Origin of the sequence: Micromonospora sp. NPDC048947, from assembly GCF_040649495.1 — a bacterium.
Lineage (GTDB): Bacteria > Actinomycetota > Actinomycetes > Mycobacteriales > Micromonosporaceae > Micromonospora > Micromonospora alfalfae.
In genome coordinates this window covers 57672-115342 of sequence record NZ_JBEZFO010000011.1, presented here as the reverse complement: position 1 = coordinate 115342, position 57671 = coordinate 57672, and the positions used below count along the sequence as shown (strand labels likewise).

Below are 57671 nucleotides of genomic sequence, written 5' to 3'. Positions count from 1 at the left end.
GGCGGCTGCCCAGCGGCGCCGCGAGGGTTACGGTGACCGGCTCCAGTTTCAGCATTGCGATGCATTCGCCGGTGGCCCGGGTGACACCGCCACCGACCACCACGACGTCCGGCCGTTCCCACACCAACGGCGTGATCCCGGTGTCGCACGCGCCGACGCCGAGGCGCACCGTCAGCCGGGCGTCGTGGACGGCGGCCAGGTCCTGGGCCGCCACCAACCCGTCCGGCAGCGGCCGGGCCGGAGTGGTCGGCTCGGGGACGGGGGTGACCGCCGTCGGCGCGACGGCGAGCCGGACCACGGGGGTGGCCAACTCCTTGATGGTGAACAGCCAGGCCGGGACCTGCGCCACGCCCCGACTCGTGCGCACCGGCACGGCGCCCAACGTGACAGCGGTGACGGTGAGCGGGAGGCAGGCGGTCTGCGTGCTGCTCGTGGCCCACCCGTCGGGCCCTGGTTCGACGGTGGGGCCGCCGGGGGTGGGCCGTCCGGGCCGCTTCGGCCGCCCCGGGCAGGGCAGTGGGTCACCCTGGTCGAGCTGCCGGTACGCCTCGGCGGCGCTGACCAACGGCAGCGTCAACCGTCCGTCCGGGAATTGGATCTCGCCGCCGACCCGGGTGGGCGGTATTCCGACCTGCTCGCGGTACCAACCGGCCCGGAAGGCCGCCTCGGTCTCGGGGGTGAAGCCCGGGTCACCGGTGAGCAGTGTCGGCCCCTCCAACGGCACGTAGCCGGTGCTCCAGTCGGGCCCGGGCCGCCACGCCTCGGCGACCTCGGCGGCGCGCTGGTCGAAGGCCTCCGCCCCGTGCGTCGGGTTGGGCGGGCCGCCGGCCGGACCGGCGTCGGTCGCGGCACAGCCGACCGTCAGCAGCAACGGGAGCACGAGCAGCAGGGCAGGCCGATTCATGTACGGTTCGACGCCTCCGCCGACCGGCCGGTTCCCGACCTGAGCTCAGGTCTCGCCTCCCAGATCCGTCTGGTACGCCTCCCAGAGCAGGTCGGCGCCGCGCCGCCGATGCCGGGCCAACCGCCGCAGCAGGTGCCCGGCCCGGTGTCGCAACTCATCGGGGCGCGTCTCGGGCCGCTCGGCGATCTGCTGAACCGCCAGGATCGCGGCGACGATCGCCACGTGTTCCCGGGTCAGCAGCCGCACCCCGTGGTCCAGCCGCGGCGACTGGGTGAGCAACTCCCGGTAGAGGCCGGTCGGACCTTCGGTCACCCGGACGTGCTCGGCGAAGCCCGTGCGCACCGGACGCAGCCGAAGGAGAACCTCCTCGCGCCAGCACGGGTCGGCGCTGGCGACGGCGACTGCCCGGCCGAGGGCGTGCACGTCACCGGCGAGGCCGGCCGGGCGCGGGGCACCGGGTAGACCGATGGAATGTGGATCGGCGGGGAGCCCCGCCGGATGCGCGACGCGCGGTCGGGCGACGACTGACGGCTGCTGGACCGGACCGGTGACCATGGCACCTCCCGCGACTGCGGCGCTGCTACCCCATACCGCGATGGTGAGGCTGCCCGGCCCGCCCTGTCCAGGGCCCTGAGACGTCTCATCTGCCCCGTTGACCCCAGTGACCCCACCAGCCCCGCTGATGCGGCCTCCAGCGCCGCACAGGCCTGCTGGGAGCACGACAGGCCTCAGTCGGCCGACGGGCGCTCTGCCAGCCGGCGCAGGCGGTCGGCCACGGCGCGCGCGTCGCCGGCCCGCTCGTCGCCTGGTCGACCCGTGGTGATCGCCTCGGCCAGCGCTCGCAGCTCGGACGGCGGCAGGACGGGCAGCCCCATGCCGCGCAGTGGGATGGTGACCCCCCGGGCGCTCCCCGGGGCGGTCGCGAGGATGGCCCGCGCCTGCGGTCCGCCGGCCGGACCGTCGTCGTCCGCCTCGCGGTACGACACAGCGCCGGCCTCGATCCGGGCGGTGGCGAGGTCGACGGTGCTGGTGCGCAGCGCACCGCGTACCCGCGCCCGGCTGCCGTCCAGCCAGGCGGCCGTGCGGAGCACCCGCAGCACCAGGTAGAGGCCGAGCAGGACGAAGGGCAGGCCGCACAGGCCGATGAACGGGCTGGGGCCGGACTGGTTCGGGTCGGCGGAGTCGCGTAGCCCGGGCGGCAGCAGCCCCGGCGGCAGGTCGCGAGCCTCCTCATAGGAGGCGAACGCGTCACCCGGCCCGGTCAGTCGGCGCAACAGCCCGTCGGCGACGAGGGGCAGCGCCACGAACGCCGCGCCGACGGCCGTGAGCAGCACGCCGAACACCACCGCCACGACACGCTGGCCGGGCGACGCGCCGACCGACAGGCGCAGCTCCTGGTTGGTCACAGGGGGCAGCGTAAGACCCCGCGAACAACGAAGCGCCCCGGCTGGTGGGCCGGGGCGCTTCGTTCGAGGTGGTGGAGGTGCCGGGAATCGAACCCGGGTCCTTCGCCGGTTTGTCAGGGCTTCTCCGAGCGCAGCTCGCTGTGCCTCTACTCGGCCCCACCGCTCACGCGAGCAAGTTGGTGTGACGGGCCCAGTCGCTGATTAATCTCGCCGCACGGACCCCGCGACCGGGTCCGATTGGCCAGCCTCCTAGCTGATGCCGGCTACTGGGACGAAGGCGTTCCCAGGCCGACAGACTTAGCTACTCGCCTCAGGCGGCGAGAGCGAAGTCAGCGCGATTTTGCTTGGCGCTTATAAGTTTCCGACGACCGATTCTCGAGACGACGTCGGCTTCCTCGGCTCGCTTCCCCTGTCGCTGCGTACGAAGTCGAAACCAGTCACCCCCTCGACAGGCCGCCGATGTGGCGGCACTGACAAGACTAACGCCTGCCGCAACAGCTTTCATCCCGAGCCCCGGGCCGGCACGCCGACCCGGACAAACGGGATGAACTAGTCGTCCATCCCCTTGCCGCGTCGACCGGACACCCGGGCGATCTCCCGGTCCGCGTCCCGCTTGGCGAGGTCCTGGCGCTTGTCGTACGACTTCTTGCCCTTGGCCAGGGCGATCTCGACCTTGGCCCAGCCGTCCGAGAAGTAGACCTGCAACGGGACGATGGTGAAACCGCCCTCGCGGGTCCTGCCGAGGAGCTTGTCGATCTCACCCCGGTTGAGCAGCAGCTTGCGGGTACGCCGGGGCTCATGGTTGGTCCAGGTGCCCTGGGTGTACTCCGGGATGTGCATCGCGTGCAGGAACAACTCGCCGTCACGTTCCTGCGCGAACGCGTCGACAAGTGACGCTCTTCCGGCCCGAAGCGACTTGACCTCGGTGCCGGTCAGCGCCATGCCCGCCTCGTACGTGTCGAAGATGGCGTAGTCGTGACGCGCCTTCTTGTTGGAGGCGACCACCTTGCGCCCCTTTTCCCGTGGCATCGGTGCCACCCCCTCTCCTGGCGTCCGCGGCCGGGCTCACCCCGGCCGGACAACCGATCATGCTACCCGAATGACAAGGACCCTCCCGCGCCGTTTATTTCCGGCTGCGGGAGGGTCCTCGGGAGGCGACGGGACGACCCGTACGGTGCCTAGACCCGCAGGTAGAAGCGCAGGGTGATCCAGGCGGTGCCCGCGCTGACCAGACCACCGACGCCGGCCATCAGCGGGAAGATGAACAGGATGTCGCCCCAGGTGATCGGCGAGAGCAGACCCTGCAACGCGCTCAACGACCCGTCGAAGAGCAGATACTTCGCCGCGACCAGGGCCACCAGACCGAGCAGTGAACCGATCAGGCCGGCCACCACGGCCTCCAGCACGAACGGCGCCTGGATGAACCAGTTGGACGCGCCGACCAGCTTCATGACCGCCACCTCACGCCGCTTGCTGTACGCGGCCACCTGAATGGTGTTCGCGACCAGCAGCAGGGCGGCGATCGCCATCACGATGGCGGCAGCCAGGGCGATGTTCTGGATCGAGGTGAGGATGTTGAAGATCTTGTCGAGCAGTCGACTCTGGTCGATGATCTCCTCGACGCCCGCGGTGTCCTTGTACTGGTCGTAGACGTCCTTGTACTGCTCCGGGTTGTTCAGCTTGAGCCGGAACGCCTCGGGAAGCTGGTCCGGCTTCACGGCGTTCACCAGGTCCGGCGCGTCCTGGTACATCTCCTTGAAGCGCTTGTACGCCTCGTCCTTGTTGACGTAGAGGACGTCCTTGACCAGGGGGTCGCTGTCGAGCTTGGTCTGGAGATCGGTGCGCTCCTGCTCGGTCACCTCCTGGGTCAAGAAGATCGAGACTTCGATGTTCTTGTAGTAGAGGTCCTTCATGTCGTCGACCTGGCGGTACATGAGACCGCTGGCGCCGAGCATGGTCAGCGAGACCGCCATCGTGATGATCATCGCGATGGACATGGTCACGTTGCGCCACAGTCCGACCAGTACCTCGGACAGGACGTATTTCACGCGCATCGGGATTTCCTCCGGGTCTCCGGCATGAGGTGTTCGTCGTCAGGCTGCGCAGGGGTGGAGCGCCGGCTCACCCGTAGACGCCGCGGGCCTGGTCACGCACGATGCGACCGCTCTCAATCTCAACGACGCGGCGGCGCATCTGGTTCACGATGTTGGAGTCGTGGGTGACCATCACGACGGTCGTGCCGGTGCGATTGATCCGGTCCAGCAGGCGCATGATCTCAATCGAGGTGTCCGGGTCCAGGTTTCCGGTGGGCTCGTCCGCCAGCAGGATCAGCGGACGGTTCACGAACGCCCGGGCGACGGCGACCCGCTGCTGCTCACCACCGGAGAGCTCGTGCGGGTAGCGGTGCTCCTTGCCACCGAGCCCGACCAGCTCCAGCACCTCCGGCACGACCCGGCGGGCAACCGCCTTCGTCTTGCCGATCACCTCGAGGGCGAACGCCACGTTCTCGTAGGCGGTGCGGTTGGGCAGCAGCCGGAAGTCCTGGAAGACGCAGCCGATCGAGCGCCGGAAGTGGGGTCGCTTCCAGGAACGCATCGACGTGACGTCCTTGCCGTTGACGACGACGCGCCCCTTGTTGGGGGCCACCTCGTGCAGCAGCATTTTGATGATCGTGGACTTGCCGGAGCCGGATGGACCGATGAAGAAGACGAACTCGCCCTTCTCGATCGAGACGGACACGTTGTCGAGCGAAGGCCGGGACGCCTTCGGGTACGTCTTCGTCACTTGCTCAAGCTGAATCACGGGTGGTGAGTCTACGCGGTGTAACAACTGAGCCAAGCCCCACGCCCCGCCGATCCGGCACGAGTCGTCGAATCAGGCTCCTACCTGGAGATCGACGACGCGCTCCGCCCGCGCGCCGTCACGCACCGTCGTTGGCGAGCTGCCGCTGCTTGCGCCAACGGATGCCGGCCTCGATGAAATCGTCGAGGTCGCCGTCGAAGACCCCGCTCGGATTGCCGGTCTCCTGCTCGGTTCGGAGATCCTTCACCATCTGATACGGGTGCAGGACGTAGGAGCGCATCTGGTCGCCCCACGAGCTCGTGCTGCCGCTCTTGAGGCCAGCCATCTTCTCTTCCTCCTCCTGGCGCTTGCGCTCCAGGAGCCGGGCCTGGAGCACCCGCAGCGCGGAGGCCTTGTTCTGCAGCTGGGACTTCTCGTTCTGGCAGGTCACCACGATGCCGGTCGGGATGTGCGTCAGGCGCACCGCCGAGTCGGTCGTGTTGACGCTCTGCCCACCAGGCCCGGAGGAGCGGTAGACATCGACCCGAACCTCGTTCTCCGGGATGTCGATGTGGTCGGTCTGCTCGGTGACCGGCAGAACCTCGACGCCCGCGAAGCTGGTCTGCCGACGACCCTGGTTGTCGAACGGGCTGATCCGGACCAGCCGGTGCGTGCCCGACTCGACGCTGAGCGTGCCGTACGCGTACGGCACCTTGACCGCGAAGGTGGCCGACTTCAGGCCCGCCTCCTCGGCGTACGAGGTCTCGTAGACCTCGGTGGGGTAGCCGTGCCGCTCCGCCCAGCGCAGGTACATCCGCAGCAGCATCTCGGCGAAGTCCGCGGCATCCACGCCACCCGCGCCGGCCCGGATGGCGACCAGCGCCTCCCGGGAGTCGTACTCGCCGGAGAGCAGGGTGCGGACCTCCATCTCCTGGATGGCCTTGGTCAACCCGGTGATCTCCGACTCGACCTCGGTCAGCACACCCGGGTCGGCCTCGGCCTCGGCCAGCTCCAACAGCACCTGGGCGTCGTCGAGGCCGGAACGCAGGCTGCCCAGCTTGCTGATCTCGCCGTTGACGTACGACAGCTGCGAGGTCACCTGCTGGGCCTTGGCCTGGTCGTCCCACAGGTCGGGGGCGGAGGCCTCCTGCTCCAGGCGGGCCTTGTCCTCGTGCAGCCGGTCGAGGTTGAGGACGGCCTCGATGTTTCGCAGGGTCGCGTCGAGTTCCTTGAGCTGTTCGGCGTAATCGGCAGCGGTCACGACAGACAAGCGTACTGTGCCGGGAGCGGAGCAGCTCGTTCCCTATGCACGAACCCGCTGACCGTCACCCGACGGGGGCGGACTTCAACCACGACAGGGCCGCCCGGTGGTAGGCGACGGCGAACTCCAGCGCGCTGGCGTCGTACGTCTCGCCGTCCCGTTTGGCGTTCTTCACCTGCTCCCGGACCTGGGCGAGGGCCTCGGTGTGGTATTCGTTGGCCGAGGCGTACAGGCCCTTCAGCTGGCTGGCCGAGTGCAGGTTGCCGAAGGCCATCCGGAGCGCTATCGGGTTGCGGATGGTGTCCCGCCCCGGGTTCTCCGCGAGCCAGCGGGAAAACGTCCGTTTTCCGCTGGCGGTGAGTGCGTAGGGCTGGCTCATCCGCGGGCCCGGCTTGCCGAGCCGCACGTAACCCCGCTCAGCCAGCACCGGCAACTCGCGGTACACCTGACTGCGGGTCATCGACCAGTACGGCGCCAGACGGCGCTCAGCGGCGGCCATCAACTGACCGCCTGTCATCGGGCCCTCGTGGAGGAGGCCGAGCAGGGCCGCCGCCGTAGGGTTGACTCCGGAATCCGCCATGGCCACTACGCTGCCACTTTGCGCACCCGGCGTCCAGGATTTGCCGGTTTGCCACCCGACAGGACTTCCTAAGTGCACTGTCGGCGGCAGACTGTCCGCTGAGGACTATCGATGGATTGCCACATTCCGGGCGTCCGCCGGCGGCGCCCACGCGCGCCGCCGGCGGGTCGTCGCCGGTCAGCCCATGTGCGGGTACGTGTGGTCGGTCGGCGGAACGAAGGTCTCCTTGATCGTCCGCGGGGAGACCCAGCGGACCAGGTTCAGCCAGGAGCCGGCCTTGTCGTTGGTGCCGCTGGCACGGGCGCCACCGAAGGGCTGCTGCCCGACCACCGCGCCGGTCGGCTTGTCGTTGATGTAGAAGTTGCCGGCCGCGTACCGCATGCGCTCGCCGACCGACTCGACGACCCGGCGGTCGGTGGCGAACACCGAGCCGGTCAGCGCGTACGGGGCGATCGACTCCGCCTGCGCGACCACGTCGTCGAAGCGGGCGTCGTCGAACACGTGCACGCCCAGGATCGGCCCGAAGTACTCGGTGGTGAAGGTCTCGTGGGCGGCGTCGCCGCACTCGAAGAGCGTCGGTCGCACGAAGTAGCCGACCGAGTCGTCGGCGGTGCCACCGGCCAGCACCCGGCAACTGTCGTCACCAGCGATCAGCTCCAGCGCGGCGGTGTGCCGAGCGAACGCCTTGTCGTCGATCACCGCGCCGCCGAAGTTGCCGAAGTCGGCCACGTCACCGTAGGTCAGCGAGTCGGCGGTGGCGGCCAGCCGGTCCCGCAGCCCACCCTCCCAGATCGAGCGCGGCACGTACGCCCGCGAGGCCGCCGAGCACTTCTGGCCCTGGTACTCGTAAGCGCCACGGATCAGCGCGGTGTGCAACGCGTCAACGTCTGCGCTGGTGTGCGCGACGACGAAGTCCTTGCCGCCGGTCTCGCCGACCAGGCGCGGGTAGCCCCGGTAACGGGAGATGTTGTCTCCCACCATCCGCCACAACTGCTGGAACACCTTCGTCGAACCGGTGAAGTGGATGCCGGCCAGATCCGGGTCGGCGAGCACGACATCCGAGACCTCCTCGCCCCGGCCGGTGACCATGTTGATCACGCCGGGCGGCAGGCCGGCGGCCTCGAACAGCCGCATCGTGAAGTGCGCGGCGAACTGCTGGGTCGGCCCCGGCTTCCAGACCACAGTGTTGCCCAGCAGGGCCGGCGCCGACGGCAGGTTGCCGGCGATGGCGGTGAAGTTGAACGGGGTGACCGCGTAGACGAAGCCCTCCAGCGGGCGGTGGTCGAAGCGGTTCCAGACGCCGGGCGAGGACGCCGGCTGCTCCTCGAGCAGGCGACGCGCGAAGTGCACGTTGAACCGCAGGAAGTCGATGAACTCGCACGCCGCGTCGATCTCAGCCTGGATCGCGGTCTTCGACTGGCCGAGCATGGTGGCGGCGTTGAGCGTGTCCCGCCAGGGGCCGGCGAGCAGCTCGGCGGCGCGCAGGAAGATCGCGGCGCGCTCCTCGAAGGGCAGCGCCCGCCACATCGGTGCGGCGTCCTTTGCGGCCCTGGTAGCGGCGCGCGCGTCGTCGTGGGTGGCGTGCGCGGTCACCCCCAGCACGTGGGCGTGCTTGTGCGGCTGCACCACGTTGATCGGGTCACCGCCGGCCATCCGCTGCTCACCGCCGATGGTCATCGGCAGGTCGATGCGCTCGGCGGCGAGTTCGGTCAGCCGCCGCTGGAGCCGGTCCCGGTCGGGGCTGCCCGGCTCGTAGTTGCGAACCGGCTCGTTGCGCGGCTCGGGAACGGAGAACACGGCATCCATCAAGGCTCCTGGCGATCTCGACAGCAGTGGCGAAACCGGACCCGCGGGCACCGACCGGATGGCCGGACACCGGACGCCGCACGGGAGGCCGAGCAGCGGCGGGACCTCCCCTGATTCTCCCACGACGGGCCACGCGACCCACCTCCGCCACCGCCCTGCGCCAAGGACCGCCCCACCCCTCCTCCCCTTACCGACCGCTCTCGATCCGTCCCGGGGCGACAGCCAGCCCAGCGGGCCCGCGTACCCTGAATGGTCGGTGACCTGCCGCCTCGAAGGGGAGACGATGACCAAGCAGCCCGGCCGCGTCCCGGCCGCTGAGTCGGACGAGCCGGCGGTCGACGCGGCCAGCGCCGGCAAACGGCCGCTGCCCGCCCCCGGCGCCGCAGTGCTCGCGCTGCTGGCGCTCGGTTGGCTGGCCGCCATGCTCTGGTCCACCCGGGAGGCCATCACCTCGGCGGCGGCCGGGGTCACCGCGATCAGCCTCTCCGCGTTCGCCCTGCCCGGCGTGATCTCGGCCGCGCTGGTGGCCGGGGCGGCCGTCGCACTGGCCGGTGGCAACCTGCTGGCCCGCCGCTACGGCGACTGGGCCACCCTTCGCTTCGCCGGGGCGATCGGCGGCGGAATGCTGGTCGGGCTTGCGGCCGCGGTGGCCATCAACCTCACCTACTTCGACACGTCCACCACCAACGTGATCGCCGGCACCACGGCGGCTGCGGCGATCATCGGAGGCGCGCTGGCCGGCGCGCGAACCGCCCCGGCGGTCGGAGCTGTCATCACCGCCGCGCTGGGCACGCTGATCTTCGTTGTCGCGTTCAGCCGCGCCCGGGACCCGCTGTTCGACCTCTTCGGCTCCGGCGACAGCCAGGAATCGTTGATCAACGCAGCCAAGTGGGTGTCGCGTACCGAATCGCTCGTCGCCGGGCTGCTCGCCGGGCTACTGGCCTTCGGATACCTGACCTGGGCACGGCGTCGAGCCGTCCGCCGCGATCCCGAGGCCCCGGCGCTGCGCTGGCCGGCCTACCTGCTCGCCGGCGCCGGGCCGGGGCTCCTCCTGCTGCTCGCCGAAGTGATCATCAGGGTTGGCGGCCGGTCGCTGCTCGACCTTGCCAGCGCGCTCAGTGAGGCGGACGCGGTAGCCCAGACATCGCTGGGCACCTCGCGGGTGGACAACGGCATCTGGGTGCTCTTCGTGGGGGCGCTCACCGCGCTCATCGCGTTCGGCCGCACGCTCAGCCCGGCCCACAGCGACGACGACGAACCGGCCCACCACCCGGACCCCGTCGCGGACCAGGTCGACCCGGCGGACGACAAGCCGGGCTACGCCAAGGCGTTCGACGCCGACCCGGCCGAGACGTTCGACGCAGCCGACACGGCCGACGCGGACCCGGCGAAGGCTGACCCGGCTCGCTGACGCCTGGCCGCAGCCCTTGTTGCCGGGCCGGGACGCTGGTTCCGTTGACGTCATCTCCGAGGGCCACTGGAAACTGATCAACCCCTGACCGAGGCGTCCCTTCAGCCCGGGCCGGATGTCCGACTCAGGCTGCTACCGGGGGCGGCGTCCGGCTCAGTCGGTAGCGCGCAGCAGCTCGTCCAGCTCCGTCACGTCGTACCACTCCAGCTCGTGGTCCTCGGCGCCGTCGACGGTGAACTGGGCATCCGGGTCACCAGCCGCCGCCTCGGCCACGACGTCAACCGCCGCGCCGACCTCCTCGGCCGCATCCGCGCCGTCCACGTGGATTGCCGCGACGGCGCCCACCGGCACGGCGTCGGTCAACGTCACGGCGCTGGAGCCCAACTCACCGTCGCCACGCCCGATCGCCGCCGACGGCAGGTCGACCGAGATGACCACGCGACGGCGGGGAGCGGTCGGGTCGGCCCGGAGCAGGTGCAGGGCGTCCTGGGCAGCCCGGGTGAAGGCGACGTACTCCAACTCCTCCTCGTCACCCTCGGCGTACCACTCGCGCAGGGCCGGAGTCACGGCGTGCGCCTGGTCGGCGGCCAGCCCTTCCGCACGCAGCCGGGCCAGCATCGGTACCGTCGCCGGCACGTACACCCGGACAAGCTCGTCGGTCACCTGTCGTCTCCCCGCGTCGTCCACCACCGGCGGACGCCGGCACGGGCGCCGATCATGCCGCACGCCGTGACCGTCATACACCCCGCCTCCGGCCGGAGGAAGTTCCCAGCCGGTGTGTCCCGCGTGGTTGGTCCGCCGCCGACCCGGTCCGGTGCTGGGCGGCGAGGGCTGTCGGTGGCAAACTGAGCCAAACGACATCAACCCCGGGAGTTCCTGTGGAGCCGAGGTTCCTGCTGCTCTCCGACGTGGCCGCCGAGCTCAACGTGTCGGACTCGCAGGTCTACCACATGGTGCGCAGCGGAGAACTGCCGGCGATAAAGATCGGCGGACGCGGCCAGTGGCGCGTCGAGCGCGCTCGGCTGGAGGAGTACATAGCGCGCAAATATGACGAGACAGCCAACTGGGTGCAGAGCAACCCGCTGGTCGACCGCGACCCCGAGTAGGAGAAGCCCGATGCGCTCTCCAGCCTGACTCCCGGAGCATGATCGACTCGGTTTCACGGAAGTCGGGGGCGTCAGGGCTGCTGGGACCACGCGATTTCAAGGAACCCGAGTGGATCATGCGCCTTGTCGGGCCGCGGAGGCCACGAAGCATTGACCGAGGCCGTTCTGTCGCTCAGAATCGAGCGTGTCGGAGGCAAACGAAGGCAAACGCAAGATCAAGGGGCCATGATGAGCGGAGCGCGACCCGGTCCTTCCCGACCACCCGTTCGGCTGCGTCCCGTTCCGCCCTTCGACCCGCCATACGTGGACGAGACCGACGGGTCGTACTGGCCGGTGGCGACCGACGGTCAACTCGCCCTCGACCTGTTCGCCTCCACCCGGCCCAGCCCGGTCCGGCCGCCGGAGCGGCGAGCAGCCCTGCGCCCGGTGCCCAGCCGGTCCATCGCCACCAACCCGGTCGCGTCGTTGCCGCCGTCGACAGCACCGGAAACCACCCGGGCCGCGCACCGCTTCGTCGGCTCCTGCCTGGAGGTGGTCAACGGCTACCGCTCGCCGGCCCAGGTGCGAGCGCTGCTCGACCCGACCCGGGCGGGCGACCTGCTGACCGAACTCGCCCGCGCATCCGGCCGGGCCGGGACATCCCGCCGCCGCACCGGCCGACCACTGGTCCGGTTGCTACGCCTGCGGGTCTGCGCGCCCCGGGAGGCCGCGGTGGAGGCGGCAGCCGTCCTCACCGGCGCGGCCGGCCGAAGTTGGGCGATGGCACTGCGCCTCGAACATCGCCGGGGCCGCTGGCTCTGCGTTGCCCTGCACGTGCTCTGACCCCACCTGCCCCGCTCGCCGGCGAGGCTCACAAGACACCGACGGGCCCCGGCCTGCTCGGCCGGGACCCGTCGGTCAGAAGCTGTCGGTGCAGCTGCTGTTGGTCAGTTGCCGCCGTTGGGTGCGCCGTGGCAGCGCTTGTACTTGCGGCCCGAGCCACACGGGCACGGCGCGTTGCGGGACGGGCCGTTGCTCGCCTCCGCCTGGTTCGGTGCCGGCCGACGGGCGGCGGCCGACGGAACTGCCGGGCCACGCAGCCCGGATGCCGGCCGCTGCGGCGCGGACGGCGCGCTCCGCCCCGGTGCCGCCGGAGCACCCGGAGCCGGTCGGCCCACACCGAGCGCCGGAGCCTGCTGCTCGGCCTGCTCCACGGCGACAGCGCCCGGGCTGGCCTCACCGTCGATGGTGGGGGCGGAGTATTGCAGCCCCTGCCGACGCGGCGCCTGGTTGAGGCCCTTGGCCCGGATCTCCACCGGCTTGTCGAGCAGGGTGACCTCGTCGGCCCCCTCTTCCGGCTCCGGTTCGGTCACCTGGACGTCGACGTTGTAGAGGAAACCGACGGTCTCCTCCTTGATGCCGTCCATCATGGTGGCGAACATGTCGAAGCCCTCGCGCTGGTATTCCACCACGGGGTCGCGCTGGGCGTACGCCCGGAGGTTGATGCCCTCCTGGAGGTAGTCCATCTCGTAGAGGTGCTCGCGCCACTTGCGGTCGATGACCTGGAGCAGCACCATCCGCTCGAGCTGGCGCACCCCCTCGGTGCCGAGCTGCTCCTCACGCCGGTCGTAGGCGGCGTTGGCGTCGTCCTTGAGGCGGGCGACCAGGAAGTCGCTGTCCATGCCAGCCCGGGAGCCACCGGCTTCCTCTTCCAACTCCTCGATCGTCACGCCGACCGGGTAGAGCTGCTTGAGGCTGGACCAGAGCTGCTCAAGGTCCCAGTCTTCGCCGTAGCCGTCCGAGGTGGCACCCCGCACGTACGCCTCGACGGTGTCGTCGATCATGTTGCGAACCTGGTCGGAGAGGTCTTCACCGTTGAGCACCCGGAGCCGCTCGGCGTAGACGACCTGGCGCTGCTTGTTGAGCACCTCGTCGTACTTGAGCACGTTCTTGCGGATCTCGGCGTTCTGGCCCTCGATCTGGGCCTGGGCGCTCTTGATCTGCCGGGTGACCATCTTCGACTCGATGGGCACGTCCTCCGGGATGTTGAAGCGCTCCATCACCGCCTCGACCGCTCCGGCCCGGAAGCGCCGCATCAGCTCGTCCTGCAGGGACAGGTAGAAACGGGACTCGCCCGGGTCGCCCTGCCGGCCGGCGCGACCACGCAGCTGGTTGTCGATCCGCCGGGACTCGTGCCGCTCGGTGCCCAGCACGTAGAGGCCGCCGGCTGCGGAGACCTCGTCCGCCTCGGCGTCGCAGGCCTGCTTCCAGGTGGGAAGGACCTCCTCCATCGCCTTGGCGTACTCTTCCTCGTTTTCCACCGGGTCGAGGCCGCGCTGGCGCAGCTCGTTCGCGGCGAGGAACTCGGCGTTGCCGCCGAGCAGGATGTCGGTGCCGCGGCCGGCCATGTTGGTCGCCACTGTGACGGCGCCCTTACGCCCTGCCTGGGCGACGATCTCGGCCTCCCGGGCGTGGAACTTTGCGTTCAGCACGTTGTGCGGGATGCCGCGGCGGCGCAGCAGTTGGGAGAGGATCTCGGAGTTTTCCACCGAGACGGTGCCCACCAGCACCGGCTGGCCCATCTGGTGCCGCTCGGCGATGTCCTCGATGACGGCGTTGAACTTGGCCTTCTCCGTCTTGTAGATGACGTCCGGCCGGTCCTCGCGAACCATCGGGCGGTGGGTCGGGATGGTCACGACGCCGACCTTGTAGACCTTGTTGAACTCGCTCGCCTCGGTCTGCGCCGTACCGGTCATCCCGGACAGCTTCTCGTAGAGGCGGAAGTAGTTCTGGAGGGTGATGGTGGCCAGGGTCTGGTTCTCCTGCTTGATCTCCACCCCCTCCTTGGCCTCGATCGCCTGGTGCATGCCCTCGTTGTAGCGACGGCCGTGCAGGATGCGACCGGTGAACTCGTCGACGATCAGGACCTCACCGTCGCTGACGATGTAGTCCTTGTCGCGCTTGTAGAGCTCCTTGGCCTTGATGGCGTTGTTGAGGTAGCCGACCAGCGGGGTGTTCACCGACTCGTACAGGTTGTCGATGCCGAGCCGGTCCTCGACCTTGGCGACACCCCGCTCGGTCACCGCGATGGTGCGCTTGGAGTGGTCGACCTCGTAGTCGCCCTCGCCGTCGGTGCCGGGCTGGAGCCTGGCCACCACGCCGGCGAACTCGCCGTACCAGCGGGCGGAATGCTCGGCCGGGCCGGAGATGATCAGCGGGGTGCGGGCCTCGTCGATCAGGATGGAGTCGACCTCGTCGACCACCGCGAAGTTGTGCCCGCGCTGCACCAGCTCGTCCTTCGACCAGGCCATGTTGTCGCGCAGGTAGTCGAAGCCGAACTCGTTGTTGGTGCCGTAGGTGATGTCGCACTCGTAGGCGGCCTTGTGCTCGCTGGCCGGCCGGTTGGGCAGGACCACGCCGACGGTCAGCCCGAGGAACTCGTGCACCCGACCCATCCACGCCGCGTCACGCTGGGCGAGGTAGTCGTTGACCGTGATCACGTGGACGCCCTTGCCGGAGAGCGCGTTGAGGTAGACGGCCATGACCGAGGTCAGCGTCTTACCCTCACCGGTCTTCATCTCGGCGATGTTGCCGAAGTGCAGCGCCGCGCCGCCCATCACCTGGACGTCGTACGGGCGCTGGCCGAGCACCCTGGCAGCCGCTTCGCGGGCCACCGCGAACGCCTCCGGCAGCAGGTCGTCGAGGGTCTCGCCCTCGTCGAGCCGCTCCCGGAACTGCTCGGTCATGCCGGCCAGCTCCTCGTCGGTGAGGTTGACGTAGTCGTCCTCGATCGAGGTGACGGCGGCGGCGATGGCCTTGAGCCGGCGCACCATGCGGCCCTCGCCCGCGTTAAGGACCTTTTCCAGAATCGACACGGATCAACGCTCCCCTAGACAGTCTCGAACCATCGTAGGCGCTCCATCGGCGCGATGGTCACTGGTGGCGGTGCTCGACCCCGCCGAACCCGACATAACTCGCGTCCTGCACACGCCCCAAACGTTATCCGGTTACGCCGTCGGCGAACGCTACGGCAGGATGCACGGGTGGAGCTCGTGGAGATCATCGAGGACGGCGTGCTGCTGCGGCCCTGGCGAGAGACGGATGCCGAGGCCGTGCACCGAGCCTGCCAGGACCCGGACATTCAGCGTTGGACCACCGTACCGCGCCCGTACCGGCCGGAACACGCCCACGGATTTGTCACCGAGATGAGCCGGAAGGCCTGGGCCGAGGGCACCGGGGCGCCGTTCGCGGTCTGCGACCCGAGCACCGGGGAACTGCTGGGTTCCAGCGGGCTGATCTCGATCGACAAGGACGGCACCGGCGAGGTCGGCTACTGGACGGCACCCTGGGCGCGTGGTCGGGGCGTGATGGTCCGTGCGACCCGGGCGGTGGCCCGCTGGTCCTTCGACACCCTCGGGCTTCGCCGGCTCATCTGGCAGGCCGAGGTGGGCAACCACGCCTCCCGGCTGGTGGCACTGCGGGCCGGTTTCCGGGTCGACGGCAGGTTGCGGCTGGCCAACCCGGCGCTGCCCGGCAGCGCGGACGGCTGGATCGGCTCGCTGCTGCCCGGCGAGGTGCCGGCCGCCGGGTCGACCGGTCCGGCCGGACCGGGCACCCTCGCCGCCCGACGGGCCGCCGTCTTCGGCCGCTCGCAGCCCGTCCTGTTCGCCGAGACCGGGGCCGGCGAGCTGCGTCTGCGGCCCATGGAGGAGAAGGACCTGGACGCCGTGGTGCAGACCTGCCGGGACCCGGAGAGCATCCGCTGGACGACGGTGCCGGACCCGTACGAGCGCGCCGACGCGCAGGGCTACCAGGCTTACGGCCGGGACGCCTGGGCTCGGGGGGACGCCACCTGCTTCGTGATCGCCGACTCCGACGACCGGTACGTGGGGACGCTCGACCTGCGGCTCTCCCCCGCCGACCCGCTGCTGGCCGACGTGGGCTTCATGACCGCTCCGGCGGCCCGTGGTCGGGGTTACCTGCCGGCCGCGCTGGTGGCACTGAGCGCGTGGGGGTTCAGCACGTTGGGCCTGGCGCGGATCGAGTGGAAGGCGAACGTGGGCAACACCGCCTCCCGCCGGGCGGCGGAGAAGGCGGGCTTCCTGGTCGAGGGGACCGCCCGGGGCGGTGTGCAGCACCGGGGCGAACGGGTGGACGTGTGGGTCGGGGCGCTTCTCGCGAAGGATCTGGGATGAGTCTGCGGCCGGTCGTCGAGGCGCACGGGGTGCGGCTGCGCCCGTTTCGCGCCGCGGACAGCGCCGACGTGGTCGACGGCTGCGCGGACCCGCTGACTCAACGGTTCGTGTCGAACCTGCCGACCCCGTACACCGAGACCGACGCCCGCTGGTGGATCGACGTCGGCGCCCCGACGGCCTGGACCGGCGGCGGCGCGGCGTACGCCGTCGCGGACCCCGCGACGGATCGGTTGCTCGGCGCGGTGGGGCTGAACAACCCGGTGCCCGCCCGGGGTCAGCTGGAGATCGGTTACTGGATGCGACCGGCGGCGCGCGGTCGCGGGCTGGCGACCGCGGCGACCCGCGCGCTGAGCGAGCACGCGTTCGCCGCCGGGGCGGCCAGACTGGAGCTGCTGACCGAACCGGAGAACGGTCCGAGCCAGCGGGTCGCGCTGGCCGCCGGCTTCCGCTACGAGGGTCTGCGTCGGTCCGCCGGTGCGTCCGGCGACGGGGGTCGGCACGATCTGCTGGCCTGGGTACGCGTCGCCGGTGATCCGTCCGGCCCGGCCACCCGGCTGCTGCCCGACCTGCCCGGCGGGGTGCTCACCGACCAGGTGGTGGGGCTGCGCCCACTCGGGCCGGACGACGCGGCGCTGATGTACCGACTGCACAGCCGACCCGAGGTGGTGGCGAACCAGGCGCCACCGGTGCCACCGACCCGCGAGGCGATCGAGCGGCGTTGTCGTCTCGCGCAGAGCGGCTGGCTGACCGGCGAGATCGCCCGGCTGCTGATTCTGGATGTGGCGAGCGGCGAGCCCGTGGGCAGTTGCGGCTTGTCGTACACGGACGTGGCCGCCGGCGAGGCGTCGGTCGGCTACGCGTTGCTGCCGGACTGGCGCGGCCGGGGGTACGCGACGAGGGCGGTCCGGCTGCTCGCGGACTGGGCGTTCGGTCCGGCCGGTATCGCCCGGCTGTCGGCGGGCACGGTGCCGGACAACACCGCGTCGCACCGGGTGCTGGAGCGGGTCGGGTTTCAGCGCGAGGGCCTTCAGCGTGGCCGGCTGCCCGGGCTGGCCGGCGCCCGTCTGGACGACCTGACCTTCGCGCTGCTCCCGGCCGACCTGCGTTGACGGATCATGGAGTTGTGGTGGGCGTTCCCCACCACAACTCCATGATCGACACGGATCGGTTACCGGTCAGGTGGCGAGGGAGATGATGCCGTAGTCATACGCGTGGCGCCGGTAGACGACGCTGGGGCGGCCGGACTCCTTGTCCTGGAAGAGGTAGAAGTCGTGGCCGACCAGCTCCATCTCGAACAACGCGTCGTCGATGGTCATCGGCTCGGCCGGGTGCACCTTCTCCCGGGCGATGTGCCACGGCTGGTCGTCCTGCTCCTCTTCGACCCGCTCCGCGACAGCGGTGCCGGCGCGGGCGCCGTCGCTCGGCGCGCTCAGCGCGCTGGGCACCAGGTCCGCGACCGGAAGGCCCGCTGTGGCCTCGGCGACGGAGATCGGCGCGTGCCGGCCACGGTGTACGCGGCGGCGGTCGGCCGCGCGGCGTAGCCGGGTGTCGAGCTTCGCGATGGCCGCGTCGAGCGCGCTGTAGAAGTCGTTCGTGCAGGCTTCGGCCCGAATCACCGGACCTCGGGATACGCAGGTGATCTCCACCCGCTGGCAGTGGTCGGCCTGGCGCGGATTGCGCTCGTGAAACAGCTCGACATCAACGCGAATAAGTTTGTGGTCGTAGCGTTCGATCTTCGCGAGTTTCTCGGCTACGTGTACCCGGTAATGGTCCGGCACTTCGACGTTTCGGCCCTTGACCACGATGTCCACGTGACCTCCCTTGTTCGGACGGTCTTCGATCCGGTTACCCGGCCGCGCGCCGTGGGGAGACCCGCTGGCGTCGACCGGTTGGTACGGCTACGCCTCCTCTCACCGCCAGGGGCGGTTGGAACGACCTCCTACCCCCGACAGCGAAACGCTAACTCCTGTTTGCCCGGCAGTCACCCCATGTTGCCGAGACGGCCCAGGATTTTTCGCAGCTCATACACCAACGGGTGAAACGGAAACACTATCGGTTACGACTGGTGTCTTTTCTCGGTCGCCGCGAGCACCGCCGCCACACTCGGTGCCCATCCTGTGGCGGTCAGCACCCGGCTCGCGGCGGCGAGGGTCACGCCGGTGGTGACGATGTCGTCGAGCAGCACCACCACCGGCGTCGCGCCCCCGGTACGACCCCGGACCGGCCCGATCGAGCGGGGCTGGAAGGCCGCCTCGGCCGCCGCCGCGCGCCCGGCGCTGTCAAGGGTGACCGAGTCGGGCCGGGGCGACGCCCGCAGCGGACGGTGCACCCGCACCGCCCAACCGCTCCGGTTCAGCCGGGCCGCGCAGTGCCGGGCAAGCCGGTCGAGGTGGTCCCCGTAGCGGGACCGGGCCGCCGCCGCGGTGTCCGGGACCGGAACCAACGCCAGCGGACGGGCCCCGCCAACGGCCGTCGCGACGACCTCGGCGAGCAGCGCGCCGAGCGGGCGGGCCAGCCCGTGTCGGCCGTGTTCCTTGTACGCCAGCAGAGCCTCACGCAGCGGACCCGCGTACGGGCCGAGTGCGACGCAGGACGGCAGGCCCGGCGGGGCGGGTGTGGGGCGGACCGCCCGGGGCCGCAGTTGGCCGAGCGCCGCGACACAGGCTGGGCAGACCCCGTGCCGCAGGCCGGGTCGGCGCTCCCGACAAGCGGCGCAGTCGGCGGGCAGCACCAGGTCGGCGAGGTCCGCCCAGAGCCCGCTCACGGGGTCAGTAGAGGAAGAACGGGGCGGACGGGCTGCTCGGGCGCACGCCGGTCGGCACCGGGGCGATGTCGCGTACCCGGTCGGGCTCGATCCGTTCGAACGGGCTGCTGCGGTAGGCCACCCCGTTCGCCTCGTACATGTACGCCCCGCTGGACGCCCGCACACTGCGGTTGGTCGGATACGCGGTCAGATGGTTGACCTTGGCACCGAGGTCGGTCTTCAACGGCGTCTCCAGGGCGCCGTCGACACTGATCTCGTAGATCGCCGGCTGGCCGAAGGACCCCGCCACCACCAGCTGGTCCTCCCCGCCCCAGTCAACCGCCGTGGGGTTGGTCAGCGAGGTGACCAACTCTCGGGGCGGACCGACGGAGGCCCCGCCGCCGTCGAGGTTGACCGCGGCGACGTAGAGACGGCCCCCGGCGATCAGTGCCACCCGCTGGCCGTCCAGCGCGGCGGCCACCGCGGTGACCGCGGCGGACGGCAGGTTGAGCGGCACCGGATACATCCGGGCCGCCTCGTCGAACCGGTAGAGCTGCCCGTCGGCCACCACCAGGCCGCGGCTGGGGCGGTTGTCGACGGTACGCAGCCAGACCGGTCGGCCGATCGAGGAGTACTCGGTGCCGCTGCGGCTGATCACGGAGACCGGGTCGACGCCGGTGCCCACGGCGAGTCGGTACCGGTTCTTGCCGCTGCCGGCGACCACCATCGCGGCGAGGATCCGGCGGTCCTTGGCCAGCCCGAGGCCGGCGGAGACGACGTTACGGTTGGCCTCGGGTGTCAACGGGACAGTGCCGCTGGGCTCGCCGTCGAAGTCGAGTGGGTGGATCGCCCCGTCGTACACACCGAACCGCTGCGGGCTGGCGGCATACGGATAGAGCACCTGGGAGTCTCGTCGCTCGCCCAGGTCCACCACGGGCTGCGCGTTGTTACGGATCTTCAACTCGAGCTGACCGGTGAGGTCGCCCAACGACCAGGCGATCTGCGTGATCAACTGATCGATCCCGCTCTGGTCGTCACCGGACATGTCCAGGTTGACCTCCCACCGACCGTTGCCGCCGGTGGCGTTGTTGATCAGCTCGGTGCGGTCCGGCAGCCCGACGACTCCCGGGCGCAACCAGTCGGAGGGACCGCCGACCAGCCACTTCACCACCTCGTTGACCTGCCGCTCGACCGGCACCGCCTGCGGCCGGTAGCGCTGATCGGGCACCAGGCGGCTGCGGTCCGAACTCCAGAAGTAGATCGTCTCGCTCTGGTAGTACTGCTGAAGGGCGGTGTCGCTGAGCAGCAGCACGTTGGGCGGGTTGATCACGTACAAGCCGGCCCGTTCGTCGTTGACGCCGCTGTTGAAGGACGCGCTGCGCAGGCCGAACTCGTACTCCGTCTCGGTCGACACCGGTGGGGCCAGGGTGCCGTTGGCCCGCAGCACGCCGATCTGCTGCACGGCGATCTTCACGGTCGTGGTCGAGTCTCTGTTGAGGGTGTAGACCGCCTCGCGCAGCCGGACCACGTTCAGCGCGACCTCGCTGCCCTTCTTGTCCTGCAGGCGGCTCTTGTCCTCCGGGGCGATGTACGCCTTGACCCGCTCGTACGCCCGATCCGGCTCGCCGGCGGCGGCGGACAGGAAGTTGCGGACGAAGGCCTCGTTGACGCTGCCGCTGGCCGTCCGCGTCGGTGGCTCACTGCCCCGACTGATCACGCCGGCCTCGGTCGCGGCGCCGCCCTTGCCGTCCACCCGCACGTCGGACGCCGCTGGGATGCCACAGCCGGCCCCCAGCAGCACCATCACGCCGAACGCCCCGAGCAGGGTTGGCCGTCTCACGAGCGCACCTCCGTCCGCTGGCCGTCCCCAACCGGAGCCGGGCCGATCGCCAACGCCCCGCCGGTGCCGGGCCCGATGGCCAGTGGCCCACCGTCGCGGGGTCCGCCGAACGGCAGGGCGGCGTCGGCCGGCACCAGCCGCAGCGGCGAGGTGGTCAGCCGATCGCCCGCACGGGCCGGCAGGGTGAGCCGGAACTGCGCGCCCTGCCCGGGGGCACCCCACGCCTCCAGCCAGCCGCCGTGCAGCCGAGCGTCCTCCAGGCTGATCGACAGGCCCAGCCCGGTGCCCCCGGTCTGCCGAGCCCGGGACGGGTCCGCCCGCCAGAACCGGTTGAACACCAGCTTCTCCTCGCCCACCTTCAGCCCCACACCGTGGTCGCGGACGGTGATCGCCACGGCGGTCTCGTCGATGCCGAGGGTGATCAGCACCGGGCGGGCCTCGCCGTGCTCGACGGCGTTGCCGACCAGGTTGCGCAACACCCGCTCGACCCGGCGCGGGTCGACCTCGGCGATCACCGGCGTGCCCGGCAGGTCGAGTTCGATGGGTACGCCCACCCGCTCGGCCAGGCCAGCCAGCCGGTCGACCACCCGGTGCACCACCGGCACCAGGTCGGTCGGTTCGGAATCCAGCATGGCGAAGCCCGCGTCGAACCGGCTGATCTCCAGCAGGTCGGTCAGCAGTTCCTCGAATCGGTCCAACTCGGCCTGGAGCAGCTCCGCGCTGCGGGCGACCGCCGGGTCGAACTCGTCGCGCTCGGCGAAGATCAGGTCAGCGGCCATCCGAACCGTGGTCAACGGCGTACGCAGCTCGTGGGAGACGTCGGAGGTGAAGCGGCGCTGCAACCGGGACATCTCCTCCAGCCGCAGGATCTGCCGTTGCAGGTTGGTGGCCATCTGGTTGAACGACGCGGCGAGCAGGGCCAGGTCGTCCTCGCCGTTGACCACCATCCGCTGGTCGAGCAGGCCCGCGGAGAGCCGCTGGGCAGTCCGCGCGGCGACCCGGACCGGGTTGACCACCAGCCGGGTCACCAACGCCGCGAGCAACCCGAGCAGGATCACCAGCGCGACTCCGGTGGCCACGACCGTGGCTCGGGCGTCGGCGGCGGTCACGTCCTGCCGGCCCAGCGGCACCAGGTAGTAGAGCTCGATCTGGCCGAAGCTGGTGGGCACCGGCGAGCCGTAGACCAGGTATTTGGTGGTCTCGCCGGTGAGTCGCCCGGTGCGGATCTGGCTGGCCACCTTGCCGTCGGCGATCGCGGCGCGCAGCTCGGGGCTGATCAGCGACTGGACGTTGGCAGACGGGGAGGTGCGGGTCTGGATGTCGTTGGGGTAGTCGTCGGCGGTGATCGCCACCACCACCCCGCTGGTCTGCTGGGGGTCGCCGCCGGCCAGGTAGTTGACAGTGCCGTCGATGGTCTCCTGGAGTTGCGCCTCCTGCGGCTGCCGGTAGAAGGAGACCTGCTTGGCCGCGTAGCTGGCACCGCTGGTCACCCGCTGTCGGACATCGCTGCGAGCGCTGTCGAGCAGGATGGTGGTGATCTTGTCAGCGATCAGGAACGCGAACCCGCCGACCAGCAGGCTGGACGCGACCAGCGTGATGGTCACGACCCGGACCTGGAGCGAGCGGCGCCAGGTCTGATGTGCCCGACCCACCGCACGAGCGACCCGACCGCTCACCGCACGCCAGAGCTCCCCGCCGGCGCTGGGCCGGCGGGCAGCCGTACTCGGGGAGGGTGGGGGCGGCGAGGTCGACACAGTGCGACCAGGCTATCCGGTCCCTGCCTTGTAGCCCACGCCCCGCACGGTGAGGATGATTTCCGGTCGCTCCGGGTCCGGCTCGATCTTGGCCCGCAACCGCTGGACGTGCACGTTGACCAGGCGGGTGTCGGCCGCGTGCCGGTAGCCCCAGACCTGCTCGAGCAGCACCTCGCGGGTGAAGACCTGACGGGGCTTGCGGGCGAGCGCGACCAGCAGGTCGAACTCCAGCGGAGTCAGCTTCACCTCCTCGTCGTTGCGGCTCACCGTGTGCGCCGGAACGTCGATGGTGATCTGGTTGTCCGGCGGCCCGATGGTGAGCATCTCCGGGGCCACGTCCTCGCCTCGGCGCAGTCGGGCCCGCATCCGGGCCACCAGCTCCTTGGGCTTGAACGGCTTGACCACGTAGTCGTCGGCGCCGGACTCCAGGCCGAGCACGACGTCCACGGTGTCGCTCTTGGCGGTCAGCATGACGATGGGCACGCCGGACTCCGCCCGGATGGACCGCGCGACGTCTATACCGCTCATACCGGGAAGCATCAGGTCAAGCAGCACGATATCGGGACGACTGTCGCGAAAGGCGGCCAACGCCCGCTCTCCGTCCGCCACGAACGAGGGCAGGAAACCCTCACTGCGCAGCACGATGCCGAGCATCTCGGCGAGCGCGGGGTCATCGTCGACCACCAGTACGCGGGCTCTCATGGGATTAATATTGCATCCTCATTCAGTTCGGTGGGACCAGCGTCCGCCGGTAACGTTCCGCGCCGCCATGAAACCGGTGATCGCGGTCCGTGGCGGCGGCGCCACGGCTACGGTGCCTGGCGCGCGAACGGGCCATCGCCAGGCTGCGACCATGATCCCCCTTTGGCGCCGCCTGGCGCTACCGCAGGCTGGGCCGATCCGGTTGTCGCCATCCGGACGACGGTCAGCCGAACAGCCCACGCCCCCAGTGATCCCCGCCGTCGCGTACCCCCGGAGGGCAGGCGAACACCCCGCTGGAGACGTGTCGCAGGTATTCGTTCATCACGTCGTGCCGAGCCAACTGGGTCTGGATCGGCACGAACTGACGGCGCGGGTCACGCTGGTAGGCGATGAAGAAGAGGCCCGCGTCGAGTCGGCCGAGGCCGTCCGAGCCGTCGACGAAGTTGTAACCCCGGCGCAGCAGCTGAGCGCCGCCGTTCCGACTTGGATGAGCCAACGTGACATGGGCGTGTTCGGCGATCACCGGCTTCCCGTCCGCGCCCCGGGCGGCGAAGTCGGGCTCGTCGAACTCGCCGCTGCGACCCAGCGGCGCGCCGCTGCCCTTGGTCCGGCCGACGATCTCCTCCTGCTCAGCGAGGGAGGTCCGGTCCCAGGTCTCCACGAGCATCCGGATCTTGCGGGTCACCAGGTACGAGCCTCCGGCCATCCAGTCCGGCCCGTCGCCCGGCTGCACCCACAACTGGTCGCGCAGCAGGTCCGTGTCCTCGGCCTTGAGGTTGGCCGTGCCGTCCTTGAACCCGAACAGGTTGCGTGCGGTGGCCTGCTCACGGGAGGTCGACGAGGTGCGGCCGAAGCCGAGCTGCGACCAACGGACGCTCACCACACCCATGCCGAGCCGGGCCAGGTTACGGATCGCGTGCACCGCCACCTGCGGGTCGTTGGCACAGGCCTGGACGCAGAGGTCGCCGCCGGAGAGCTGCGGCTGCAACGCGTCGCCGGGAAACTTCGGCAGCTCGGCGAGGGCTGCGGGCCGACGGTCGGCGAGGCCGAAGCGGTCCCGCCCGTCGGCGTCGCGGAACAGCGTCGGCCCGAAACCGATGGTGAGGGTGAGCTGTGAGGGAGGCAGGCCGAGTGCTTCACCGGTGTCGTCCGGTGGGGCCTCCGGCATACCGCCGACCGCACCCAGCACCCCGGCGTCGCGCCCCGCCGTCATCCGGGCGGCGGCGGCCGTCCACTCCTCAAGCAGTTCGACGAGTCGGGCCCGGTCCTTGGTGATCACATCGAAGGCCACGAAGTGCAGCCGGTCCTGCGCCGGAGTGACGATGCCGGCCTGGTGCTCGCCGTGGAACGGCACCGCCCCGGCCGGGTGGTCGCTCGCCGCGGCCGGGCCGTGGGAGCCGTTCAGCAGCGCCCCCGCACCGGCCGCCACTCCGGCGACCCCCGCCACCCCGGCGCCGGCCAGGGTGATCGCCCGGCGCCGGGTGAACCTGCTCCCGCTCATCGACTCGACTCTTTCTGCCAGGTGGTCACTTGGCGACGGCCGCGGCGACCTTGCTGATCGGCTCGGCGAGCGCGTTGATCCCGTCGGAGAGCTCCTTGAGCTCGGCCTTGCTCAGCGCGGTGTGCAGCTTCCACCCGTCGCCGACGCGGTGCTTGCCGAGCAACCCCTCGACGTTGGTGAACTCGGTGTCCAGCTGGGTGACCAGCTCCGGCGAGCGCTGCTGCAACGCGGGCCGCAGGGCGGACACGGCGGCCTTGGAACCTTCGAGGTTGGCGGCGAAGTCCCACAGGTCGGTGTGCGAGTAGCGGTCCTCCTCGCCGGTGATCTTGCCGCTGGCCACCTCGTCGAGCAGTTCCTTGGCACCGTTGGCGAGCTGGAGCGGGGAGAGCTTCTCGGCGTTCGCCTTGGCCACGATCTCCTTGACGTCGACCAACAGCCGGTCGGCGATGGGGCCGTCCTTGCTGATGTCACCGGACTGCCAGAGGTCCTTCTCGATCCGGTGGAAGCCGGTGAACTCCATCCCCTCCTCGATGACCTCCTCGCGGCCGTCGATCTTGGGGTCGAGGTCGCCGAAGATCTCGGCGACCGGCTCGATCCGCTCCCAGTAGGTGCGGGCGACCGGATAGAGCGCCTTGGACTTCGCCACATCGCCGGCCTTGACCGCGGCGACGAACTCCTCGGTCTTGTCCAACAGCGCGGTGGTCTGGCTCTTGACGTAGCGCTGGTAGTTGTCGGTGGCGTCACCCAGCGCGGCGTCGGCGGTGAGCGGCTGCGCCGACCCGCTGACCTTGAGCGCGCCCCGGATGCCCTTGCCACTCATCCCCGGCTTGCAGGCCGTCTGGTACGTGCCGGCCGGCAACTCCACGTGCAGCTCGCGGCTCAACCCAGGGGCGATGTTCTCCACCTCGCCCATCACCCGGTCGCCGTCGGCGTACACGTAGAACTCGGTCACCTTCGCGCCCGAATTGGTGATCTTGAAGGTGGCGGTGCCGGCGCCCAGGTCGGTCGAGCCGACCTCACAGGAGGTGTCGCTGGCCTTGACCACGATCGGTCCACCGGACGCGGCCGAGTCACCCTTGTCGGAGTCGGAGCAGGCGGCCACACCGGCCGTCGCCAGCACACCGGCGGCGGCCAGCGCAAAGAACTGGGTGGTACGCATCTTAAGCTGTCTCTCCTCGTGGGTCAGGCACGCTGCGGCGTGGACGCCGGCTCGGCCTCGGCGCCGGTGTCGGCCCCGCGCTCGGTGACGGTGGTGGTGGTAGCGGTGGGTGCCGGCTTACGCCGGGCCGGTCGCAGGAAGAGCAGGAGCACCGGTACGGCGTACGCGACCCAGGCGATCGTCTCCAGCACCGTGGGCGCGGGAGTCACGTTGAACATGCCGGCGAGCAGGGCCGCGTACCAGGTGCTCGGGTCGAGCGCGCCGGTGATGTCGAACGCCAGGTCGTTCAGTCCGGGCAGGACACCGGCCTCCTGGAAGTCGTGCACGCCGTACTTGAGGATGCCGGCGGCGACCAGGATCAGCAGCGCGCCGGTCCAGGTGAAGAACTTGCTGAGGTTGATCCGCAGGGCGCTGGCGTAGAGCAGCACGCCGAGGACCACTGCGGTGACGATGCCGCCGATCAACGCGAGCAGCGGGCCGCTGTCGCCGGCAGCTCCCTGGGCGGCCGAGTAGAAGATCAGCGCGGTCTCCAGGCCCTCGCGGATCACCGCGAGGAAGGCCATGCCGGCGACGGCGAGGGACCCGACGGCCAGCGCCTCGGTGAGCTTGCCCCGCAGTTCGCCGGCGATGGTCCGGGCGGCCCGGCGCATCCAGAAGATCATCCAGGTCACGAAGACCACGGCGGCGACCGAGGTGATCGCCTCGAACAGCTCACGATCCTCGGATCGGGCCAGCAGCGAGGTCGACGTGTACTCGATCAGCCAGCCGAAGAGCACCGAGAGCGCCACGGCCAGGCCGACGCCCGCCCAGACCTGCGGCAGCCGGTCCCTGCGCTGCGACTTCACCAGGAAGGCGACCAGGATGCTGACCACAAGGGTGGCTTCCAGCCCTTCCCGCAGACCGATCAGGTAGGTGGCGAACATCCGGGCTCCGAGTAGGTTAGGCACGCCTTGGCTGACTTAGGGCAGGCATACCTTCCTCCCTGCTCAGGGCCCTCGTCAAGTTGTTCACGACAAGCTCACCCTGTCTGCGGCGAACCCACTGTGCGAAGATCGGCGCCGTGAGGGGATTCCTGCCGTGGTTGACGGTGCTGGCCGTGGTGCTGCTGCTCAGCGCACTACGCCTGAAGGCGCTGGCCACCCTCGTCTCGCTCGGCTGGCTGGCCTGGTGCATCTGGACCTGGTTCCGCCCCACCCGCCGCACCTAACCCACCCCACCGCGCCCCGCCGCCCTCGCCGCGCGCCACCCCACCGCCCCGCCGCCCCCGCGATCTTGCACTTTCTGCGAGGGCATACCGCGCCAAAGCCGCAAATCTCCAACCGAAACTGCAAGATCGCGGAAGTGACGGGGGCGGGGACGACGAACGACGAACCGGGCCGGCTGCGAGCAGCCGACCCGGTTCAGAGACGTCGATCAGTAGCGGTAGTGATCCGGCTTGAACGGACCCTCAGTGGAGACGCCGAGGTAGGCGGCCTGCTCCTTGGTCAGCGTGCTCAGCTTGGCGCCGAGCGCGCCGAGGTGCAGCCGGGCCACCTTCTCGTCCAGGTGCTTGGGCAGCACGTAGACGCCGATCGGGTACTCCTCGGTCTTGGTGAAGAGCTCGATCTGGGCGATCGTCTGGTTGGCGAACGAGTTCGACATGACGAAGCTCGGGTGCCCGGTCGCGTTGCCCAGGTTCAGCAGGCGACCCTCGGAGAGCACGATGATGGCGTGCCCGTCGGCGAAGCGCCACAGGTCGACCTGCGGCTTGATGTTGATCCGCTCGACGTCGGACCGCTTGGCCAGCCCGGCCATGTCGATCTCGTTGTCGAAGTGGCCGATGTTGCCGACGATGGCCTGGTGCTTCATCCGGGCCATGTGCTCGTTGGTGATGACGTCGAAGCAGCCGGTGGCGGTGATGAAGATGTCGGCCTGCTCGACCACGTCGTCGAGGGTGGCGACCTGGTAGCCGTCCATCGCGGCCTGCAACGCGCAGATCGGGTCCACCTCGGTCACCACGACCCGGGCGCCCTGGCCGCGCAGCGACTCGGCGCAGCCCTTGCCCACGTCGCCGTAGCCCATGACGACCGCCATCTTGCCGCCGATCAGCACGTCGGTGGCGCGGTTGATGCCGTCGATGAGCGAGTGCCGACAGCCGTACTTGTTGTCGAACTTGCTCTTGGTGACCGAGTCGTTGACGTTGATGGCCGGGAAGAGCAGGGTGCCGGCCCGGTGCATCTCGTAGAGCCGGTGCACGCCGGTGGTGGTCTCCTCGGTCACGCCCTTGATGCCGGCGGAGATCCGGGTCCAGCGCTGGCCGTCCTCGCCGAGCGAGCGGTGCAGCAGCTCGAGGATGACCGCGTACTCCTCGGAGTCGGCGGACTCTACCGGCGGGACCGCCCCGGCCCGCTCGAACTCGGCACCCTTGTGTACGAGCAGGGTGGCGTCGCCGCCGTCGTCGAGGATCATGTTGGGGCCCTGCCCGTCCGGCCAGGCGAGCACCTGCTCGGTGCACCACCAGTACTCCGGCAGGGTCTCGCCCTTCCAGGCGTACACCGGAACCCCGGCCGGAGCCTCGGGGGTGCCGTCCGGGCCGACGACGATCGCCGCGGCGGCGTGGTCCTGGGTGGAGAAGATGTTGCAGGACGCCCAGCGCACCTGCGCGCCGAGCGCGACCAGCGTCTCGATCAGGACGGCGGTCTGGATGGTCATGTGCAGGGAGCCGGTGATCCGCGCGCCGGCGAGCGGCTGCGCCTCGGCGAACTCGCGGCGGATCGCCATCAGGCCGGGCATCTCGTGCTCGGCGAGCTGGATTTCCTTACGCCCGAACTCGGCGAGCGACAGATCCGCCACCTTGAAGTCGCCGTCGGCGAGCGTGCTCGGCCGGGCCTCGGACGGCGTGCCGCTAGCGGACGCCGGGAGGGTGCTGGTCATGAAAGCTCCTGTCGAACGATGTCTACGCCGACCCTCCACCTTACGCGCGTCGGCGACTGGCGTCAGGCACGGTCCGCGGACAGCGCACGGGGCGGTCGGTGGTGAACGGACCTTCCCGCCCACGTCCCGCCCGCCCCGCGCATCCCCCCGGTTTGGTTCCCCCGCACGTTCTCGGACCGTCGTCGCGATAACGCTGCGTACTCATAGAGTCACACTCAGGCAAGGTGACGTCAAGCTATTCCGGGAAAGTCGGACTTGTGTCTTTCGGCCGAGCTGGCGTCAGCGCAGCCCGGACGTCGCCACGTACGCCACACCGGCGCCGTCGATCCGCAGCGGCGCTTCCAACGCCGCACCGATCGCCGCCTCGCCGGAGACCAGCGTCAGCGCGCCGGCACCGTCGTCCACGGTGATCGAACCACCGGCGCAGAGCACCACCCTGGGTCCGGGCAGCGGCAGCGTCACCGAGGGCACCGCCGCGTCGACCCGCACCCGGTGCAGCGCGAAATCGTCCACCGGCACAGGCCACCAGTCCACGCCCGGACCGACCGGCTGCGCGACGCGCACCGGATCGTCGAGCACCTCGAAGCGCAGCACCCGCAGCAACTCGTCGACGTCCACCCGCTTCGGAGTCAGGCCGCCGCGTAGCACGTTGTCGCTGGCCGCCATGATCTCCACGCCGCAGCCGCTCAGGTAGGCGTGCAGGTTGCCGGCGGGCATCCAGATCGCCTCCCCCGCCTCCAGCCGCAGGTGGTGCAACAGCAGCGCGACCAGCGCACCCGGATCCCCCGGGTACGCCCTGGCCAACCGGCGGGTCAGCTCCGCGTCCGGGCCGTCGGCCGGCGCTGCCACCACAGCGGCCAGCAGGTCGTGACGCTTGGCGACCGGCCAGCCGAGCAGGGTCCGCACCGCCGTCCGCAACCCCGCCGGCCCGGCCCGCAACGCGGCCACCACCGGCGCCAACGCCGGTACGCCGAACGCGGCGAGCGCCTCGGCCGACTCCGCCGGATCCCGGAAACCGCAGAGCGCCTCGAACGGGGTGAGCGCGACCAGCAACTCCGGCTTGTGGTGCGGGTCGGAGTAGTTTCGCTGCCCCTCGGGGCGCCCCGCCTCCGCCGCGTAGCCGGCCTGCGCCTGTTCGGCGTCCGGGTGGGCCTGCAAGCTCAGCGGAGCGTCGGCGGCAAGCACCTTGAGCAGGAACGGCAGCCGGCTGCCGAACCGCTCGGACACCCGCTGCCCGAGCCACTGCCCTGGTTCGTCGCGCACCAGGTCACACAGGCTCACCCGCAGACCGGCACGGTCCACGTGGGCCGGAGCGCCCGGGTGGGCCCCCAACCACAGCTCCGCCTCCGGGCCCGCGCTCGGCACCGATCGCCCCTGGAGGAGGGCGATGGCCGAACGCGAGCCCCAGGCGTAGTCCCGGATCGGCCCGTACAGTGGCTCCACCCGTCAGCCCCCGGGCCGCCCGGCCGGCTCGCCCGACGTGTCCTGCGGCGCGGCGGTGTCCGCCGCGGCACCGGTGCCGGCCGCGGCGGCAGCGGCGCTGTAGACGTCCGGCTCCAGATAGATCACCCGGGCGATCGGCACCGCGGCGCGGATCCGCGCCTCGACGGCGTTGATGCCACGGGCCAGGTCGTGGGCGCTCTCCCACTCCGGAACGGCGATCTTGGCGGCCACCATCAGCTCTTCCGGGCCCAGGTAGAGCGTCTTCATGTGGATGATCCGCTCCACCTCGGGGCCGTCGGTGACGGCCCGCTCGATGGCCGCCAACTCGGACGCCTCGGCGCCCTCACCGAGCAGCAGGCTCTTCGTCTCGATGGCCAGCACGACGGCGATGACGACCAGCAGGATGCCGATCATCGCGGTGCCGGCGGCGTCCCACTCGCCGTTGCCGGTGATCAGCGTCATGGTGACGCCGAACAGGGCGAACACCAGACCAACCAGCGCGCCGAAGTCCTCCAGGAGCACCACCGGCAGCTCCGGGGCTTTGGCCCGGCGGATGAAACGCACCCAGGACTGGTTGCCCCGGATGTGGTTGGACTCCTTGATGGCGGTCCGGAAGGAGAACGACTCCATGATGATCGCCGACACCAGCACGACCACCGGCAACCAGTGCCAGGACTCGATGCCGCCCTTGTGATGCCACTTGTGGTACGCCTCGTAGAGCGCGAACAGCCCACCGATGCTGAACAGCACGATGGACACGATGAACGCGTAGATGTAGCGCTCCCGGCCGTACCCGAACGGGTGTTCCGGGGTGGCCGCGCGCTTCGCCCGCTTGCCACCGAGCAGCAGGAGGCCCTGGTTACCGGAGTCGGCGACCGAGTGAACCGCCTCGGCCAGCATCGACGACGAGCCGGAGAGAAGGAACGCGATGAACTTGGTGACGGCGATGCCGATGTTGGCCAGCAGGGCGGCGACAATCGCCTTCGTCCCACCGTTGGCGCTCATGCCACCGCTCCGCTTCGCCGCACGAAGCCGACCGGTCCGCGCATGGCGCGCCGCCCCCTACGTTCGTTCACTGGTTCGACAGCTCCTTCATCTCGGTGATGGCCGGGACGGCCATCGGGTCCAACCCGTGTGCCAGAGCAAGGTAGATCGAGGCGAAATCCGGAACGGCGATCAGCGACGCCAGCCGCTCCAGGGCGGAGCCGCCCTCGGCGGTCACCACGTCGCACCGCACGCCACGGCGCTCCGCGAGGGTCTGCACCGCGTCCGCACGGCGCTCCTCGACGGCGAGCGGCTCATCGGTGTCGTCCTCGGCGTTGAGTCCGCCGTCGCGCAGCAGCACCAGCCGCAGCCGGGTGCCCTCGCCATCGTCCTCGGCCGGGTCGGCGAAGATGTCCCGCTCCCCCTCGGCCAGGCCGCCGAAGACGCCGTCGAGCAGCCCGACCCGACCCCGCCCGGCCTCACCCAGCGCTCCGGTGACAACCGGGTAGCGGGCGTTGGCCGACAGGGTGTCACCGAACCGGCGTGCCGCCACGGTGGCCAGCGGGGACGAACCCCAGACGATGGGGATCGAGCCGGCCAGGCCCAGCGCCAGTGACTTCGCCGGGTTGACGAAGGACTCGGCGGCGGACCGGCAGCGGTCGGCGTCCGCGTCGAGCCGGGCCGCGGTCTCCGCCAGGTCCGCCTCGTTGACCTTCACCAGCCCGAGGGAACGGGCGGCGAGCAGGACCGGCACCGTGAGCGCCCAGAGGCTGGCCCGGGCCGGCGCACGCCGGGGCACCGGGATGAACGGCGCCCGGGCCTGCTCGGCGATCGACTGCAACTGCGAGTCCGGGGCACCCACCGCGACGAGTCGGGCACCACGGCGGTGGGCCGCCTCGGCGGCGCCGAGCGCCTCCGGGCTCCGTCCGGACGCGCTCACCGCGATCACCACGTCGGCTGCGCCCACCCAACCGGGTACGCCAGCGGAGCGGTGCCCGATGATCGGTACCGGGCAGCGTGGCCCGGCGACAGTGGCCAGCACGTCCCCGGTACGCCCGGCGGTGCCGATGCCGGCGATCACGACGGCTCGGGGCCGCCCGTCGTCGGCGAGCACCGCGAGGTTCGCCTCGGCTGCCAGCGCCGCGCTCTCGCGAACCTGCGCACCGGCTGACGCCGTGTGCCGGAGCATGCCGCCCGGGTCGGCCTCGGCCAACGCCTGCGGGTTGTCGAGCAGGGCCTCGTCGGCGTCACGGCGCCCGCTGACCCCGGCCGTACCGTCGATCATGAGGACTGCCCGGGGCCGCCGCGCGCCTCGTCGAGCAGCAGCACCGGCACGTCGTCGCGGACCTCGAAGATCCGGCCGCACTCCGTGCAGGTCAACGTCTGCGCCTCGGCGTCATAGGTGAGCGGGGCGTGGTGCGTGTCCGGACAGGCAAGGATCTCGAGCAACTGCGGATCCAGGGCCATGGCGCGGCTCCTTCCACGTGTACGGCTTGACCGACGGCGGTGCCGACCGGCGCAGGCGATCTTATCGGCGAACGCGGTCGAGCACGTCGTCCCGGAGCGAGACCATCCGATCCCGGGTGGGCGCCTCGACGTTGAGTCGCAGCAGCGGCTCGGTGTTGGAGGCGCGCAGGTTGAACCAGGCGCCGTCAAGGAAACGCAGGGTGAGTCCGTCCATCTCGTCGGCCACCGCGTCGGGGTACGCGGCGCGCACCTCGGCCACCGCCGCCGCCTGGTCGGCCACCGTCGAGTTGATCTCGCCGGAGGCGACGTAGCGCTCGTACTCACCGGCGAACACGGACAGCGGCAGTGACTGCTCGCCCAGCGCGGCCAACGTGTGCATCGCCGCGAGCATCCCGGTGTCGGCGAACCAGAAGTCCCGGAAGTAGTAGTGCGCGGAGTGCTCGCCGCCGAAGACGGCGTTGGTGCGGGCCATCTCCGCCTTGATGAAGGAGTGCCCCACCCGGGCGACGACCGGCTGCCCACCGTGCTCCCGGATGATCTCCGGGACGGCGCTGGAGGTGATCAGGCCGTGGATCACCGTGGAACCCGGGTGCTTGGCCAACTCACGGGCGGCGACGAGCGCGGTGATCGCCGACGGTGAGACCGGTTCGCCGCGCTCGTCCACCACGAAGCACCTGTCGGCGTCACCGTCGAAGGCCAACCCGATGTCGGCCCCGTGCTCGACCACAGCGCGCTGGAGGTCGACCAGGTTCGCCGGGTCGAGTGGGTTGGCCTCGTGGTTGGGGAAGCTGCCGTCCAACTCGAAGTAGAGCGGCACGATCTCCAGCGGCAGCGGCGACAGGGCCGCGTCGCCCAGCACTGTCGGAACGGTGAACCCACCCATGCCGTTGCCGGCGTCGACGACCACCTTCAACGGCCGGATGCCCGAGAGGTCGACCAGCTTGCGCAGGTAGCCGGCGTAGTCGGGGAGCAGGTCGCGCCGCTCGGCGGGCCGGGTCGGCGCTCCGGCGGGACGAGCGTCGCCCGAGTCCAGGAGGGCCTGGGCCCGCTCCCGGATCTCGGCCAGGCCGCTCTCCTGGCCGATCGGGCGCGCGCCGGAGCGGCACATCTTGATGCCGTTGTACTGCGCGGGGTTGTGGCTGGCGGTGAACATCGCGCCGGGCAGGTCGAGCGAGCCGGACGCGTAGTAGAGCAGGTCGGTGGAGGCGAGGCCGATCTCGATCACCGAGCGGCCCTCGGCGCGTACACCGGCGGCGAACGCGGCGGCCAGGCCGGGCGAGGTGGCCCGCATGTCGTACCCGACGACGACGGCGTCACCCGGCTCGTCGGTGGAGTTGAGCAGTTGGGTGAAGGCGGCGCCCAGTGCCTCGGCGGCCCGTTCGTCCCACTGGTCCGGCACCGTCCCACGGACGTCGTACGCCTTCACAATCTGGGACAGATCAGACACGTGTTCCACTCCTTGGCCGCAGGTTAGACACCGATCCTGAGCCTAACGGAGGGCCGGGCCGTACTCCGCTCAGCCGGGGAGGCGGGGAATGAACACGGTGTGGCCGTCACCGTCGGTGGGCGGGTCACCGGGCTTCGGTTGAACCTCGGGCCGACCCGGCATCGGCTGGGTGGCCTCCGGGGCGGGGGTGTCCGGCCGGGCACCGTAAACCCCGCCGACGGCGGGACGCGGTGACGGCACCGCACCACCCCAGGCGGCGGCCGGCGGCTGCTGGCCGTACACCTGACCGGGGCGACCGGGCGCGGGCGGCAAGCCACCCCCGGCGCGGTAGGTGGTGCCGCCGGGGTTGCCCGGCAGAGGGCCGGGCTCATCGTCGGACGGCTTCCGGTCCTGCCGCGAGCGACGGAACAGCAGCACGATGAGCAGCAGACCGACCGCCACCAGCACGATGCCGAAGTACATCACCGGTGACGCTCCGGACGACTCGGCGGCGGTCGCCGTGGTGCTCGGCGCCGCAGAGACGCCGCCCTGCGCCAGCGGGTTCGCCGCCTCGTCGACGGTCGCGACCTCGGTCGGGCTCGGAGTCGGCGACGGCGTCTTCGACCGCGACGGAGTCGGCGACGGAGTGACCCGCGCTCCGGTCAGCCGCGCCGCGTCGGTGGCGTGCCCCAGCGTCTGGCCGGCGGCGCTGATACCGGCGCCGGTGACCACGAGACGGCCGCCCGGCGCACCCGCCGCGAACGCCACCCGGTAGCGCACCGTGATGCCCTTGCCCTTGCACAGCGTCGGCTTCGAGGGTGACGTCTGCGCTGTCGACACGGTGCCGGCGCCGCCGCTGACGGCCACCGGGAACCAGCGTCCGCCCGCATTGACCTCGACCGCCACCTGGTTCGGCTGGAGACCCTCCAGGCGGAAACCCAGCGCGGTACGCAGCACGACGCACCCGTCGGTGCGCTTGCGCACCGCGACGTTCACCCCCTGCGCGGAACCACCGGCGGCGAAGCTGCTGGCCGCGCCCACCCGGACCGAGTCCTGATCGGCCAGCGCCGGTGACGCACCGAGCATCACCAGGCCGCCCGCAAGACCGCAGACCGCCGCGAGCCGTGCCACGCGTCGACGCACTGTCATGATTACCTCGCCGTTCTCCCCGGATGGGGTCCGCGGTCAGGCTACTACCGGCCCACCTGTCCCACCGGACAGTGAGCGCCCCGCATGTGTGCGGCGTTACGGTTTACGGCCCCTCCCGCCGACCTACTGGCAGCCGGGCTGACCAGCCAATCAGCGGGCCTGCTCCGCCTCGGCGAGGGCGTCGCGGCACAGCCGGTCGGCGGTACGGGTGGTCTCCGGCAGCCGGTAACGCGGAGTCAACGCGAGCACCTGCGCCGTCGCGTTCTCCAGGCTCATCCGATGGCCGACACTCACGAAGACCGGCTTCACCCCGTCGCGGGTCCGCAGCACCCGACCGACCACCTCGCCACCGTCGCGCAACGACGACCAGGAACCCCGCTCGGCGGACGGCGGATCCCACACCCCCACCAGTGGCGTCTTCGCCACCCCGATCGCTGGCAACCCGGTGACCACCCCCAGATGGCAGGCGAGCCCGAAGCGGCGCGGATGGGCCAGCCCGTGCCCGTCGCAGACCAGCAGGTCAGGGATGGTGGTCAGCCGGTCGAGCGCAGCGAGCAACGCGGGCAACTCACGGAATGCGAACAACCCCGGCACATAGTCGAACGCGGGTCGCCCCACACCGACAGCGGAGTCCACCACCGCCAGGGTCCGGGCGTCCACCACCGTCACCGCCGCCGCCAGCAAATCACCATTCTCGGCGTACGCGACGTCCAGGCCGGCCACCGTCGCGGGCGCGCTCGGCCCCGGCCCGACCAGGTCCACCAACGGCCGCAACTCCTCCTGTACGGCCACCGCCTCTGCAACACTGCCCGGCGTGCGCGATGATCCACTCGGCTTCACGGAAGTCGGGCTATCCCACGGCACTGGATGCCCCGACTTCAATGAACCGGAGTCGATCACTCTCGGCCCGACGCGCCGACGCCACCCCCGACGGCCCTACCGTCCGGGCCGCCCCGGGCGGGGGCACCGTCGGCCCGACCCCTGATCACACCCAGGCCGAGCGCGAAGGCAGTGCCGAGGGCGACACCGAAGGCGACGCCACCCTTCGCACCGAAGACAGGAATGCCGATCGCCAGACCGATCAGGATGCCGACCGGCCAGGCCCAGACGGTGGACCTGACGCTCTGCGTACCGAATCTCGCCATGCGTCGATCTTATTCGGCCCCGCCAGGGCCCCGCCGATCGCCTTTCGCGCTCAGGCCAGCCTCGGTAACCAACTCGCGGGCCGGGCGAAGACCGGGTCAGCGGCGGCCTGGTCCTGCCGAATCTGGCGTACACCCGACTTGACACTTCGACTTTGCCGCCTATCGGCGACTGGCGATCGAGACGACCTCTACGCCCGCCGCTTCAACCTCCGCCCGGACCGCAGCCAGCAGATCCTGCACGTCCGAGTCGCCCGGCTCCGCCAGCAGGTCGATGTCGAGGCGCCACCCTTGGCTGTCCACGTCGCGCCAGAGCCCAACGCTCGCTGATACCCCCGCGATTGTCCGTTTGACTTCGCCGAACAACTCGTCCCAGTCGTCGCCGAGACGCCCGACTTCATTCAGGCCGAGCGTTGCCCGCAGACGACCCAATGTGGCTCGATCCATCTGCCCGTTTAGATCAATTACCCAACTAGCTGACATTCGGTCCCCCAACAATCCAGTCCGAATCTTGGAAGTGGGACGACACTCCGGTTCCGGCTCGATCCGGCGGACCGGCACCAGGGAAAATCGCCGGCACCACGTCGCGGCCCAGGTCACGAGCGTGCCGTTCAGCCCAGTCAAACAGGTTGGGGAAGCACTCTCGCGCCACCTTCTTCGTCACAAAACCGTACCTCGCGTTGACGACACGAAGGCCAGGATATTTCTCGGCTGCGTGTTGCCGTGCCCGCTCCACCATTTCATCCGAGGAAATTTGGAAGTCGTAATCACTCGGCTCTTCCAGGCCCAGCCGGTACATGGAGTCGAACGGCCTACGCAGCGGAAGTGGCGCCCCCTGCGACCAGCCCCGCAAACGCGCCAACGCCTCCGGTTCGTCCACCAACTCGGACTCCGTCGGCATTTGCTTGTGGGGGCCCGAGAAAAATCGAGCCGATGAGCCCTGAAGCCGAATGTCGACAGTTGACAGCTCTAGGCCATCCTCCCGCAATGCATCGAAGAGATCGGCTGTCATGCGTGCGAACTGCTCCCGGGTAGCTCCAAGAGGCGCCGACCTGGCGGCCCAGTCCAGGACGGCATCGGGTGTGATGCCGAGGAACTCGCAATCCTTCGGGTTCAACTGGCGGCCTGATTCATCCGCGGGCAGCAGTGGACCGGCAGCCTGCCAGCCGCGCTCTTCTGCTGCGGCCTCCTGCACGGTCTCGAATCGGTTCTGCCCGCTATCGGCATCGGGAGCCGAGCCCGGGCCGTCGAGGAGCAGGTACATCCGGTTGATGTACGGGTCGCCGTGGCCGCCGTCGTCGTGCGTCGGCGGGTGGTCCGGCAGGTCGGGCCGTTCGCTGAACCGGCCCCGGGGGAGCCCGCCGAGCGGCATCGGTCGGCCGTCTCCGCTCAGCACCAGCGCGTCGATGCCGACAACGTCAGGGTAGAGAGGCCGGTCCCGGACCACGCCGTTCTGCGGGTCCACGTAGAGAACCGTGCCGTTCTGGTTGAGCGCCACCCAGGCGTGCGAACCGCCGTGCGCCCACTCGGTGACCAGGAACGAGTAACTGCCGTGGCCGCCCAGCAGCAGTTGGTCGTGCAGGTTGCGGTAGCCCCGGTCGGCGGCCTGCCGCGCCTGCCCCGGGTCGGTAGGGTGACCGGACGTCGGGGCGAGGAGTTGTTGGAAGCGCCCGCCGGTCACGTCTTCCACCCGGCCGGGGCCGCCTGCCTCGCCACGGATGGGGCGCCGGATGTCACCGTCGAGGTAGCCGTCGAAGGTTCGTGGCGCCGACACGCGGGGGCGCCCGTGCACCCACGTTTCGAACAGCGACAGTGTGCAGTCCAGGCAGTTGATGCCCCGGGTGGAGTCGGCCGCGGGACCGCCGTCGTTGAGCAGCCCGAACCAGCCGCCCTGGCGGGGGTCGGCGGTGCGGACGACGGTGCCGTCTGGATCGCGGGGCATTTGTCGTTCGACGTCGACCTGGTGCAGGGCGAGCGGTGGCCGGAGTCCTCCGGGCTGCCCGTACGGCCGGGAGTCGTCGATCGGTGGCGGATCGTCGTCGCCGGTGAGCCTGGACGGGCCGGCAGTCTCCACCGCGCCGAGCGCGAGTGCGCCCACGTCCCGGTTGGCGTGTTCGAAGGTGGCGCTGATGTCCACGACCGGCGGGGCCGTGGTGCCGGCCAGCACCGCGTCTGCCAGGTCACGCCATTCGGAGTACGCGCGAGCTTCCTCGTTCGCGGCGCGCTGCCACCCGTCTGCCCACTGCCGGTTGCCGGCCTGGTGCAGTTGTCGGGCGTAGGTGGCGTATTCGACGGCTCGACGATCGAGTTCCACGGCTCGGGTGCGCAGTCGGGCGGCTTCGGCCTGCCGGCGGTTGTTCTCGAACGCGATCCGCAGCGATTCGTAGTGGTCCTGGTAGCGCCGCCGCTCGGCGGCTTCCGCCGCTGCGGCCCACTGCGCCGCGTACGCGTCGTTGGTTTCGGGCTCGCGCACGGACGGGGCACCGAACGCCGCCACGTCGACGGGGATCGACGCCCTTCCCCGGGCGGGATGTTCGGGCGCTCGCACCGGTGTGGGCGTCTCCCGGGGCGGGACTCGCGACGGCACTGTGAACCGACCCACGACCGGTGGGGTGGAGGCGACCGGCAGCGGCCCGTTGGTGGTGGTCGGGACGCCGAAGGTGATCGGTGCCGCCGGGCCGGTGTTGATCGTCGGTGCGGAGGGGCCGGTTGCCGGAGACCAGGCGGTCGGTCCGTTGGTGGTGGGGTGCGGCGAGCTGCCGGGGTGGGCCGGCGGCGCACCGGTGGCCGGCCCGCCACTCGATGCACCGGTGGCCGGCCCGCCGGTCGATTCGAGGGGACCGGTCACGGGCGCGGACGCCGACGAAAGCCTCGGATCAGCACCCACCGCAGGCCGACTCGGATCAGCCACGGCCGAGGTGGCCGGATCGGTAGCCGAAGCCGACGCGACCGGATCGGCAGCCGACGACGACACGACCGGGTTGGTGGTCACCGCCGAGTGCACGGGGTCGGCCGTGACCGGGTGCGGAACGCCAGCTCTGTCGCCGAACGACCCACCCGTCGACTGTGTCGCCTCGGAGGCGCCCACCGAACGGGCCACCACGTCCACGTCGGACACCGCAGCGACCGGTATCGGTGACGAGGTGTGCACGTCGGGCGCGACCGGAGATGTAGGCCCGACTCCTCGTGACTGCTCGACAACCGGGGACGTCGCCGCAGCCAACTGGTTCGGCGGCGTGGTGGCGACGCCTTCCGTCGCCTGCACCGGATTGCCGGCTGCCGTGACCGGATCACCCGAAGCCTCACCATCGGCAGCCCCCGCAGAACCGCCCTCCGCCGAGGGAGCAGCCGACGAGACCCCGAGCGAGGGAGGTGCTTCCGTGGAGGCCGCCTCCGCCACGACAGGCAGCACTGGCGGAAGGGAGGGGCCCGTGAACGATGCTCCGGCGAGGGCGTTGGCCTGCGCGTCGAGCCGGGCGCGTAGCGCGTGGTCGGTCTGCCCGGTCGCCGAACCGGTGGCCCCGGACGCGGCGGCGCGCGCCACGTCCTCCATCGAGGTCAGGCCCTGACCGGTGGCCAGGCTCGCCGCGCTGTCGGCGAGCACCTCGCCGGTCATCTCCCGACCCAGGTGCTCGCCGACCTTCGCCGCTCGCCCGGTCGCGTGCCGGCCCAGGCCGGCCAGCGGTGCCGCCGCCCCGCCGGCCAGCCCGCCCACCGCCGAGGCGCCGAGATCGGTCAGGTCCAGGCCGTGTGCCCGCCCGGTGGAGTTCTGGTACGCCTGGGTGGCCAGGGTGACCCCGGCCTCCTCGGTGGCCTCCTCCAGCCCTTCACGGGCGACCCGCTTGGCGAGCCCGCGTGCGCCACCTCGGGCGACCTCCTTGGCGGCCCGCTCGCCGGCCTCCTTGAGCCCGTGCCTGAGTGACTTGCTGGCCAGTTGGCCCATCAGCCGCTTGAAGATCTGTTGAACCAGCAGTCGCGTCGCGGTGATCGCCGCGCCGGCGGCCGGGGTTGCCGCACCGGCGGTCAACACCGCCGCGACCGCCACCGTGAGAAGCTCGATGACCAGGATGCCCAGCTCGATCCAGACTTCCAGCTTGGCGCCCTCGATGTCGCAACCGCACTCCTCGACCAGTCGGCCCAGGTCGGCCGTGACCGCGAGCAGCACGGGCAGCGGGGCGTCGGCGCCCTCGGCGATCCCCCGCCAGGCCGCCTCGAACGCCGCGTCGACAGCCCCGACGCCGCCGTACCCGTTGTGCACCTCGACGGCGGCCGCGGCGGCGTCGGCGTGCGGGCCGGCGAGCACGGAGGCGACCGCGTACCACTGGTCGGCGACGTCCCAGACGGCCCGCTCGTTGCCCTCCGGCCACTGCACGCCGACCACCCAGTCGAGGGCCTCGTAGATCCAGCCGGGTACGTCCCACGGCGCGTAGTCGAGGGGGTGCGGGATGGGGCTCGGCAGCACGCTCATCGGGATCGTCGGCTGTCAGCGCCGGTCGGCGGCCCGGCCGACCCGGGCGGCGTTGGCCCCGTCGGTCTGCACGCTCGCGTCGACCGCCTCGACCACGTCGCTGCCCAGCTCGGTGAGCCGGTGCCCGACGCCGGCCCAGGCTCGCAGCACTGTCTGCTCGAACCCGCTGTAGTTGCGCTCGAAGGCGGCGCCGATGTCGTCGCGACCCCAGGGCCGGGCACCGCTGGCGGCCTCGATCGCGCCACCCTCCGCGGCACGACGGGCCGTCACCGCCTCGCCGGCGAGTGCCAGGTCGGCACCGCCCCGGCGGGCCCGGGACGGATCAAGCCAGAGCTGCCCGTCGGTCATGGCTTCGCCTCACCTTTGCCGAGTACGGCGTCGGCCCGACCGAGCAGAGTGGCGTAATCGCCGGTCTTGAGGAAGTCCGTCGCTCCGGAGCCGGCCGGCATGCTCTCCGCGACGAGGTCGCGGGTGGCGTCTGCGGCGGCGGTCGCGGCGGTCCGGATCGTTTCGGTGACCTTTCGGCCGAGCGCGTCAGCGTCGCGGTCCCGGTAGATGGCCGGCGTCAGCGCGACCTCGATCAACTGGCCCTGCGCGCCCACTGTCGCCGTCACCTGCCCGTCGGCCGACCGGCGGGTCACGCGCAGCGCGGCGAGTCGCGTCTGGAGGGTGTCCAAACCGGATCTGAGCTGCTGGTATTGCCCATAAACGTCGTCGAATCGGGCCCGTAGCTCGCGATTGACGCCCCGGTCTGCCTGTTCGTCCACCGCCGCCCTCCCGTCACCGTCGGTAGAGCGAAACAATACCGGCCGCCATCGATCCGTGTAGTCCGGTAGTTTCGATGCGTGATCGACCGTCAACAGGCCGAGCAGCTCGCGGCCACCTGGGCCCGCCGTGACTCGCAGCGCCTCGGCCACGAGTGCACAGCGATGGTCGACGAGTTCGACCTGGGGTGGGTCATCACGTCCGTCGTACCCACCGAGGTGCGCACGGTGCCGGGTGACCTGCCGACGACAGTCATCGACAAGCAGACCGGCACGGTCACCACCTGGCCCCGGGTGCCGAGCACCGTGGTGGCGGAGCTGTACCGGCGTAGCCAACCCACCGGGCCGACAGCTCCCCGCACTCTCGACCCGTCGAGCCTGCTGGTCCGGGAAATCCATCGGGGTGCCACCCCGAACACCGCCGCGCACCTGACCATCGACGGACGGATCTGGACGGCCCAGGGCACGAAGGCCGACGTGCCACTCAACCATCACCCGCTGGTCCGCGACTATCTCGACCAGCTGCCCCCCGGCGAGCTGGTTCGCGGAGGGGCGGCTCACGCCGAGCTGATAGTGGTCTCCGACGTCCTGCACGAGTACGACCACCGGCGCGCCGCCGAGGGCATCGCGCCGATGGGGCGGGCCGAGGCGGCGGCGCTGCTGGAGGGCGCCCGCTTCGAGATCTTCCGGATCCGCGAGCCGGGCGATCCCGCTGGTGGGCCCGCTGAGCGGCCCTGCGACTCGTGCATCGCCTTCCTGGTGCGGGCGAACGTCCTGCCGGAGTCCGCCCGCGCCTACACCGAGACCTGGACCGCGCCGAAGGTGCCGGACCCCGATCCTGGGCGGTTCCCGGCGGAGGTCGCGAACGCGCTGGTAGCGGCCGGTTGGCGGCCACACATCGGGGATCAGATCATGGCCGCCGCCGCCGTACGGGACGTCACCTCGGTGCCGGGGCGCAACAATCGGCACGAGGTCTTTCCGGCCGCCGTGGAGGCGCTCACCGCGTTCCCCAGCTTGGTGGGCGCGCGGCGGGGCCGGGGCGAGCAGGTGTGGATCTCCCGTTTCGACATCCGCCCGCACACCGTCGCGCACACCGCAGACACCCTCGCGGACTTCGGCGCGGTGCTCGGCGTACGCCTCTTTCCGATCGGCACCGAGCAGCAGGACAGCATCCTGGCGGTGGACGAGCGCGGCCGGGTCTTCGCGCTCGACCAGGCCGGCGAGTGGTTCCTCGGCGACACCATCGACGCCGCGCTGACCACCCTGCTGCTCGGCCGCGCCCCCGCCCGGGTTCACGACGACGGCACCTGGCTGGCCGACTAGCGCGGCAGTGTTGCCGGCCTACAGCGCGAGGCCGGTGAGCACCATGACCCGGGGCTCGGTGTAGTCGTCCATCGCGCTGCGCAGACCTTCCCGGCCGACGCCGCTGCCCTTCACCCCGCCGTAGGGCATCTGGTCGGCGCGGTACGACGGCACGTCACCGATGATCACCCCGCCCACCTCCAGCGCGCGGGCAGCGGCGAAGGCGACGTCCAGGCGCCGGGTGAAGACGCCGGCCTGCAAGCCGTACGCCGAGTCGTTCACCGCTGTGAACGCGGCCTGGTCGTCGGCGACCGGGGTGACCACCAGCACCGGCCCGAACACCTCCTCGGCCACTACCTTTGCGTTCGCCGGCACGCCGGTGAGGACGGTCGGGGGGTAGGTCGCGCCGTCGCGGAGGCCGCCCACCTCGACGGTGCCGCCGGCGGCGACGGCCTCGGCCACCCACGTCTCGACCCGGCGGGCCGCGTCCTCGGACACCATCGGCCCGACGTCGGTCAGCTCGGACGTCGGGTCTCCGGTCCGCAGCCCCCGCACCGCCGCCACCAGCCGGGGTAGGAAGTCGGCGTGCAGGGCATGGTGCACGTACACCCGCTGGACGGCGATGCACGACTGGCCGGCCTGGTAGTTGGCGAACGTCGCGATGCGCTGCGCGGCGAAGTTCAGGTCCTCGTCGGCGGTCCAGTCCGCACAGAGCACCGCGGCGGCGTTGCCGCCCAACTCCAGCGTCACGTGCTTGTCCGGCGCGGCGCGGCGGATGGCCGCGCCGACCGGCCCGGAGCCGGTGAAAGACACCACCGGTAGGCGGGGTTCGGTGACCAGTTCGGCGGCACGGTCGTTGGGCAGCGGCAGCACCGAGAACATCCCGGCCGGGAGGTCGGTCTCGGCCAGTAGTTCGCCGAGCAGCAGCGCGGTCAGGGGCGTCGCGGGCGCGGGCTTGACGATGATCGGCGCGCCGACGGCGATGGCCGGCGCCACCTTGTGGGCGACGAGGTTGAGCGGAAAGTTGAACGGCGTGATGCCCAGCACCGGCCCGCGCGGCACCCTGCGGACCAGGGCGATCCGCCCGCCGGCAGCCGGGTCGGTGTCGAGCCGTTGCAACTCGCCGGAGAAGCGGCGGGCCTCCTCGGCGGCCCAGCGGAAGGTCGACACCGCCCGCCCGACCTCGGCGCGGGCCCACTTGAGCGGCTTGCCGTTCTCCGCGGTGATCAGTGCCGCGATCTCGCCCGCGCGCTCGGCGAGCCGCCGGGACACGTGGTCGAGGGCCGCCGCGCGGGCGTGCGCGGGCAGGGCCGCGGCCTGTGCGGCCACCCCGGCCGCCGCCGCGACGGCGGCGTCGACCTGGTCGGGGGTGGCGAATGTGGTACGCCCGACCGGGCGGCCGTCGTACGGGTGGTGGACTGTCAACTCACCCTCGCCGGTGGCGGGGCGGGAGGCGACGAAGAAGGCTGCGGGCTGCACGCCGAGCAGAGTAGCCGAGCGATCAGCCGACGGAAACAGTCGCGATAACCCTTGTCTGCCGCGAATTCAGTAGCGAAGATGGCAGAGAGATTGCGATAACCGCCGCAGAATCGCGCCCCCGGCCCCCTCGGAGTGATCCCTCATGAGTGACCAGCAGCTGCGCAACTTCGTCAACGGCTCCTACGTCGACCCGTCCGATGGCGGTTACGCCGACCTTGTCGACCCCTGCACGGGTGAGGTGTTCGCCCAGGCCCCGGTCTCCGGCGCCGCCGACGTGGACGCGGCGATGAACGCCGCCGCCACCGCGTTCGAGAGCTGGCGGGACGTCACCCCCGCCGAGCGGCAGCGGGCACTGCTCAAGCTCGCCGACGCCGTGGAGGCACGCGCCGCCGAGCTGGTCGACGCCGAGGTCCGCAACACCGGCAAGCCCCGCCAGCTCACCGCCGAGGAGGAACTTCCCCCGGCGGTGGACCAGTTCCGGTTCTTCGCCGGTGCCGCCCGGATGTTGGAGGGGCGCTCCGCCGGGGAGTACCTGGCCGGGCACACCTCCTACGTGCGGCGTGAGCCGATCGGCGTCTGCGCGCAGGTCACCCCCTGGAACTACCCGCTGATGATGGCGGTCTGGAAGATCGCCCCCGCGCTCGCCGCCGGCAACACTGTGGTGCTCAAGCCGTCGGACACCACGCCGGTGTCGACGCTGCTGCTCGCCGAGATCGCCGCCGAGTTCTTCCCGCCGGGGGTGTTCAACGTGGTCTGCGGCGACCGGGACACCGGTCGTACCCTCGTGTCGCACCCGACCCCGCAGCTGGTGTCGATCACCGGCTCGACCCGCGCGGGCATGGAGGTCGCCGCCGCGGCGGCCCCCGACCTGAAGCGGACCCACCTGGAGTTGGGCGGCAAGGCCCCGGTGGTGATCTTCGACGACGCGGACGTCGAGGCGGCGGCCGAGGCGATCGCGCTGGGTGGTTACTTCAACGCCGGGCAGGACTGCACGGCGGCCACCCGGGTGCTGGCCGGTCCCGGCGTCCACGACGACTTCGTGGCGGCGCTCGCCGAGCAGGCCCGCAACACGAAGACCGGCGCCCCGGACGACGCCGACGTGCTCTACGGCCCGCTGAACAACGCCAACCAGCTCACCCGGGTCAGCGGCTTCGTGGACCGTCTGCCGGACCACGCGGCGATCCAGACCGGCGGGTCCCGCCACGGCGAACGCGGCTACTTCTACGCGCCGACGGTGGTCTCCGGGCTGCGTCAGGCCGACGAGATCATCCAGGACGAGGTGTTCGGGCCGGTCATCACCGTGCAGCGCTTCTCCGACGAGGACGAGGCGGTGCGCTGGGCCAACGGCGTCGACTACGGCCTGTCCGCGTCGGTCTGGACGCGCGACCACGGCCGGGCAATGCGGATGACCCGCCGACTCGACTTCGGCTGCGTCTGGGTCAACACGCACATCCCGTTCGTCTCCGAGATGCCGCACGGTGGCTTCAAGCACTCCGGGCACGGCAAGGACCTCTCGGTCTACAGCCTGGAGGACTACACCCGGATCAAGCACGTCATGCACAACATCGAGGGCTGAACCATGCCGGCGAGCGAAGAGCTGCACAAGCGGCGCGGCGACGCCGTGGCCCGGGGTGTCGGCAGTGTGATTTCGTCCTACGTGGACCACGCGTCCGGCGCAACGATCACCGACGTGGACGGCCGGGAGTGGATCGACTTCGCCGCCGGCATCGCCGTCACCAGCGTGGGCAACTCGGCACCGAGGGTGGTCGAGGCGGTCCGGGCGCAGGTGGAACGGTTCACCCACACCTGCTTCATGGTCGCGCCGTACGAGTCGTACGTGGCGGTGTGCGAGCAGCTCAACGCGTTGACGCCCGGCGGGTTCGCGAAGCGCTCGGCGTTGTTCAACTCCGGCGCGGAGGCGGTGGAGAACGCCGTCAAGGTCGCCCGGCACGCCACCGGACGGCCGGCGGTAGTGGTGTTCGACCACGCGTACCACGGCCGGACCAACCTGACCATGGCGTTGACAGCGAAGAACATGCCGTACAAGCACCGGTTCGGGCCGTTCGCCGGGGAGATCTACCGGGTGCCGATGTCGTACCCGCTGCGCGATGGCGGGCTCTCCGGCACGGAGGCGGCGGCCCGGGCGATCGAGATGATCGAGAAGCAGGTCGGCGCGGAGAACGTCGCCGCGCTGCTCATCGAGCCGATCCAGGGCGAGGGTGGCTTCGTCGTACCCGCGCCAGGTTTCCTGCCCGCGCTGCGGGAGTGGGCGACGGCGGCCGGGGTGGTCTTCGTCGCCGACGAGATCCAGACCGGTTTCTGCCGCACCGGGGACTGGTTCGCCTGTCAGCACGAGGGCGTCGAACCCGACCTGGTGGCAGTGGCCAAGGGCATCGCCGGTGGCCTGCCCCTCGCTGCGGTGACGGGTCGGGCCGAGCTGATGGACGCCGTGCACGTCGGTGGGCTCGGTGGCACGTACGGCGGCAACCCGATCGCCTGCGCCGCCGCCCTGGCCACGATCGAGACAATGCACGAGCTGGACCTGGCCGGTGCGGCCCGACGGATCGAGTCGGTGCTGGTCCCCCGGCTGCGGGCCTTCGCCGAGCGGGATCCCCGGGTCGCCGAGGTACGCGGCCGGGGCGCGATGCTCGCCGTGGAACTGGTGCTGCCGGGCACCCTCACCCCCGACCCGGTCGCCACGGCGGCGATCTCGGCGGCCTGTCACGCCGCCGGCCTACTCACCCTGACCTGCGGCACGTACGGCAACGTGCTGCGCTTGCTGCCCCCGCTGGTGATCTCCGACGAACAGCTCAGCCGGGGCGCGGACCTGCTCGACGCCGCCTTCGGCTGAGTGGCTGAGTGGCGGAGGGGCCCGGTGCACGGGCCCCTCCGCCGAGGTCAGCGCAGCACTTCGACAGTGTTGCGGCGCACCAGGTTCTTGCCCGGCTCGCGAATCTGCTCCATGGCTGCGGAGTTGAGCAGCACGCAGCTACCCGACGGGCCGGTCACCGTCACAGTGGTCGCCCGGTTGTTGTCCAGGTTGGTCACCCGCAGCCGGGTGCCCACCGGGAACTGCCCGCTGGTCGCCGCCGGTCCGGCCGCCTCCTCGAAGAAGGTGATAGCCCCGGAGCACGCCGACCGGGGCGCCGGGCCGGGCGCGCCGGGAGACGCGGCGCCCGGACGGACGGTGCCGGGGGCCGGAGCGCCAGCGGGCGGGGCAGCGCCGTCGACGCGTTCCACCACGTTGCGGCGGATCACGTTCTTCCCCGGCTCGCGGACCAGCTCCATGGCCGCCGCGTTGAGCAGCACGCAACTGCCCGACGGGCCGGTCACCGTCACAGTGGCAGCCCGGTTGTTGTCCAGGTTGGTCACCCGCAGCCGGGTACCCACCGGGAACCGATCGCTGGTCGCCGCCGGTGCCCCACCCTCAGCGGAGAAGGTGACCGAGCCGGAGCAGACCGACGACCGCGCCGGGGCCGTGTCGGCGAAACCGAAGCTGGTCCCCACCGACACGCCCACCGCGGCGAGCACCGCCACGCTCGCTGCCAGCACGTGCCTGCGCTGCACCCTCATCGCCGTCACTCCCGTCCTCGGTGGTGTCCTTCACTCACCGGTACGGACCGGAGCGTCCTACCGTTCAGCCGGCACGGGTATCGATCGTGCGGCGGCCAGGTCCACCGGCCCGTACCGGGTGCGCGGGGCCCCGGTGATCAGCGCCCAGTAACGGTCGCCGTACGACCAGTGCCACCACTCGGTCGGGTAGTTGACCATCCCCGCGCCGCCGAGGGCGTCCACCATGATCTGCCGGTGCCGGCGGGCGGTGCCGCCGATCGCCGGCGCGTCGGTGAAGCAGGCGTCGGCACTGTCCTCCGGGGTGGCGTCGATGGCAGTGCCCAGGTCCAGTTCCACACCGTCGTCCGTGCAGATCGTCAGGTCCACCGCGCCGCCCGTGCTGTGCGGGGCCACCTCGACCGGTGAGACGAACTTCGTGGTCTCCCGGTGCAACCGCTGCGGCGACCAGTCCGGGTGCCGCCGGCGCAGCTCGTCCCGGTAGCCGGTGAAGATGGCCAGTTGCGCCTGGTACGGCCGGTAGCCCTCGACCACCAGCAGGCGCAGCCCACCGGGCAGGGCACGCTGCGCGGCGAGCAGCCGCTCCACGACACCGGCCCGCAACCGGGCGTACGCCCCGGCCGGGTCGGCCGCCCGGCCGTCGAGCCGCAGCTCCGGCAGCTCACGCAGGTCCACGAACTCGTCGCCGTCGTCGGCGCTGGGCACCGCCGCCACCCGGGGGTCGGAGAGCAGGATCATCGGATGCTCCCCGCCGTGCTCGCCGGCCGTTCCGCGTGCCGGAGCCGGGCCAACTCGACGAGTCGGTCCACCACCTCCCGGTAGCCGACCCCGACGGCAGCCCACACCTTCGGGTACATCGAGTGCGCGGTGAAGCCGGGCATCGTGTTCAGCTCGTTGACGTACAGCTCACCGGTCGTCTCGTCGTAGAAGAAGTCGACCCGGGCCAGACCCCAACCGCCGATCGCGGCGAACGCGCGCAGCGACAACTCGCGGACCCGAGCGCTCACCTCGTCCGGCAGCACGGCGGGGACGATCATCGGGTCGGCGTCGCCGAAGTACTTCTGCTGGTAGTCGAACCAGCCGCCGCTGACCTGCACCTCGCCCACCGCCGACGCCTCGGGACGCCAGCCACCGAGCACCGCGCACTCCAACTCCCGGCCGGCGACGCCCTGCTCGACCATGACGAGTTGGTCGTGGCGAAGCGCCTCCTCCACGGCGGCGGCCAGGTCGTCACCCTCGCCGACACGGGAGATGCCGATCGACGAGCCCATGCTGGCCGGCTTGACGAACAGTGGCCGGCTCAGCCCGGTCACCAACTTCTCCGGGTTGTCGACAGCCCGGTAGGTGTGCGCGTCGAACGACACGTACGGGGTGACGGGGATGCCCTCGGCGCGCAGCGCCCGCTTCATCGCCACCTTGTTCATGCCGACCGCCGAGGCGAGGATGCCGCACCCGACGTACGGCACGTTCAGTGACTCCAGCAGCCCCTGCACCACCCCGTCCTCGCCGTACGGGCCGTGCAGCACCGGGAAGACGACGTCCAGCTCGGCATGCACAGCGCCGGGGGCGTTACCGGCGGACACCTGCACGACACCCGGACGAGGACCGGCCCGCAACTCGACAGCCGGACCGGTCACCACCAACTGGTCGTCGATGGCCCGCTCGCCGGCCGGTCGGTCGCGCAACTCGGCGAGCAGCGCGTCGGGCATCAGCCGGAAGCCGCCGCCGCGGGTGACGCCGATGGCGACAGTGCGGTAGCCGCCACCGGCGAGCGCCCGGGCCACCCCGAGCGCGGAGGCACAGGAGACCTCGTGCTCCGCCGACGGTCCACCGAACAGGATTCCGATCCGAACCGGCGCGCTCACGCCACCGCCCCTTCCTCAGCCAGGTCGGCGGATCGCGGGGCCATCAAGCGGGCCACCAGCGCCTCCTCCACGTTCCCGCCGGTCAGCACCACGCCCACCGTCCGCTGCCGGTCGGCGTCCGGCGGAAGCCGGAGAGCGCCGGCCAGTCCCGCCGCCCCGGACGGCTCGGCGAGCACCTTGAGCTCCGTCAGGATCAGCCGGAACGCCGCCGCGATCTCGTCGTCGTCGACCCGGACGACAGCGCGCAGCGTGTTCTGCACGATGGCGAACGGCAGCTCCCCCACGCAGGACGGCCGCAGCCCGTCCGCGATGGTGGGCGCCGGCGACACCGGCACGCGTACACCTGCGGCGAGGCTGCGGGCGAGCGAGTCGCAACCCACCGGCTCCACGCCGTACACAGCGATGCCGGACCCGGCGGCGGCCAGGCACGCGCCGGCCACCCCGCCACCACCACCCACCGGTACGACAAGCGCGTCCAACGGCGTCCCCGCGCGCTCGGCGTCCTCGATCAGCTCCAGGCTCGCGGTGCCCTGCCCGGCGATCACGTCCGGGTGGTCGTACGCGTCGACGACCGGGTGGCCGCTCTCGTCGCTGAGCCCGTTGGCCACCGCCACCCGCTCCTCGACACTGGTGCCGGCGAACACCACCCGCGCTCCCGCAGCGCGCGCCCGGTCGACCTTCGTCGATGCCGCGTCGACAGGCAGCACCACTGTCGCCGCGAGCCCGTGCTGCCGCGCCGCCAACGCCACCGCCACCGCGTGGTTGCCGGTGCTCTGCGCGATCACCCCGGTGTGGCCGGCCACCGCGAGGCGGCCGACCGCCCGCAGGGCGCCCCGCATCTTGTACGAGCCGCCGTTCTGAAGGTTCTCCGCCTTGAGCAGGACCCGCGCCCCGGCAAGCTCGTCGATCACCGGGGAGCGCAGCACGGGGGTACGGACCACGCGGCCGGAAAGCCAGCGGCTGGCCTCCTCGACATCGGCCCGAACCTGGCCAACGGTGCGTGTCATCGTCTCTCCTTTTTCGGGCACACCACAGGCGGGATCCAGCGGTACGTGGACCCCGGTGACTGAGGGTGGAAGTGTCAGGTCAAGGTGGGTAGCTGAACGTCGACCCGTAGGCCGCCGTACTCGGCGGGCCGGGCCGCGATGATGCCGTCGTGGGCCTGGGTGATCGAACGGGCGATGGCCAGGCCCAGGCCGGCCCCACCGCCCTGCGAGGTCCTGTCCCGGGCGAGTCGGCGGAACGGCTCGAACAGACCGGCCACCGCCTCGGCCGGTACGGGCTGACCGGTGTTCACCACCGACAGCGCGGGCACGCCGCTCACCACGACGGTCAGTGAGCCGCCCGGCCGGTTGTACTTGATCCCGTTCTCCACCAGGTTGGTGACCAGGCGTTCCAGCAGCACCCGCTCACCGACGACGACCCGGGGTACGAGATGGGTCTCCACTGTGATCCCGGCTTCCCGGGCCCGGTCCAGGTATCCGGCCAGCACCGCCTCGACGATCGTGTCCAACCGCTGCGGTATCCGCGATCGGAGGCCCTGGTCGCTCTCGCTGAGCGCGAGCAAGCCCTCGATCAGTCGTTCGTTGCGCTCGTTGGTCTCCAACAGCTGACTGGTCAGCAGCTCCAACTGCTCACCGGTGAGCGCCCTGGCCATGCCGACCTCGATGAGCGTCCGCTGCACGGCGAGGGGCGTCCGCAGCTCGTGCGAGGCGTTAGCGGCGAACCGCCGCTGCCCCTCGTACCCGGCGGAGACGCGTTCCATCATCTCGTCGATCGCCCGGGACAGCCGGGCCAGCTCATCGCTGCCCCGGGGCCGAATCCGGTGACCGAGGTTCTGCGGGCCGAGATGCCCGATCGGCCCGGCCAGGTCAGCGACCGGACGCAGGCACCACACAGCGGCGAACCAGAGCCCCACCAGGACGGCCACCGTAACGAGCAGCACAGCCACCAGGGGAAGCATGAAAGCACCCGGCCGCACGTTGCCGCACACCGTCGCCAACCCGGGCATGGGCAGATCACAGAGCTGCTGCCCCCAGGTCCAGGTGAACCCCGACAGCCACTTGCCCATCGCCGGCAGTACCGGGCCGGCCAGCAGCGCCAGCAGCCCCACCAGCAGCACCCGACGTCGGGGCGTCCAGCTCACGCCGCGCCGCCGATGCGGTAGCCGGCCTTCGGAACGGTGTGGATGATCGCGGGATCGCCGAGCTTCTTACGCAGGGTCATCACGGTGACCCGTACGGCGTTCGTGAACGGGTCGGCGAACTCGTCCCAGGCCTGCTCCAACAACTCCTCGGCGCTGACCACCTGGCCGTCCGCGCGCAGCAGCACGTGCAGCACAGCGAACTCCTTCGGGCTCAGCGCGAGCGGGCGGCCGTCCCGGGTGGCCAGGTGCCGGCCCACGTCCAACGCCAGGCCGTCCCGGGCGAGCACCGGTGGCAGCGCCGGCGTGGACCGTCGCCCGAGGGCCTGCACCCGGGCCACCAGCTCGGCGAAGGCGAACGGCTTGGTCAGGTAGTCGTCCGCGCCGAGGCCGAGACCCTCCACCCGGTCCCGGATGCCGGCCGCCGCGGTGAGCAGCAGCACCCGGGTGCCGACCTGTGAGTCGGCGATGCTGCGGCACACCTCGTCGCCGGTGTGTCCGGGCATGTCCCGGTCCAGCACCGCAACGTCGTACCGGTTCACCCCGACCCGCTCCAGCGCACCGTCACCGTCGTAGCAGACGTCGACGGCCATCGAGAGACGTCGCAGCCCTTCGGCCACCGTGTCCGCCAACAACCGCTCGTCGTCCGCCACCAGCACCCGCACGTTTTCCGCTCCCCCGAGTTCGGCTTGCCCGGCATACCGTCGCAGGCCCGGGTTAAGGGTTCTGTAAGCACCCGTCGCAGCCATCCTCCACGCGGGTGTCCAGCGGGCAAACCACCGCAAGCCAGTCCCGGTCGACTTCGTGCCCGTGTCAGTTCATCTGGGTCGTCCGTCCCGAAGGCTCCGGCGGTTGGCGTGCGGGGGTGAGCTGCCTCACAAGGGACCACACCCCGTGCCCTCGCCCTGAAGTCCACCCCACCCCACCCCACCCCACCCCCGCCCCCGCCCCGCCCCGCCGATCTTGCACTTTGTGTTGCCCAAATGTCCCGAAGGCGTTATTCGTCGAGGCAGAAAGTGCAAGATCGACGGGGGCGGGGCGGGGCGGGGTTAGGAGAGGGCGGCTCGGATGGTGGCTTTGATGTGTTGGGGGCGGCGGTAGAGGTCACGATCGGTGAAATAGCGCATCCGCCAACCGGCCGCATCCAGCCAGTTGACTCGTTCCCGGTCGTGCCTGAGCCGGTCGCGGTCCAGGTGCGACAGTCCGTCGTACTCGATGCCGATTCGGTGTTCGCGGTAACCCAGGTCGAGCCGGTACAGGGGGATGCCATGGCGGTCGGCCACCCATAGTTGCGGCTCCGGCGGGGGCAGCCCTCCGTCGATCAGGATCAGTCGCAACTGGCTTTCCTGTCGGCACTCCGCCCGACCGTCCGCCAGCGGTATGAGTTGCCGGGCCTGTCGCACACCACGCAATGCGTTGTGTGCCGCAACCTCGGCCAGCAGGTCGTCCTGGGTGACCAAGCCCGACCGGAGCGCGGCGTCGAGCACCGGGAGTGCGTCGAGCCGCCGAACGGCGCGAGCCAGGTCGACTGCACAGCGAGCCGCTGGCACGCAGGGCAGATCTCCAACGAAGACGGGCCGAGTGGGTAGGACCGTCCGGTGGACTATCACCCCGGGCAGACGCGGCTTTTGCACCTCGGCGGGCAACTGGATGTGAATCAGATCGTCGCGCAGCACCCCGAAGCCGTATCGGCGGGCGGCACTCTGCCCCGCCAACATCGCCCCATCGGGTAGCCGGAGCATCAGTGCACGCAGCGTGTCATCGTCGCTGCAGGGTTGGTCGGCGTAGACCCCTCTGCGTACGCGGTGCAACTCCTCGCGGTCGAGCCGACTACGGATCCGACCGACGGTGAGCTGCCGCATGAGTGCGTCAGTACGCCACAACTGAGTAGCCATGGAAGCAGGCTGACCAATCCAGGACCCCATAGAGGTCCCGCGATGACCACCTGTGGAAAACGATCCCCCTTGTGGACAACCCCCAACCCCACCGCCTGCCGTGCTAGCGCCTCACACCGCAGGAGTCCCACCCGGAACCCTCACCCCCGCGATCTTGCACTTCCTGTCGTCGATATGCCCGATAGGAAATGAAAAGTGAGCACAGAAAGTGCAAGATCGCGGGGGCAGGGGGTGGGGGGCGAGGGCGGGGGGTGGGGTTAGTCGCAGGCTATGCCGTCGCCGTCTCGGTCCAGGTCGTAGATGTCGTTGCCGATGACCCTGATCGGTCCGCTGACGTAGGCGGGGCCGTTGCCGCTGCCACCCGCGCAGTCGACGTCGCTGGCGATCGGGACGCAGCCGCTGTAGTTCGGGTCGCACTTCGACGACTGCGGCTTCTTGGTGCCGACGGCCACTACCTGGGTCACCGGCTGCTTCGTCACGGCGGACTTGACCAGCTTCTTGGCGGTCCGCACACCGTCGGTGGTGGTCACCTCGTAGGTCAGGGTCCGGACCCCGTTCACGCCCTTGGTCCGGACGACCCGCTTGCCCTCGGCCAGTGACGAGTCCTTGACGGTCCGCTGGCCGTACCGGATGGTGGCCTGTTCCGTCACTGTCGTCACCTGCACCACCGGCGCGGCTGCCGCCGACGAGGGTGCCACCGACGAAGGCGCAGTGGCGGGCTCCGACGAGGGCACGGTGGAGGGCGCGGCGATGGCCGGGGTGTCCTGGGCCGGTTCGCCGGGCGCGGCCAGGATCGGCTGCTGCGCCTGCTCGGCGGCGGTGCCGGTAGTGGTCGGTTCCGGCTCGCCGGTCAACGCGCCGACGATGGCGGTGCCGGTGCAGCAGAGCAGCAGGATCGACAGCGTCACCGAGCCGAGGATCACTGCGACCCGGCCGGCGGGAGTGGCCCGGCGGAACCAGTTCGGTCGGGGCGTCTGGCCGAACGACGGCGGGTACGGCGGCCCCGGGTTCTGTGGTGGTTGCATCGTCACGGCGATGAGTGTCGTCGCAAACACAGCCTGCAATATCCACCGTCGCGCTCGTCACCTGCGCCTTTCGCCTCAAGGAAAGATCAGTGGGCGCGTTCGTGGGCGACGAGTCGACAGACGTGGCAACCCTCCAGGCTGGCCGGGCAGGGCCGATCGTGCGGGTGTCAACACCACCAAAAGCCGCAGATCACCATGCACCGCGTCGACAAGGGATCGGAGGCCCAACGGCGGCGACGGAACTGTCGCGATGCCGTCAGCGCCGCATGCTCACCGCTCCTCAACCGCCCATGGTGACCCGTAACTGGTCAGCAGGTCGAGGAAGGGCATCGGGGGCAGCGCTTCCGGTCCGAGCACTCCGACACCGGCCCACGCGCCGCTGGCGAGCAACTCCAACGCGACGACCGGGTTGACGGCGGTCTGCCAGACCACGGCCTGGTGCCCGTACTCCCGCATCGACCACTCGTTGTCGACCACGTGGTACAGGTAGACCTCGCGGGGTCGCCCGTCCGGGCCGAGACCGCGTACCCAGGTGCCGGCGCAGGTCTTGCCGCGCATCCGGGCACCGAGCGTGGCCGGGTCGGGCAGGCTCGCGGCCACCACGTCACGCGGGGAGACGTCGACGCCGCGTACCCGCACCGGGGAGACCGCGTCCAGGCCGAGCTTGTGCAGCGTCTTGAGCACCTCGATGAACTCGTCGCCGAGGCCGTACTTGAAGGTGACCCGCCGGGCCTTGACCCAGCGCGGGATGAGCAGCACCTCCTCGTGCTCGACGTTGACGCACTCGACCGGCCCGATCCCCTCCGGAAAGTGGAACACCTCCGGCTCGGAGAACGGTTCGGTGGTGAACCAGCCCCGGTCCCGCTCCCAGATGACCGGCGGGTTGAGGCACTCCTCGATGGTGGTCCAGATGGAGAACGAGGGCGCGAAGTCGTACCCGTCGACGGTGAGGTTCGCCCCGTCCCGGACACCGATCTCGTCGATCTCACTGAACAGTTCGTCGGCCGCGTAGCGGGCGAACACGTCGGAGAGGCCGGGCTCGACCCCGATGCCGCACAGTGCCAGTCGACCGGCCGCCGACCAGGTGTCGGCGAGCGCGAACTGTTCGTCGCCGAGCTTCACTCCGGTCTCGACGTGCGACAGCGACATCGCCATGTCCAGGTAGTCGGCGCCGGCCGCGAACGCGCCGTTGAAGATCGGCATGACGAACCGCGGGTCGACGGCGTTCAGCACGTGCGTGATCCGGTGCTCCCGGCACAGCGCGGTGATCGCGTCGGCCGAGGAGGCGTCCACCTGGGCGGCGACGAAACGGTCACCGTGCCCGGCGACCGCCCGCTGGGCCCGCACGGGGTCGTGGTCGGCGACCACGATGGTCTCGAAGAAGGTCCGTCGGGCGGCGATGGCTACGGCGGCGGAGCCGACGCCACCGGCGCCGACGAGGAGGACACGCATCAGGAATCAAACCCCAAACCGAAACGATCGAGAGTACGGAGCCAGAGGTCGCGCCGACCCTCGCGCGCGTCGGCGCGGGCCAGTGACCAGCGGGTGAGATTGATGCCGACCGCGCGGACGGGTTCCGGCGGGAACGGCAGTGGCTTGCGGCGAACCAGGTCGAGCCGGGTCAGCGGGGTGTTCCCGCCGTCGAGCAGGTCGAGCAGCACCCGGGCCCCGAAGCGGGTGGCCCCGACGCCGAGGCCGGTGTAGCCGGCCGCGTACGCCAGCCGACCGCCGTAGGCGGTGCCGAAGAACGGGCAGAACCGGGTGCAGGTGTCGATGACACCGCCCCAGCGGTGGCTGAACCGCACGTCGGCGAGCTGCGGGAACGTGGTGAAGAAGTGGCGGGCCAGGGTGGTGAAGGTGGCCGGGCGTTGCTCCAACTCGGGCGCGACCCGGTTGCCGTAGTGGTAGACCGCGTCGTAACCGCCGAAGAGGATCCGCCCGTCGGTGGTGATCCGGTAGTAGTGGAACTGGTTGGCGGTGTCGGCGAGCCCCTGCCGATTGCGCCACCCGATGGCGTCACGCTGGGCCGCGGTCAGCGGCTCGGTCATCAGCACGTGGTCGTAGACCGGCACCAGGTAGGCCCGCAGCCGGCGCAGCAGCGGCGGGAACGCGTTGGTGGCCAGCACGACCCGGCGCGCCCGTATCGAGCCGGGCAGGCCGGCGGCCCGGGTGTCGGCCCGGCCACTGTCGACCGGGTGGGCGGCGGGGCCGGTGCCCAGGGTGCTGGCGTGCACTGCCGCGCTGTCGGCGCGCAGGCCGGTGACCCGGGTGTGCTCGTGCACGCGTACGCCGAGGTCGAGGCAGGCGCGGCGCAGCCCCCAGGCAAGCTTCGCCGGGTCCACCATCGCCACCCGGTCGGCGTCGAACATCCCACCCAGGTACGTCGGTGAGTGCACCTCGGCGCGTACCTCGTCCCGGTCGAGCAACCGCACCCGGTGGCCGTACCGGCGGGCCAGGTCCGCGTCGGCAACCAGCCCGTCGAGTTGGTACGGCTCGACGGCGACGGCC

At 70.9% G+C, this 57671-nt stretch carries 52 protein-coding genes and 1 other RNA gene (2 of these 53 cut by a window edge); 9 read left to right on the top strand and 44 right to left on the bottom strand.

Going from position 1 to position 57671, the window contains the following annotated elements:
- The 10 genes from AB0B98_RS17680 to pruA form a co-directional block, all read right to left on the bottom strand.
- Positions 1–904, bottom strand: the 5' portion of a protein-coding gene (locus AB0B98_RS17680; protein ID WP_357363772.1) for a hypothetical protein. The gene continues 50 nt to the left of window position 1, outside the view; the window shows 904 of its 954 coding nt (coding positions 1–904); it begins with the start codon at positions 902–904; the stop codon falls past the left edge of the window.
- Positions 905–949: 45 nt separating this feature from the next.
- A complete protein-coding gene (locus AB0B98_RS17675; protein WP_357363770.1) occupies positions 950–1459 on the bottom strand; it encodes a hypothetical protein in 510 nt (169 codons plus the stop codon).
- A gap of 173 nt (positions 1460–1632) precedes the next feature.
- Positions 1633–2310, bottom strand: a complete 678-nt coding sequence (locus AB0B98_RS17670; protein WP_357363769.1) for a hypothetical protein — start codon at positions 2308–2310, stop codon at positions 1633–1635.
- Positions 2311–2379: 69 nt separating this feature from the next.
- Positions 2380–2755, bottom strand: a transfer-messenger RNA (tmRNA) gene (gene ssrA, locus AB0B98_RS17665).
- A 104-nt stretch (positions 2756–2859) separates the two neighbouring features.
- Positions 2860–3339, bottom strand: a complete 480-nt coding sequence (gene smpB / locus AB0B98_RS17660; RefSeq protein WP_124854050.1) for an SsrA-binding protein SmpB — start codon at positions 3337–3339, stop codon at positions 2860–2862.
- A 149-nt stretch (positions 3340–3488) separates the two neighbouring features.
- Complete coding sequence (gene ftsX / locus AB0B98_RS17655; protein ID WP_334497951.1) at positions 3489–4364, bottom strand: permease-like cell division protein FtsX; 876 nt, start codon at positions 4362–4364, stop codon at positions 3489–3491.
- A gap of 67 nt (positions 4365–4431) precedes the next feature.
- Positions 4432–5112 carry a cell division ATP-binding protein FtsE gene (gene ftsE, locus AB0B98_RS17650; RefSeq protein ID WP_030331491.1) on the bottom strand — a complete coding sequence of 227 codons (681 nt, stop codon included), beginning with the start codon at positions 5110–5112 and terminating at the stop codon, positions 4432–4434.
- A 118-nt stretch (positions 5113–5230) separates the two neighbouring features.
- Positions 5231–6352, bottom strand: coding sequence for a peptide chain release factor 2 (gene prfB / locus AB0B98_RS17645; RefSeq protein ID WP_238666586.1), 1122 nt, complete (start codon positions 6350–6352; stop codon positions 5231–5233).
- A 64-nt stretch (positions 6353–6416) separates the two neighbouring features.
- Positions 6417–6932, bottom strand: coding sequence for a PadR family transcriptional regulator (locus AB0B98_RS17640; RefSeq protein WP_238666587.1), 516 nt, complete (start codon positions 6930–6932; stop codon positions 6417–6419).
- Between the two features lie 177 nt (positions 6933–7109).
- Positions 7110–8738 (bottom strand): L-glutamate gamma-semialdehyde dehydrogenase, encoded by a 1629-nt coding sequence (gene pruA, locus AB0B98_RS17635; RefSeq protein WP_357363766.1) that lies wholly within the window; start codon positions 8736–8738, stop codon positions 7110–7112.
- A 283-nt stretch (positions 8739–9021) separates the two neighbouring features.
- On the opposite strand from pruA, the gene AB0B98_RS17630 reads away from it, so the two are divergent.
- Complete coding sequence (locus tag AB0B98_RS17630) at positions 9022–10149, top strand: hypothetical protein (RefSeq protein ID WP_357363764.1); 1128 nt, start codon at positions 9022–9024, stop codon at positions 10147–10149.
- A gap of 153 nt (positions 10150–10302) precedes the next feature.
- Here the strand turns inward: AB0B98_RS17630 and AB0B98_RS17625 are convergent, their stop codons facing one another.
- On the bottom strand, positions 10303–10812 hold the full coding sequence (locus tag AB0B98_RS17625; protein WP_357363762.1) for a hypothetical protein: 510 nt from the start codon (positions 10810–10812) through the stop codon (positions 10303–10305).
- A gap of 215 nt (positions 10813–11027) precedes the next feature.
- On the opposite strand from AB0B98_RS17625, the gene AB0B98_RS17620 reads away from it, so the two are divergent.
- The gene (locus AB0B98_RS17620) at positions 11028–11255 is read left to right on the top strand and encodes a helix-turn-helix domain-containing protein (protein WP_357363761.1); all 228 of its coding nucleotides are present in this window, start codon (positions 11028–11030) and stop codon (positions 11253–11255) included.
- A 225-nt stretch (positions 11256–11480) separates the two neighbouring features.
- Positions 11481–12077 (top strand): Rv3235 family protein, encoded by a 597-nt coding sequence (locus AB0B98_RS17615; protein ID WP_357363759.1) that lies wholly within the window; start codon positions 11481–11483, stop codon positions 12075–12077.
- A 104-nt stretch (positions 12078–12181) separates the two neighbouring features.
- Here AB0B98_RS17615 and secA read toward each other — a convergent pair whose 3' ends face one another.
- Positions 12182–15109, bottom strand: a complete 2928-nt coding sequence (gene secA, locus AB0B98_RS17610; protein ID WP_357363757.1) for a preprotein translocase subunit SecA — start codon at positions 15107–15109, stop codon at positions 12182–12184.
- Positions 15110–15277: 168 nt separating this feature from the next.
- Here secA and AB0B98_RS17605 point away from each other — a divergent pair, with 168 nt between their 5' ends.
- Entirely contained in the window at positions 15278–16429 is a 1152-nt protein-coding gene (locus tag AB0B98_RS17605) for a GNAT family N-acetyltransferase (RefSeq protein ID WP_357363755.1), read from the top strand.
- Positions 16426–17538: a GNAT family N-acetyltransferase gene (locus AB0B98_RS17600; protein ID WP_357363753.1), complete on the top strand. Its 1113-nt coding sequence runs from the start codon at positions 16426–16428 to the stop codon at positions 17536–17538. The genes AB0B98_RS17605 and AB0B98_RS17600 overlap by 4 nt, the downstream gene beginning before the upstream one ends.
- Positions 17539–17604: 66 nt before the next feature.
- Here AB0B98_RS17600 and raiA read toward each other — a convergent pair whose 3' ends face one another.
- The 8 genes from raiA to efeU all read right to left on the bottom strand — a co-directional run bounded on the left by raiA (position 17605) and on the right by efeU (position 27051).
- A complete protein-coding gene (raiA, locus tag AB0B98_RS17595; protein ID WP_210784508.1) occupies positions 17605–18240 on the bottom strand; it encodes a ribosome-associated translation inhibitor RaiA in 636 nt (211 codons plus the stop codon).
- A 245-nt stretch (positions 18241–18485) separates the two neighbouring features.
- Positions 18486–19193 carry a ComF family protein gene (locus tag AB0B98_RS17590; RefSeq protein WP_357363752.1) on the bottom strand — a complete coding sequence of 236 codons (708 nt, stop codon included), beginning with the start codon at positions 19191–19193 and terminating at the stop codon, positions 18486–18488.
- A gap of 4 nt (positions 19194–19197) precedes the next feature.
- Positions 19198–20976, bottom strand: coding sequence for an LpqB family beta-propeller domain-containing protein (locus AB0B98_RS17585; protein ID WP_357363932.1), 1779 nt, complete (start codon positions 20974–20976; stop codon positions 19198–19200).
- A 32-nt stretch (positions 20977–21008) separates the two neighbouring features.
- Positions 21009–22766 carry an MtrAB system histidine kinase MtrB gene (mtrB, locus tag AB0B98_RS17580; RefSeq protein WP_238666596.1) on the bottom strand — a complete coding sequence of 586 codons (1758 nt, stop codon included), beginning with the start codon at positions 22764–22766 and terminating at the stop codon, positions 21009–21011.
- Between the two features lie 12 nt (positions 22767–22778).
- The gene (gene mtrA / locus AB0B98_RS17575) at positions 22779–23468 is read right to left on the bottom strand and encodes an MtrAB system response regulator MtrA (protein ID WP_030331519.1); all 690 of its coding nucleotides are present in this window, start codon (positions 23466–23468) and stop codon (positions 22779–22781) included.
- Between the two features lie 223 nt (positions 23469–23691).
- Positions 23692–24969 (bottom strand): iron uptake transporter deferrochelatase/peroxidase subunit, encoded by a 1278-nt coding sequence (efeB, locus tag AB0B98_RS17570; protein WP_238666597.1) that lies wholly within the window; start codon positions 24967–24969, stop codon positions 23692–23694.
- A 25-nt stretch (positions 24970–24994) separates the two neighbouring features.
- Complete coding sequence (gene efeO, locus AB0B98_RS17565) at positions 24995–26128, bottom strand: iron uptake system protein EfeO (protein ID WP_238666598.1); 1134 nt, start codon at positions 26126–26128, stop codon at positions 24995–24997.
- A gap of 23 nt (positions 26129–26151) precedes the next feature.
- Positions 26152–27051 carry an iron uptake transporter permease EfeU gene (efeU, locus tag AB0B98_RS17560; RefSeq protein WP_357363749.1) on the bottom strand — a complete coding sequence of 300 codons (900 nt, stop codon included), beginning with the start codon at positions 27049–27051 and terminating at the stop codon, positions 26152–26154.
- A 137-nt stretch (positions 27052–27188) separates the two neighbouring features.
- Between efeU and AB0B98_RS17555 the strand changes: the two genes are divergently transcribed.
- Entirely contained in the window at positions 27189–27335 is a 147-nt protein-coding gene (locus AB0B98_RS17555) for a hypothetical protein (RefSeq protein ID WP_238666600.1), read from the top strand.
- A 206-nt stretch (positions 27336–27541) separates the two neighbouring features.
- Here AB0B98_RS17555 and ahcY read toward each other — a convergent pair whose 3' ends face one another.
- The 13 genes from ahcY to AB0B98_RS17490 all read right to left on the bottom strand — a co-directional run bounded on the left by ahcY (position 27542) and on the right by AB0B98_RS17490 (position 41887).
- Complete coding sequence (gene ahcY / locus AB0B98_RS17550; protein ID WP_091394012.1) at positions 27542–29041, bottom strand: adenosylhomocysteinase; 1500 nt, start codon at positions 29039–29041, stop codon at positions 27542–27544.
- A gap of 279 nt (positions 29042–29320) precedes the next feature.
- Positions 29321–30484, bottom strand: coding sequence for a mannose-6-phosphate isomerase, class I (gene manA, locus AB0B98_RS17545; protein WP_357363746.1), 1164 nt, complete (start codon positions 30482–30484; stop codon positions 29321–29323).
- Between the two features lie 3 nt (positions 30485–30487).
- Positions 30488–31489 (bottom strand): cation diffusion facilitator family transporter, encoded by a 1002-nt coding sequence (locus tag AB0B98_RS17540; RefSeq protein ID WP_238666602.1) that lies wholly within the window; start codon positions 31487–31489, stop codon positions 30488–30490.
- 67 nt (positions 31490–31556) lie between these two features.
- On the bottom strand, positions 31557–32753 hold the full coding sequence (locus AB0B98_RS17535) for an SIS domain-containing protein (protein ID WP_091394020.1): 1197 nt from the start codon (positions 32751–32753) through the stop codon (positions 31557–31559).
- Complete coding sequence (locus AB0B98_RS17530) at positions 32750–32935, bottom strand: Trm112 family protein (RefSeq protein WP_091394023.1); 186 nt, start codon at positions 32933–32935, stop codon at positions 32750–32752. Before AB0B98_RS17530 ends, AB0B98_RS17535 begins: the two co-directional genes overlap by 4 nt.
- 61 nt (positions 32936–32996) lie before the next feature.
- The gene (locus AB0B98_RS17525) at positions 32997–34382 is read right to left on the bottom strand and encodes a phosphomannomutase/phosphoglucomutase (RefSeq protein ID WP_357270747.1); all 1386 of its coding nucleotides are present in this window, start codon (positions 34380–34382) and stop codon (positions 32997–32999) included.
- Between the two features lie 69 nt (positions 34383–34451).
- On the bottom strand, positions 34452–35510 hold the full coding sequence (locus AB0B98_RS17520) for a hypothetical protein (RefSeq protein WP_357363744.1): 1059 nt from the start codon (positions 35508–35510) through the stop codon (positions 34452–34454).
- 150 nt (positions 35511–35660) lie between these two features.
- Positions 35661–36350 (bottom strand): deoxyribonuclease V, encoded by a 690-nt coding sequence (nfi, locus tag AB0B98_RS17515; RefSeq protein WP_357363742.1) that lies wholly within the window; start codon positions 36348–36350, stop codon positions 35661–35663.
- A 56-nt stretch (positions 36351–36406) separates the two neighbouring features.
- Entirely contained in the window at positions 36407–36655 is a 249-nt protein-coding gene (locus AB0B98_RS17510; RefSeq protein WP_357363740.1) for a hypothetical protein, read from the bottom strand.
- A 159-nt stretch (positions 36656–36814) separates the two neighbouring features.
- Positions 36815–37099 (bottom strand): hypothetical protein, encoded by a 285-nt coding sequence (locus AB0B98_RS17505; protein ID WP_357363738.1) that lies wholly within the window; start codon positions 37097–37099, stop codon positions 36815–36817.
- Positions 37100–37124: 25 nt separating this feature from the next.
- Entirely contained in the window at positions 37125–41120 is a 3996-nt protein-coding gene (locus tag AB0B98_RS17500; protein ID WP_357363736.1) for a toxin glutamine deamidase domain-containing protein, read from the bottom strand.
- Between the two features lie 15 nt (positions 41121–41135).
- Complete coding sequence (locus AB0B98_RS17495; RefSeq protein ID WP_357363734.1) at positions 41136–41468, bottom strand: hypothetical protein; 333 nt, start codon at positions 41466–41468, stop codon at positions 41136–41138.
- On the bottom strand, positions 41465–41887 hold the full coding sequence (locus tag AB0B98_RS17490; protein WP_357363733.1) for a YbaB/EbfC family nucleoid-associated protein: 423 nt from the start codon (positions 41885–41887) through the stop codon (positions 41465–41467). Before AB0B98_RS17490 ends, AB0B98_RS17495 begins: the two co-directional genes overlap by 4 nt.
- A gap of 78 nt (positions 41888–41965) precedes the next feature.
- On the opposite strand from AB0B98_RS17490, the gene AB0B98_RS17485 reads away from it, so the two are divergent.
- Positions 41966–43207 (top strand): SUKH-3 domain-containing protein, encoded by a 1242-nt coding sequence (locus AB0B98_RS17485; protein WP_357363731.1) that lies wholly within the window; start codon positions 41966–41968, stop codon positions 43205–43207.
- An 18-nt stretch (positions 43208–43225) separates the two neighbouring features.
- Here the strand turns inward: AB0B98_RS17485 and AB0B98_RS17480 are convergent, their stop codons facing one another.
- Positions 43226–44665 carry an aldehyde dehydrogenase family protein gene (locus AB0B98_RS17480; RefSeq protein WP_357363729.1) on the bottom strand — a complete coding sequence of 480 codons (1440 nt, stop codon included), beginning with the start codon at positions 44663–44665 and terminating at the stop codon, positions 43226–43228.
- Between the two features lie 142 nt (positions 44666–44807).
- On the opposite strand from AB0B98_RS17480, the gene AB0B98_RS17475 reads away from it, so the two are divergent.
- Together AB0B98_RS17475 and gabT are read left to right on the top strand one after the other, a co-directional pair.
- Positions 44808–46241, top strand: coding sequence for a gamma-aminobutyraldehyde dehydrogenase (locus AB0B98_RS17475; RefSeq protein ID WP_357363727.1), 1434 nt, complete (start codon positions 44808–44810; stop codon positions 46239–46241).
- 3 nt (positions 46242–46244) lie between these two features.
- Complete coding sequence (gene gabT / locus AB0B98_RS17470; RefSeq protein ID WP_357363726.1) at positions 46245–47516, top strand: 4-aminobutyrate--2-oxoglutarate transaminase; 1272 nt, start codon at positions 46245–46247, stop codon at positions 47514–47516.
- Positions 47517–47563: 47 nt separating this feature from the next.
- Here gabT and AB0B98_RS17465 read toward each other — a convergent pair whose 3' ends face one another.
- The 10 genes from AB0B98_RS17465 to AB0B98_RS17420 form a co-directional block, all read right to left on the bottom strand.
- Positions 47564–48238 carry a hypothetical protein gene (locus AB0B98_RS17465; RefSeq protein WP_112622053.1) on the bottom strand — a complete coding sequence of 225 codons (675 nt, stop codon included), beginning with the start codon at positions 48236–48238 and terminating at the stop codon, positions 47564–47566.
- Between the two features lie 57 nt (positions 48239–48295).
- Positions 48296–48973, bottom strand: coding sequence for a M15 family metallopeptidase (locus AB0B98_RS17460; protein WP_238666614.1), 678 nt, complete (start codon positions 48971–48973; stop codon positions 48296–48298).
- The gene (locus AB0B98_RS17455) at positions 48970–50100 is read right to left on the bottom strand and encodes a D-alanine--D-alanine ligase family protein (protein WP_357363724.1); all 1131 of its coding nucleotides are present in this window, start codon (positions 50098–50100) and stop codon (positions 48970–48972) included. The genes AB0B98_RS17460 and AB0B98_RS17455 overlap by 4 nt, the downstream gene beginning before the upstream one ends.
- A complete protein-coding gene (locus AB0B98_RS17450; RefSeq protein ID WP_357363722.1) occupies positions 50097–51107 on the bottom strand; it encodes a pyridoxal-phosphate dependent enzyme in 1011 nt (336 codons plus the stop codon). Before AB0B98_RS17450 ends, AB0B98_RS17455 begins: the two co-directional genes overlap by 4 nt.
- Before the next feature lie 74 nt (positions 51108–51181).
- Positions 51182–52246 carry a HAMP domain-containing sensor histidine kinase gene (locus AB0B98_RS17445; protein WP_357363720.1) on the bottom strand — a complete coding sequence of 355 codons (1065 nt, stop codon included), beginning with the start codon at positions 52244–52246 and terminating at the stop codon, positions 51182–51184.
- Entirely contained in the window at positions 52243–52908 is a 666-nt protein-coding gene (locus tag AB0B98_RS17440) for a response regulator transcription factor (RefSeq protein ID WP_238666618.1), read from the bottom strand. Before AB0B98_RS17440 ends, AB0B98_RS17445 begins: the two co-directional genes overlap by 4 nt.
- 384 nt (positions 52909–53292) lie before the next feature.
- A complete protein-coding gene (locus AB0B98_RS17435; protein WP_357363718.1) occupies positions 53293–54138 on the bottom strand; it encodes a DUF559 domain-containing protein in 846 nt (281 codons plus the stop codon).
- 257 nt (positions 54139–54395) lie between these two features.
- Positions 54396–55163, bottom strand: a complete 768-nt coding sequence (locus AB0B98_RS17430; RefSeq protein WP_357363930.1) for a G5 domain-containing protein — start codon at positions 55161–55163, stop codon at positions 54396–54398.
- Positions 55164–55433: 270 nt separating this feature from the next.
- Positions 55434–56615, bottom strand: coding sequence for a saccharopine dehydrogenase C-terminal domain-containing protein (locus AB0B98_RS17425; protein ID WP_357363716.1), 1182 nt, complete (start codon positions 56613–56615; stop codon positions 55434–55436).
- Positions 56615–57671: the 3' portion of an FAD-dependent oxidoreductase gene (locus tag AB0B98_RS17420; RefSeq protein WP_357363714.1), read on the bottom strand. It continues 410 nt past the right edge of the window; only the last 1057 of its 1467 coding nucleotides appear in the window; its start codon lies beyond the right edge, outside the window; it ends in the stop codon at positions 56615–56617. Before AB0B98_RS17420 ends, AB0B98_RS17425 begins: the two co-directional genes overlap by 1 nt.

Coding starts and splice junctions, on each gene's coding strand:
- AB0B98_RS17500 (WP_357363736.1), bottom strand. CDS start 41,120: ATGAGCGTGCTGCCGAGCCCCATCCCGCACCCCCTCGACTACGCGCCG.
- gabT (WP_357363726.1), top strand. CDS start 46,245: ATGCCGGCGAGCGAAGAGCTGCACAAGCGGCGCGGCGACGCCGTGGCC.
- AB0B98_RS17465 (WP_112622053.1), bottom strand. CDS start 48,238: ATGAGGGTGCAGCGCAGGCACGTGCTGGCAGCGAGCGTGGCGGTGCTC.
- AB0B98_RS17535 (WP_091394020.1), bottom strand. CDS start 32,753: ATGATCGACGGTACGGCCGGGGTCAGCGGGCGCCGTGACGCCGACGAG.
- AB0B98_RS17520 (WP_357363744.1), bottom strand. CDS start 35,510: ATGACAGTGCGTCGACGCGTGGCACGGCTCGCGGCGGTCTGCGGTCTT.
- AB0B98_RS17510 (WP_357363740.1), bottom strand. CDS start 36,655: ATGGCGAGATTCGGTACGCAGAGCGTCAGGTCCACCGTCTGGGCCTGG.
- efeU (WP_357363749.1), bottom strand. CDS start 27,051: ATGTTCGCCACCTACCTGATCGGTCTGCGGGAAGGGCTGGAAGCCACC.
- AB0B98_RS17675 (WP_357363770.1), bottom strand. CDS start 1,459: ATGGTCACCGGTCCGGTCCAGCAGCCGTCAGTCGTCGCCCGACCGCGC.
- AB0B98_RS17430 (WP_357363930.1), bottom strand. CDS start 55,163: ATGCAACCACCACAGAACCCGGGGCCGCCGTACCCGCCGTCGTTCGGC.
- AB0B98_RS17505 (WP_357363738.1), bottom strand. CDS start 37,099: ATGGATCGAGCCACATTGGGTCGTCTGCGGGCAACGCTCGGCCTGAAT.
- AB0B98_RS17475 (WP_357363727.1), top strand. CDS start 44,808: ATGAGTGACCAGCAGCTGCGCAACTTCGTCAACGGCTCCTACGTCGAC.
- AB0B98_RS17435 (WP_357363718.1), bottom strand. CDS start 54,138: ATGGCTACTCAGTTGTGGCGTACTGACGCACTCATGCGGCAGCTCACC.
- AB0B98_RS17530 (WP_091394023.1), bottom strand. CDS start 32,935: ATGGCCCTGGATCCGCAGTTGCTCGAGATCCTTGCCTGTCCGGACACG.
- AB0B98_RS17495 (WP_357363734.1), bottom strand. CDS start 41,468: ATGACCGACGGGCAGCTCTGGCTTGATCCGTCCCGGGCCCGCCGGGGC.
- ftsX (WP_334497951.1), bottom strand. CDS start 4,364: ATGCGCGTGAAATACGTCCTGTCCGAGGTACTGGTCGGACTGTGGCGC.
- AB0B98_RS17600 (WP_357363753.1), top strand. CDS start 16,426: ATGAGTCTGCGGCCGGTCGTCGAGGCGCACGGGGTGCGGCTGCGCCCG.
- efeO (WP_238666598.1), bottom strand. CDS start 26,128: ATGCGTACCACCCAGTTCTTTGCGCTGGCCGCCGCCGGTGTGCTGGCG.
- AB0B98_RS17460 (WP_238666614.1), bottom strand. CDS start 48,973: ATGATCCTGCTCTCCGACCCCCGGGTGGCGGCGGTGCCCAGCGCCGAC.
- AB0B98_RS17585 (WP_357363932.1), bottom strand. CDS start 20,976: ATGGTGCTGCTGGGGGCCGGCTGTGGCATCCCAGCGGCGTCCGACGTG.
- efeB (WP_238666597.1), bottom strand. CDS start 24,969: ATGAGCGGGAGCAGGTTCACCCGGCGCCGGGCGATCACCCTGGCCGGC.
- AB0B98_RS17615 (WP_357363759.1), top strand. CDS start 11,481: ATGATGAGCGGAGCGCGACCCGGTCCTTCCCGACCACCCGTTCGGCTG.
- AB0B98_RS17630 (WP_357363764.1), top strand. CDS start 9,022: ATGACCAAGCAGCCCGGCCGCGTCCCGGCCGCTGAGTCGGACGAGCCG.
- smpB (WP_124854050.1), bottom strand. CDS start 3,339: ATGCCACGGGAAAAGGGGCGCAAGGTGGTCGCCTCCAACAAGAAGGCG.
- pruA (WP_357363766.1), bottom strand. CDS start 8,738: ATGGATGCCGTGTTCTCCGTTCCCGAGCCGCGCAACGAGCCGGTTCGC.
- AB0B98_RS17425 (WP_357363716.1), bottom strand. CDS start 56,615: ATGCGTGTCCTCCTCGTCGGCGCCGGTGGCGTCGGCTCCGCCGCCGTA.
- AB0B98_RS17540 (WP_238666602.1), bottom strand. CDS start 31,489: ATGAGCGCCAACGGTGGGACGAAGGCGATTGTCGCCGCCCTGCTGGCC.
- ahcY (WP_091394012.1), bottom strand. CDS start 29,041: ATGACCAGCACCCTCCCGGCGTCCGCTAGCGGCACGCCGTCCGAGGCC.
- AB0B98_RS17640 (WP_238666587.1), bottom strand. CDS start 6,932: ATGGCGGATTCCGGAGTCAACCCTACGGCGGCGGCCCTGCTCGGCCTC.
- AB0B98_RS17450 (WP_357363722.1), bottom strand. CDS start 51,107: ATGACACGCACCGTTGGCCAGGTTCGGGCCGATGTCGAGGAGGCCAGC.
- mtrA (WP_030331519.1), bottom strand. CDS start 23,468: ATGAGAGCCCGCGTACTGGTGGTCGACGATGACCCCGCGCTCGCCGAG.